The organism is Brevundimonas sp. GW821-FHT12E07, from assembly GCF_058807035.1.
This window is the reverse complement of record NZ_JBXAQH010000004.1, coordinates 410,936-453,877: the sequence shown is the minus strand read 5'-3', so window position 1 is coordinate 453,877 and position 42,942 is coordinate 410,936. Positions and strand designations below refer to the sequence as shown.

Here is a 42,942-nt window from a genome sequence, read left to right as displayed (position 1 = left end):
GTCTTGCCGTGGTCAACGTGACCAATCGTGCCGATGTTGCAGTGCGGCTTCGTGCGTTCGAACTTTTCCTTGGCCATTCTCTTCTCTCCGTCCCCTGAAATGAGGGGGCTTCAGTCCTTGGGGTTTTCAGGGGTCCGGACGGAGCGGGCTCCGTCCGGGTTTGGTTGGGGTTTAGGCGCTGTACTTCTTGATGACTTCGTCGGCGACGTGTTGCGGCACCGGTTCGTAGTGGTCGTACTGCATGGTGAAGGCGGCGCGGCCCTGCGACATGCCACGCAGCGTGTTCACATAGCCGAACATGTTGGCCAGCGGCACGAAGGCGTTCACGACGGTGGCGTTGCCGCGCATGTCCTGACCCTGGATCATGCCGCGACGGCCGTTCAGGTCGCCGATGACCGAACCGAGGTAGTCCTCGGGGGTCACGACCTCAACCGCCATGATCGGCTCGAGCAGCTTGGGCGAACCCTTCTCCTTCAGTTCCCGGAAGGCGGCGCGCGACGCGATTTCGAACGCCAGCACGCTGGAGTCGACGTCGTGGAACTTGCCGTCCGTCAGGGTCGCCTTGAAGTCGATCAGCGGGAAGCCGGCCAGCAGGCCGTTGTCCTTGGCCGAGGTCAGACCCTTTTCGACGCCCGGGATGTATTCCTTGGGCACCGCGCCGCCGACGATCGAGTTCTCGAAGATGAAGCCCGAGCCCGGCTCGCCGGGTTCGAAGGTGATCATGACGCGGGCGAACTGACCCGTACCACCGGTCTGCTTCTTGTGGGTGTAGTCGATGTCGACCTTGCGGCCCAGGGATTCACGATAGGCGACCTGCGGCGCGCCGATGTTGGCCTCGACCTTGTAGGTGCGCTTCAGGATGTCGATCTTAATGTCCAGGTGCAGCTCGCCCATGCCCTTCAGGATGGTCTGGCCCGACTCGTGGTCGGTCGAGACGGTGAAGGAGGGATCCTCCGAGGCCAGCTTGGCCAGGGCGACGCCCAGCTTCTCCTGGTCGGCCTTCGACTTCGGCTCGACCGAGATCTCGATAACCGGCGCCGGGAATTCCATCTTCTCAAGGATGACGGGCGACTTCAGCGGATCGCACAGGGTGTCGCCGGTGCGGGTTTCCTTGAGGCCGGCCAGGGCGACGATGTCGCCGGCGTAGGCTTCCTTGACGTCTTCACGGTTGTTCGAGTGCATCTGCAGCATGCGGCCGACGCGCTCACGCTTGTCGCGCGACGAGTTCAGCAGGCTCATGCCGGTTTCCATCTTGCCCGAATACAGGCGGCAGAAGGTCAGCGAACCGACGAAGGGGTCGTCCATGATCTTGAACGCCAGAACCGACAGGGGCTCTTCGTCCGAGGCCTTACGAACGACGGGCTCTTCGGTCTTGAAGTCGATGCCCGGGGTCGGCGGGATGTCCAGCGGCGACGGCAGGTAGTCGACGACGGCGTCGAGCAGCGTCTGCACGCCCTTGTTCTTGAACGCCGAGCCGCAGAGGATCGGGTAGAAGGCGCCGGTCAGCACGGCCTTGCGGATGCACTTCTTGATGGTGGCTTCGTCGGGCTCGTTGCCTTCGAGGTAGGCTTCCATCGCCTCGTCGTCGAGTTCGACGGCGTTGTCGATCAGGTACTGACGGGCTTCGTTGGCCTTGTCGACCAGGTCGGCCGGGATCGGCACGTCCTTGTAGGAAGCGCCCAGGCCGTCGTTGTCCCAGACCACGCCGGTCATGCGGACCAGGTCGACCAGACCCGACAGCGAGGATTCGGCGCCGATCGGGAACTGGATCGGCACGGCCTTGGCGCCCAGACGGTCGCGGATCGACTCGACCGACTTGTCGAAGTCGGCGCCGATCTTGTCCATCTTGTTGACGTAGACGATGCGCGGAACCTTGTACTTGTCGGCCTGGCGCCAGACGGTTTCGGTCTGCGGCTCAACGCCGGCGTTGCCGTCCAGCACGGTCACGGCGCCGTCGAGGACGCGCAGCGAACGCTCGACCTCGATGGTGAAGTCCACGTGCCCGGGGGTGTCGATGATGTTCAGGCGCTTGCCCTGCCAGAAGGCGGTCGTCGCGGCCGAGGTGATGGTGATGCCGCGCTCTTGTTCCTGGTCCATCCAGTCCATGGTCGCGGCGCCGTCGTGGACTTCGCCGATCTTGTGGGACTTGCCGGTGTAATACAGGATCCGCTCGGTCGTCGTCGTCTTGCCCGCATCGATGTGGGCCATGATGCCGAAGTTGCGGTAGTCCTCAAGCTTGTGAGTGCGGGCCATGGAACGTGCCTTGAAGTGAGTTCAGGACGCGGGAGGCGTCCTCGGGAAGATCGTACGGTGTCTGGATAAGCGGGCGCGGGCGATTTAGCTCAAACCGCCCGCGCCGGATAGTCCTAGATAGTCAGCGCCCGGCCCTTACGTAAGAGCCATGACGCATTGAAGACATTACCAGCGGTAATGGCTGAAGGCGCGGTTGGCTTCAGCCATCTTGTGGGTGTCTTCGCGCTTCTTGACCGCGGTGCCGCGGTTGTTCGAGGCGTCCAGCAGCTCGGCGGCCAGCTTTTCGGTCATGGTGTTCTCACCACGCTTGCGCGCGGCGTTGACCAGCCAGCGGATGGCCAGGGCGCGGCGACGGTCCGGACGGACTTCGACGGGCACCTGGTAGGTGGCGCCGCCGACGCGACGCGAACGGACTTCGACCGACGGCTGAACGTTTTCCAGGGCGGTGTGGAAGGTGACGACGGCTTCGACGTCCTTCTTCTTGTCGGCCAGGATGTCGAACGCACCGTAGACGATGTTTTCGGCGACGGCCTTTTTGCCCTCGTACATGACGTAGTTCATGAACTTGGTGACGGTCAGATCCTTGTATTTGGGATCCGGCAGGACTTCGCGTTTCTGGGCGCGGTGACGACGGGACATGGGCTGGGCCTCTTAAATCGGTATCGGAAAGCCGGAGCAGTCCGGCTGAATCTGGAAGGTCGGCGGGGCGTCTTACTTCGGACGCTTGGTGCCGTAGTGCGAACGGCGCTGCTTGCGGTCCTTGACGCCTTGCGTATCGAGCACGCCGCGCAGGATGTGGTAACGCACGCCGGGAAGGTCCTTCACGCGGCCGCCGCGGATCAGAACAACCGAGTGTTCCTGCAGGTTGTGGCCTTCGCCGGGGATGTAGCACACGGCTTCATAGCCGGACTTGGCCAGACGGACCTTGGCGACCTTACGCAGAGCCGAGTTCGGCTTCTTCGGGGTCGTCGTATAGACGCGGGTGCAGACGCCGCGGCGCTGGGGCGAGCCTTCCAGAGCCGGCACCTTGTTGCGCACGGGCTTGGGCTTGCGGGGCTTGCGGATCAGTTGGTTGATCGTAGGCATTTTAACTCGTCTCGACTTCTGATGGAGGCGTGTGCCTGTCGGCCGGGGCGCCTCATGTCCTTCTTTTGAACGGGGCCGGCTGGCCTCGCCCGGGGTCTTTGAGGCCAGGCGCGCCGCCCAAACAGAAAAACCGGAACGCGCGCTTTGGGCGTTCCGGCGGGCACAGCCCGTCCGTTCGATTGTCACGATCCCGGCGAGGGAAGAATCCCCCATGCCTCGAAAGTCCGGCGCGTATAGGCGCGAAGGGGTTTCAGGTCAAGCGGAGCGTCAGTCAGGGTAGCCGGAAGGTGGTTCTGAACCGGACCCTGCCGTTTGCGGCGCTGCTGTAGACGTTTTGCGGGGTCAGGCGGGCATGCCGCGCGGCGCTCAGGGCCGCTGCGCCGAAACCCTGCCCGGGCGGAGTTTCAGACAGAATGACGCAGTCCGAGACACGCCGGTCTCGCAGTAACCGGCATTCCAGCTCCACCGCGCCCTCCTGAACCTCTCGTTGGGCGCCGGCTTGCGCTCCAGCACCCGGCGCCGGGCGCGTTTCCGGCAGGGTCGCCTGAGCCATCAGGAGCATCAACACAAGCGAGGTCGGCATGCCGTCTCCTCCGGGGTCCGCCCCATGGCGGGTCCTCTGCAACCGAGGCTAGCATGCCGCATGTCGCCGCCCCAATACCGCCACGCTGCCGGAGCCCTCTATGATTGAACGGAGGGCAGATGGCGGATCAGACGTTGCACGGCCCGATCCCGCGCCCCGTGGAGCGCCTGGTGGGACAGGGGCCATGGGCTCCGTTCGCCGTCATCGGCTCGATCGTCCTGCATGCCCTCGTCATCGGCCTCGTCCTGCGCGGCCTGTCGGGGACAGACTTCCCGGAGCCGGAACGCGCCATGGGGCCGGATGTCTTCCCGGAGGGGTACTGGGTTCCGGTCGACCTGACCCCATTCCCGGCCCGGGAGGGTCGCCACGTCCGCCTGAGCCGGGTCGCCCCGAACGACGGCGACCGCTGGATGACCCAGACGGCCGAGCGCGCGTCCGAATTCCACCTCCCCGAGTCAGGCCGGTCCGCGACGCCTCCTGCCGGGGACAGGGATCGCGCCACGCCCCGTGGGACCGAGGCCGGACCCGCAACGGGCCAGCCCCGGCTCTCCTCCGTTCCCGTTCCGCCGTCGGTCCGCACCTCCGTCCTCGCCTGCCGTACGCTGGCCGGAACATTGACGGCGCAGGAGCAGGCGGTCTGTGACGAGCGGTTCGCCAGAGCCGCTTCGGGCGCCCGCCGCATCGCCGGCACGGGCGAGCCCGAGCGCGACGCTCGCTTCGCCGCCGAGGGCGCGGCCGCTCTCCAGGCCTATGAGCAGCGCCGTCTGGGGCTCAAGCCGAACAGCCGCGCCAATCCCTGTCCCGGCGCCCCCAATCCGTCGGATCCCTGCGCCGTGGCCATCCAGGGGCGGATCTGGTCAGATCGCGACGGCTGGTTCCCCGATCTTCCGGGACGACACTGAGATGGCGCGTCACGGCCCACAAGTCGCCATGCTTTGCCTTTCCCTTACGGCCCAGGTTCCGGCGGTTCGGACCGAGGGGCTCTGATGACGGCGACGTTCAAACCGGACTGGCGCGACATCATGGGGCCCCGCGGCGGAGCGCGCGCGACCTCGCGTGAGCGGGCCGAACGCGCGGCCGTGCTTGTCGGCTCGATCGCCGCTCACGCCCTGGTGCTCGGCCTCATCGGGCTGGGGCTTCTGGAGGTCCGGTCGGAGCAAACGGTCGTCGATGACCGGGCCGTCTATGTCGAGATGGAGCCCCGCCCCCTGCTCAACGGCGAGACCGCACGCATTCCCCGCTCGGCGCCCGCCTCATCGGCGAACGCGCCCGCCCTGACCCGTTCGGCGAGCCGTGACGTCACCCCGTCGAAGCTCAAGGAGGAGGACGAGGAGGATCGCCCTGCCCCGCCTTCGCCGCGCGCGGCGGGGGTTCCCGCGGCCGGCGCCCCTGCCCCGCCTGCCGAGGCCAATCCGTGGACCTATCGACCGGAGAGTCTCGGCGCCGCCATCGGCAGGACGATGCGCACCGGACCTGGCGGCTGCCGGATCATGGACGGGCATCTGAGCGCCGCGGAGCAGGCCCTGTGCGACGAGCGGTTCATCGACGGCGCCATTGCAGCCGGTCAACGCCACCCGCCGGGAGGCCGCACCCTGACGCCCAGCGAACGGCGCCGCGAGGAGGGCTTCGCCGCCGAGGGCCGCCGCGCCCTGGAACGGTATCAATCCCGTCGGGCGCCGCTCAGGTCTGGCGGCGGAAACGTCTTCTCCGGCGACTGTCCGGGCGGAAATCTGGGCACGGGCTGCGCGGGCTCTCACCTCGACCCGTCGATGCGCGAGGGCGCCACCGGCACGATCCGACAGGACTCCAACCGCACACCCATCGATCAGCACCTCCGCCTGCCCGGCCACGACTAACCTGGCGGTCTGAGCCGGGATCAGGGCGTTGGCGGGGTCAGGGCGTTGGCGGGGTCAGGGCGTTGGCGGGGTCAGGGCGTTGGCGGGGTCAGGGCGTTGGCGGGGTCAGGGCGGCCTCGACCAGCGACCGGCGCATGTCGCGGCTGATCTGGCTCTCCTGATTGGCGAACGGCTGTCCCGCCCCCACCGAATAGACCCCGTCGATCAGGGCCCGGTCCCAGGCCGTCAGCTCGGTGGGGCCGCCTGGTTCGAACAGGTTCAGGATCGTGTCGGCCCCCGCCACGTCAGGCAGCTGCGGCAGGTCCAGCATCACCGCGAACGCCACATAGGCCGCCAGCCCCCGCGACGGGACGTCGCCCAGACGGCGCGAGTCGACCACGATCAGGGCGCGCTCGATCTCCTCGCCCGTGCTCAGGCTCAATCGCGTATTCGGCAGGTCCGCGCCCATCGCGTCCTTAGTTCCAGACAGGTTCTCGGCCACCAGGCTGGCCGCCGCCGACCGCCGCATGGCCGTGGTCCGGGTCCGGTGTTGCCAGCGCACCGGCCTGGGCGGGCCCGCGAACTCGGCCATGTCCTGCCGCCGGTTTTCGAACAGCCGGTTGCTGTAGCGTTGGGCGACCGTTTGCGCGAAGCCGCCGGCGTTGTCGGCGATCACCACCATGACGTTCGGGCTGTGACAGTAGCCCTCCTTCAGTTTCACGCCGAGCGAACGGAAAACGTCGGCGATCTGCTCGCCCAGCGCGGCATTCACATCGGGCGTCCCGCCGATGACCCGGACACACAGGGGGTCGCTCCAGCGCGCCAGTTGCCCCTCGTTCCGCCCATACCGCGCCGGTTCCAGCAGCTCGCCGACAAAGGCGTTCACCTGCTCCGCGCTCACCCCGGTGACGGCGATGTCCTCGACGGTGTCCGGCGCGGTCTGGGGCGTTGTGGGGGGCACGGTCTGGGGCGTCGCCTGGATCGCGAGCGCCAAGGCCATCATCCATCCGGTGATCACGACGCCGCCTCCCTGAGAACCACCTCAAGGTGTACATCATCCTGACGGAGCCCGCATCCCGTGTGGAGCCGCCGCCGCGAGATTCCCTCAGGGCGTCGGCGCGGTCAGGGCGCTTCGCATCCGGTTCTCGATCTCGGACTGCTGGAAGCCGAAGCTGACGTCGGGCGTCATCCGGTAAAGGGCCTGGAGGAAGGCGCGGTCCCAGCGGGTCAGAGCGTGAGGCCGATCGGGGTCCGTCTCGTCGAACAGGCTCAGGATGGTGCGCTGGCCGTTCGTCTCCGGTTCCGGCGGCATGTCGACCAGGGCGACGAAGGCCAGATAGGCGGCCAGGGCGTCCAACGGCGGCGCCGAGGCCCGGTTGGCGTCCACCACGATGATCGTCTGCTGCACCGTCCGGACAGTCGCCATCTTCAGGCGCGAGTTCGGCAGGGCCTGCTGATCGGTCCGCACCCGATGGCGCCAGCGCACGGGTCGGGGCGGCCCCACGAAGGCATCGATCGCCTCGCGCCGGTTCTCGAACATCTGCACCCGGTAGCGGCCCGCGAAGGTCCCGGCGAACAGATCCGCATCCGGCGTGACCACCACCATGACCGTCGGCGTGCAGCCCGCCTCCGCGTGCGGAATGTCGAGAGAGGCGAAATTGGCCGCGATCTGGCTGGTGAGATAGGCATTCACCTCCGGGACCGCGCCCGAAACCTCGACGCACAGCCGATGATCCCAGCGCGCCACCTGCCCGAGGAATTGCCCGTGCTCGCCCGGGATCGTCAGCCCGCCGACGAACCGTCCCACCGCATCCCCCGACACCCCGCGCACCACCACATCTGGCACCACATCCGCCGGCGGCTCCTGCGGAGTCTGCTGGATCAGCAGGCCAATGGTCATGAGCAGGGCTGCGATCATGGAACGACGGTCCCGCTCTTTCGTCAGACGGTCAAGCCGCGCTCACGTAGCGAGCGATAGCGCCCTTCAACAAAGAAAAAGGGCGGCCCCGTCGCCGGGACCGCCCTCGTTCAGTTCAGTGCGGCTTGAGCGATTACTCGCTCTCGGCCAGCTCCAGCTGCAGGTCTTCCGGCAGCGGTTCGACGTTGGCTTCGCGGGTCTGCGTCAGCAGGGCGTCACGCTCGTTGGCGACCTTCTGCAGCGACCGGAGGTAGGCGCCGGTGCCGGCCGGGATCAGACGGCCGACGATGACGTTTTCCTTCAGGCCTTCCAGCGTGTCCTTCTTGCCGTTGACCGAGGCGTCGGTGAGGACGCGGGTCGTTTCCTGGAAGGACGCCGCCGAGATGAAGCTGCGGGTCTGCAGCGACGCCTTGGTGATGCCCAGCAGGACCGGCTGGGTGGTGGCGATACGGCCGCCACGCTTTTCGACCTTCTCGTTCTCGAACACGGCTTCGGCCACTTCGACCGTGTCGCCACGGATCAGGGTGGTTTCGCCCGAATCGATGATCTCGACCTTCTGCAGCATCTGGCGAACGATCACCTCGATGTGCTTGTCGTTGATCGGCACGCCCTGCAGTCGGTAGACCTCCTGCACTTCGTTCACGAGATACTCGGCCAGCGCCTCGACGCCCTGGATGCGCAGCAGGTCGTGCGGATCCGGGTTCCCGTCGATGATGTAGTCGCCCTTCTGGATCAGATCGCCGTCGTGGACGGAGATGTGCTTGCCCTTCGGGATCAGGAACTCGACGGGTTCGCCCTGGTTGCCATCGGCATCGGGCTCCGGCGTGATCTTGATGCGGCGCTTGTTCTTGTAGTCGCGACCGAATTCAACGCGGCCATCCATTTCGGCGATGACGGCGCAGTCCTTCGGACGGCGGGCTTCGAACAGTTCGGCGACGCGCGGCAGACCGCCGGTGATGTCGCGGGTCTTGGCGCCTTCGGTCGGGATACGGGCCAGGATTTCGCCCGGCTTGACGTTGTCGCCGTTGGCCACGGAGAGAATGGCGCCGACGGGCAGCAGGTAACGGGCGTCAGAGCCCGAGGCCAGCTTGGCGTAGGCGTCGCCGACGGTAACGCCCATGGCCGGACGCAGGTCCGAACCGCGGGGCGACGCGCGCCAGTCGATGACGACGCGCTGGGCGATGCCCGTCGCTTCGTCGGTCTCTTCCTTGAACGACAGGCCTTCCGTCAGGTCCTCGAAGCGGACGACGCCGCCGACTTCCGTAAGGATCGGGGTGGTATAGGGGTCCCACTCCGCCAGACGCTGGTTCTTCTTGACCTCTTCGCCGTCCTTGACGCGCAGACGGCCGCCGTACGGGATCTTGTAGCTTTCGCGATCCTTGCCATCGACCATGACGGTGACGATGACGTTGCGGCTCATCGACACCAGGTCGCCGTGGGCGGCGGTGACGGTCGGGCCCGCGACCTTGATCACACCGGCGTTGGTCGCCTCGTAGAACGAGGTTTCCGCCACCTGGGCCGTACCGCCGATGTGGAAGGTCCGCATCGTCAGCTGGGTGCCCGGCTCGCCGATCGATTGCGCCGCGATGACGCCGACGGCTTCGCCGATGTTGACGTTGGTGCCGCGCGCCAGGTCGCGACCGTAGCACATGCCGCAGATGCCGGCTTCGGCCTCACAGGTCAGGGCCGAGCGGACCTTGACCGACTGGACGCCCTCGCGGTCGATGACCTCGACCACGTCTTCCACCAGATAGGTGTCGGCGGGGAACAGGACGGTGTCCGTGCCCGGAACCTTGATGTCCTCAGCGTTGTAGCGGCCCAGGACGCGTTGGCCCAGCGAGACCAGGACGTCGCCGCCTTCGACCACGGCGCGCAGGGTGATGCCCCGCGTGGAGCCGCAATCGTCCTCGGTGACGATCGAGTCCTGCGCAACGTCCACCAGACGACGGGTCAGGTAACCCGAGTTGGCGGTCTTCAGCGCGGTGTCGGCCAGACCCTTACGGGCGCCGTGGGTGGAGTTGAAATACTCCAGAACGGTCAGGCCTTCCTTGAAGTTCGAGACGATCGGGGTCTCGATGATCTCGCCGGACGGCTTGGCCATCAGGCCGCGCATCCCGCCGAGCTGCTTCATCTGGGCCTGCGAACCACGGGCGCCGGAGTTGGCCATCATGTAGACCGAGTTGATCTCGGCCGTACGGCCCGAGGCCAGGACGCGCGGTTGCGCGATCTCGCCCATCATCTCGTCGGCGACCTTGTCCGTGGCCTTGGCCCAGGCGTCGACGACTTTGTTGTACTTCTCACCCTTGGTGATCAGACCGTCGGCGTACTGCTGCTCGTATTCCTCGACCAGGGTGCGCGTTTCGGCGACCAGCTGGGCCTTCTTCGCCGGAATGACGATGTCGTCCTTGCCGAAGGAGATGCCGGCCTTGGCCGCTTCCTTGAAGCCGAGACCCATCATCTGGTCGGCGAAGATGACCGTCGCCTTCTGACCGCAGTGGCGATAGACCACGTCGATCAGGTTGCCGATTTCCTTCTTGGTGAGGTTCTTCTCAAGCAGGCGGTAGCCGACGTTCGGGTTCTTGGGCAGCAGGGCGCCGAGCTTCATGCGGCCCGGGGTCGAGTCGATCACCTTGGTGATCTCGTTGCCGTCCTTGTCTTCCTCGGTCCAGCGCGCCTTGATGCGGGTGTGCAGGGTCACCACGCCGGCGTCGAGCGCCGCGTCGATCTCGCCCATGTTGGCGAACAGCTTGCCTTCACCCGGCTCACCGTCCTTGACCAGCGAGATGTAGTACAGGCCCAGGACGATGTCCTGCGACGGCACGATGATCGGCTTGCCGTTGGCGGGCGACAGGATGTTGTTCGTCGACATCATCAGGACGCGCGCTTCGAGTTGCGCTTCCAGCGACAGCGGCACGTGAACGGCCATCTGGTCGCCGTCGAAGTCGGCGTTGAACGCGGCGCAGACCAGCGGGTGCAGCTGGATGGCCTTGCCCTCGATCAGCTTCGGCTCGAACGCCTGGATGCCCAGACGGTGAAGCGTCGGCGCGCGGTTCAGCATGACCGGGTGCTCGCGGATCACCTCTTCGAGGATGTCCCACACCTGGGGCTGTTCACGCTCGACCATGCGCTTGGACTGCTTGACGGTGCCCGACAGGCCCTTGGCGTCCAGGCGCGCATAGATGAACGGCTTGAACAGCTCGAGCGCCATCTTCTTGGGCAGGCCGCACTCGTGCAGCTTCAGGTCCGGACCGACCACGATGACCGAACGGCCCGAGTAGTCGACGCGCTTGCCCAGCAGGTTCTGACGGAAGCGGCCCTGCTTGCCCTTCAGCATGTCGGCCAGCGACTTCAGGGGACGCTTGTTGGCGCCCGTGATCACGCGGCCGCGACGGCCGTTGTCGAACAGGGCGTCAACCGATTCCTGCAGCATCCGCTTTTCGTTGCGGATGATGATGTCCGGCGCGCGGAGCTCCATCAGGCGCTTCAGGCGGTTGTTCCGGTTGATCACGCGGCGGTACAGGTCGTTCAGGTCGGAGGTCGCGAAACGACCGCCGTCCAGCGGCACCAGCGGGCGCAGTTCCGGCGGGATGACCGGAACGACCGTCAGGATCATCCACTCGGGCTTGTTGCCGCTTTCGAGGAAGGCCTCGATCAGCTTCAGGCGCTTGGAGGCCTTCTTGGCCTTCATTTCCGAGGGGCTGTCGGCCAGTTCGCCGCGGTGACGCTCGGCCTCGGCGTTGAGGTCGATGCCCATCAGCAGGTTGCGCACGGCCTCGGCGCCGATCTCGGCGGTGAAGCCGTCATCGCCGAACTCGTCCTGGTAGCGGTAGAACTCGTCTTCCGTCAGCAGCTGGTTCTGCTTCAGCGGGGTCAGACCCGGCTCGGTGACGATGTAGTTTTCGAAGTAGAGCACGCGCTCCACGTCCTTCAGCGCCATGTCCAGCATCAGCGAGATGCGCGACGGCAGCGACTTCAGGAACCAGATGTGGGCGACCGGCGAGGCCAGTTCGATGTGGCCCATGCGCTCGCGACGGACGCGGGCCAGGGTGACTTCGACACCGCACTTCTCGCAGATGATGCCCTTGTACTTCATGCGCTTGTACTTGCCGCACAGGCATTCGTAGTCCTTGGTCGGGCCAAAGATACGGGCGCAGAACAGGCCGTCACGCTCGGGCTTGAACGTGCGGTAGTTGATGGTTTCGGGCTTCTTGATCTCGCCGAACGACCACGAGCGGATCTTCTCCGGCGAGGCCAGGGCGATCTTGATCTGGTCGAAGGTCGGGGTGACCGGGACCGCGTTGAAGATGTTCAGGACTTCCTGGTTCATCTTGATTCCTTCTGCAGCGGGGAGCTGCCTAAAATTCGAAAAGTGGAGAGAGCGACGGTCCCCTCCCCGCTTGCGCGGAGAGGGGTGGTTCCGATCAGCTGTTCTCCAGCTCCACGTTCAGACCCAGCGAACGCATTTCCTTGATGAGAACGTTGAAGCTCTCGGGAATGCCGGCCTCGAAGCTGTCGTCGCCGCGGACGATGGCCTCGTAGACCTTGGTCCGGCCGGCCACGTCGTCGGACTTCACCGTCAGCATTTCCTGCAGGGTGTAGGCGGCGCCGTAGGCTTCCAGAGCCCAGACCTCCATTTCCCCGAAGCGCTGACCGCCGAACTGCGCCTTACCGCCCAGCGGCTGCTGGGTGACGAGCGAGTACGGGCCGATGGAGCGGGCGTGGATCTTGTCGTCGACCAGGTGGTGCAGCTTCAGCATGTAGATGTAGCCGACCGTGACCGGACGCTTGAACTGCTCGCCGGTCTGACCGTCATAGACGATCGACTGGCCCGAACGCTCCAGACCGGCCGATTCCAGCAGGTCCTCGATGTCCGAGATGTGCGCGCCGTCGAAGACCGGGGTCGCGAACGGCACGCCCTTGGACAGGTTGTGCGCCAGCTCGACCAGTTCTTCCTCGTCCTGCGGCAGAGGGGTGTCCTCGCCGTAAATCTCGGTCAGACGCTCGACGAGCGCCTGCTTCTGACCGCCCTGTTGCCAGGCTTCCAGCAGACTCGAGATCTGACGACCCAGGCCCGCGGCCGCCCAACCCAGGTGGGTTTCGAAGATCTGGCCGATGTTCATGCGCGACGGCACGCCCAGCGGGTTCAGAACGACGTCGACGGAGGTGCCGTCGGCCAGGTGAGGCATGTCCTCGATCGGAAGGATCTTGGAAATGACGCCCTTGTTGCCGTGACGGCCGGCCATCTTGTCGCCCGGCTGAAGCTTGCGCTTCACGGCGACGAAGACCTTGACCATCTTCATCACGCCCGGGGGCAGTTCGTCGCCGCGTTGCAGCTTCTCGACCTTGTCTTCGAAGCGACGGTCCAGCGCCTTGCGGGCGTTTTCGAACTGGGCCTTCATGGCTTCCAGCTCGCCCATGGCCTTCTCGTCGTCGAGGGCGATCTGCCACCACAGGCCGCGCGAGAGCTCGCCCAGCTTGTCTTCGGTGACTTCACCGCGGCCCAGGCCCTTCGGACCCGAGGTCGCGTTCTTGCCCAGCAGCAGGGGCTTCAGGCGGCCGTAGACGTTGCGTTCCAGGATCGCGAGCTCATCGTCGCGGTCCTTGCCGAGACGTTCGATTTCCGAACGCTCGATGGACATGGCGCGCTCGTCCTTGTCGACGCCGTGGCGGTTGAAGACGCGAACGTCCACGACCGTGCCGGCGACGCCGGGCGGCAGGCGCAGGGAGGTGTCGCGCACGTCCGAGGCCTTTTCACCGAAGATGGCGCGCAGCAGCTTCTCTTCGGGGGTCATCGGGCTTTCGCCCTTCGGAGTGACCTTGCCGCAGAGGATGTCGCCCGGCTGGACTTCGGCGCCGATGGCCACGATGCCCGCTTCGTCGAGGTTGCGCAGGGCTTCCTCGCCGACGTTGGGGATGTCGCGGGTGATTTCTTCCGGCCCGAGCTTGGTGTCGCGGGCCATCACTTCGAACTCGTCGATGTGGATCGAGGTGAACACGTCGTCGCGGACGATGCGCTCGCTGATCAGGATCGAGTCTTCGAAGTTGTAGCCGTTCCAGGGCATGAAGGCGACGAGGGCGTTGCGGCCCAGGGCCAGATCGCCCAGGTCCGTCGACGGACCGTCGGCGATGACGTCGCCGGCCTGAACCGCGTCACCCACGCGCACGATCGGGCGCTGGTTGATGCAGGTCGACTGGTTCGAACGCTGGAACTTGGACAGGCGGTAGATGTCGACGCCCGAGCGGGCGGCTTCCAGTTCGCCGGTGGCGCGCACAACGATACGCGTGCCGTCGATCTGTTCGACCACGCCGTCGCGGCGGGCGATGACCACGGCGCCCGAATCACGGGCCACGACCGCTTCCATGCCGGTGCCGACCAGCGGCGCGTCGGACTGCACCAGAGGCACGGCCTGACGTTGCATGTTGGCGCCCATCAGTGCGCGGTTGGCGTCGTCGTTTTCCAGGAACGGGATCAGGGCGGCGGCGACCGAAACGACCTGCTTCGGCGACACGTCCATCATGTCGACGTCGGCCTTCACCAGCAGTTGGGATTCACCGTTGATCCGGCCGGGGACCAGATCGTCGACGATCTCGCCGTCCTTCAGGGCGATGTTCGCCTGGGCGATCGTGTACTTCGACTCCTCCATGGCCGAGATGTAGACCACCTCGCCCTGGGCCTTGCCGTCCTTCACGCGACGGTACGGGCTCTCGATGAAGCCGTACTTGTTGACGCGGGCGTGGGTGGCCAGGGAGTTGATCAGACCGATGTTCGGGCCTTCCGGCGTTTCGATCGGGCAGATGCGGCCGTAGTGGGTCGGGTGGACGTCGCGGACTTCGAAGCCCGCGCGCTCACGCGTCAGACCGCCCGGGCCAAGCGCCGAAAGGCGGCGCTTGTGGGTGATTTCCGACAGCGGGTTCGTCTGGTCCATGAACTGCGACAGCTGCGACGAGCCGAAGAACTCGCGCACCGAGGCGGCGGCCGGCTTGGCGTTGATCAGGTCGTGCGGCATGACGGTGTCGATATCGACCGACGACATGCGCTCCTTGATCGCGCGTTCCATGCGCAGCAGGCCGACGCGGTACTGGTTTTCCAGCAGCTCGCCCACCGAACGGACCCGGCGGTTGCCGAGGTTGTCGATGTCGTCGATCTCGCCCTTGCCGTCCTTCAGGCCGACCAGGATCTGCAGCACCTTGAGGACGTCGTCCTTCTGGAGCACGCGGATTTCGTCCGAAACCTCGGGGGTTTCCAGACGCATGTTCATCTTCACCCGGCCCACGGCCGACAGGTCATAGCGTTCCGCGTCGAAGAACAGCGACTGGAACATGGCCTCGGCGGCTTCCGGGGTCGGCGGCTCACCCGGGCGCATCACGCGGTAGACGTCGAACAGGGCGTCCTCGCGGCCCGTGTTCTTGTCGACCCGCAGGGTGTTGCGGACGTAGGCGCCGACCGTCACGTGGTCGATGTCCAGCACGTCGATGGTGGTGAAGCCCTTGCCTTCCAGCAGTTCGATGGTCGGGGCGTCCAGCTCGTCGCCGGCCTCGGCGTAGATCTCGCCGGTCTCGTAGTTGACGGCGTCGGCCGCCAGATAACGGGTGACCAGGGCGTCAGCGGCCAGCGACAGCGACTTCAGGCCGCCGTCCTGCAGCTTCTTGGCCGCGCGGGCGCTGATCTTGTGGCCGGCTTGCGCGACCACTTCGCCGGTGTCGGCGTCGATCAGATCGAACTCCGGCTTCACGCCGCGCCAGCGCTCGGGCTTGTAGGGGGTGACCCAGCCTTCGCCGCGCTTCTCGTACGGAACGGTCTCGTAGAAGGTGCGCAGGATCTCTTCACCGTCCATGCCCAGGGCATAGAGGAAGGTGGTCGCCGGCAGCTTGCGGCGACGGTCGATACGCACATAGACCACGTCCTTGGCGTCGAACTCGAAGTCCAGCCACGAGCCGCGGTACGGGATCACGCGGGCGGCGAACAGCAGCTTGCCCGAAGAGTGGGTCTTGCCCTTGTCGTGGTCGAAGAACACGCCCGGCGAACGGTGCATCTGCGAGACGATCACGCGCTCGGTGCCGTTGACGATGAACGTGCCCTTGTCCGTCATCAGGGGGATGTCCCCCATGTAGACGTCCTGTTCCTTGATGTCCTTGACCGAGCGGGCGCCGGTCTCTTCGTCCGCTTCAAAGACGATCAGACGCAGCTTGACCTTCAGCGGAGCCGCGAAGGTCATGTCGCGCTGGATGCATTCCTCGACGTCGTACTTGGGCTCCTCGAACTCGTAGGAGACGTATTCCAGAACGGCGCGTTCGTTGAAGTCCTTGATCGGGAACACCGACTTGAAGACCGCCTCGATGCCCTGGTCCTTGCGGACGCCGGCGCGAACTTCGCGCTGCAGGAACTGTTCGTAGGAGGCGCGCTGAACCTCGATCAGATTCGGCATCGCGACCGCTTCGGGGATCCGCCCGAAGGATTTGCGAATGCGCTTTTTACCGGTGAAGGTGGTGGCCGACGCGATCTGACCGTTGATGGTGAGACCGTTGAGGACGTCTGTCATTCAGTGTTTCCCAATCCTGGCAGCGTGACCTGCCGGAGAAATGCAGTGGCACGACACGCTTTCCAGCGGCCGCGCGTTTCGGTTTCGGCCTCCACCCTCGGACCCTTGCGAGGTCCAGGAGGCCTGAAATCTATGGGCTCCCTGGGACAGGAGCCGCACCTTCGCTCGGTCGGAGGGCGACGGACCGGGCCTCGGCGCTTTCGCGCAGACTCAATTGAGCTGTTGCGGAACGCGGACATATACTCGCTTTTCCGACGAAATAAAGGCCGGTCCACAAGGAATTATGCTGTCCTTCGGATTCCCGCTTTTCACCCGCCCGAAAGCCTGCCAGCCGCGCCCGTCCAACATGGGAAGCCGGCCCGCATAGCGCCACTTTTCGGCGCGGCGTGACCCTGCTAGCGTCGCCGTATGACCCGTATCGCCCTCGCCGCCGCCCTCGTCCTTTCCGCCGCGACCCTGTCGGCCTGCGCCGCCACCGTGCCGCCGACCATCCTGGCCGCCGCGCCGAACGATGCGACGTCCTGGGTCCCGGCCCAGCGCGCCTATCTGGCCTGGAACCTGACCAACCGCGGCTGGAACGTCACCCCCTCGGGCCTGCAGTACAAGCGCGTCGGCCGCGCCTTCCCCAAGGCCGCCATGCCGCTGACCACCGACACCGTCCGCGTCCACTATCGCGGGACCCTGATCAACGGGACGGAGTTCGACAGCTCCTACTCGCGCAACGAACCCGCCTCCTTCCCCCTGAACCGCGTCATCAAGGGCTGGACCGAGGGCGTGGCCCTGATGCACGTCGGCGAGACCTATGACTTCGTCATCCCCGCAAACCTGGCCTACGCCGGGCGCCGCATGGGCGACGACATCCCCGCGGAATCCACCCTGCTGTTCCGGGTCCAGCTCCTGGCGGTCAATCCGTAAGGCTGACCGCCGACCCTGAGGAAACACCCGATGGCGCCGGGCGCGGTGGCGCGCCACTGATCCGGCTCGCTCCACCGGAATCTCCCCCATGCCCGGACCCAGCGCCTGCCCCGCCGCCCCTCTGTGGGTGAGCCTGATGCTTTGCGGCCTCGCCGCGCCCGCCGCCTCGCAAACCGTCCCTCAGGCCGCACCGCCCGACACCACCACGCCGGTGGGGCGGGCGGCCAAACCTCCGGCCGGCTATCTGGCCCTGTGCGAACGCGATCCGGCCGAGTGCCGCGCCAGCACCGCCGATCCGGCCACCGACGACGACATCCGCGACGAGGCCGCGGGCCTGTACTGGAAGCAGGCCTTCGAGGGGAACGGCGCCGGCGCTCCATCCGCCGCCTCGCCTGCGCCAGACACTGCTTCGGCCGTGGTGGCGCCCGATCCTAACGCGCCCCAGCCCCCCGGCCTGAACGACGCGGGCGATCTCATCATGGCCCCGCCTGTCTGGGCCCTGATGTACCGGGTCAACAGCCTGGTGAACCATGAGATCCACATGGAAAGCGACCAGCGTCAGTACGATCAGGTCGACTACTGGAACGTCGAATCCGGTCAGGACGAGCACGGCGACTGCGAGGAGTACGCCCTGACCAAGCGCCGCCTGCTGATCGACTCGGGCATCCCGCCCCGGGTCCTGTCGTTCGGCATCGTCCGCACCTCGTGGGGCGAGCTTCACGCCATCCTGATCGTCAAGTCCGACCAGGGCGACCTGATCCTCGACAATATCGTCTCCGACATCCTGCACTGGGACCGGACCAACTACACCTGGATCAAGCGCCAGATGCCGGGCGATCCCTTCGACTGGCGCCGCGTCACCGGCTAGACTTCATACAACCTATGGGAGTCCGTTTACTGCGTAATTGACGCATAGATTGTTTTCGATTCCGCCCGACAACCTCCCGTCCGATCCTGTTCGTGGACGAGGAGCACTTCGCCATGGGCAAGCCGGGACTGATGCTTACGACCGCACTGGTCCTGGTGGGCGGCGACCTGACCCACGCCCGGACGCCCCTCCAACACGCCGGGCCCGAGCGCACCCCTACCCCTGTTGCGCCCGAGGGTCGCGCCGCCGCCCCGCCCGAAGGCTTCCTCGTTCTCTGCGAACGCGATCCCGCGGAATGCCGTGAATCCGGTGAGGAGGACGGTGACGATGACGACGCCATTCGCAAGGAAGCGCACGCCATCGAATGGCGCGACGCCTTCGGCGGCCCCGCCTCGGCCGCCTTCCCGCCCGGCGCCATGGGAGGCCGTTCTGCGGGGATCCCGCCGATCCACCTCCCCTCCCCGGCCGGAGGGGCGTCCCTGACGCCGTCCGGCGCCCTGGTCATGACCGCCGAGCGCTGGGCTCTGGTGGACCACGTCAATCAATCGGTGAACCGCGCCCGTCCAGATGGAGAGCGATCAGGCCCAGTACGGCCAGGCCGACTACTGGAACGTCCAGTCGGGCCGCGACGAGCATGGTGACTGCGAGGACTACGCCCTGACCAAACGGCATCAGCTGATCGCGGCGGGCATCCCGCCCGAGGTTCTGTCCTTCGGCATCGTCCGCACACCCTGGAACGAGTTGCACGGGGTGCTGATCCTGACCACCGACCAGGGCGACATGATCCTCGACAACCTCTCGGCCTGGATCCTCCACTGGGACCAGACCGGCTATCGCTGGGTCGAACGCCAGACGCCCGGCCAGCCCTTCGACTGGCGCACGGTGGAGGCGTCCTGATCAGGCGACGGAAAAGCGGCCCGCGTTGATCTGGGCCTGCGACGTCCCCGGCGACAGGATCGTCTCGACCCGCTCGTCGCCGCGATGGACGTGGGCCACGACCGCCCGGCGGTGCAGCCGCATCAGGTCGCGCGCCTCTTCGACGGCCTCCTCCAGAGACCCCGAGAGCAGCGGCTCCATGTGAGGCACGGAGGAGTTGTCGGATTCGATAAAACAGAAATAGGTCACGGTTCACTCCCCAAAAGCCAGACAGGCGGGAGTATGCGGCGTGCGCTACCGATCTCTTCCAGCCGCGGACGCCCGATGAACTGGCCCGCGATAACAGCAGTTTGCGGCCATTCCCCCCGGAGAACAAGCCAGAGCGACGAACTGTACGGCGTCAGACCGACAGCGGCGTCCATTCCTCATCCGCCGGCAGCGGGGCGAACAGGGCGTCGACCGTCGCGTCCGACACCCCGTCCAGCGTCGCCGGCAACCACTTCGGCGCATTGTCCTTGTCGACCACCACGGCGCGAACGCCCTCCTGGAAATCATGCGTCCGGACGATCCGCCCGCCCAACCGATATTCCATGGCCATGTTGTCGGCGAAGTCGGTCAGGCCCGCCCCGATCCGCACCTGCTTCAAGGAGACCTTCATCGAGGTCGGCGACTTGGTCTTCAGCGTCGCCAGCTGGGCCAGGGCCCAGTCCGACCCGTCTGCCTCCAGCGCGGCGAAAATCTCTTCCACGCTGTCGAAGGCGAACAGCCGGTCGATGGCCTCGCGGTCGATCGTCGCCGGTCCCGGATCGGCCGAGCGATGCTTCGCCGCCGCCTCCGCGGGCTCCACCCCGCCCATCAGATCGGCCTTCAGGGCCATGACGTTGGCCGAGGGCACGAAATGGGTGTGGATGCCGAGGGCCACCGTATCCGCCGCCTTCAGCCGCGCTCCGGTCAGCGCCAGCCAGACCCCCGTCTGCCCCGGCAACCGCGACAGGAACCAGCCGCCGCCCACGTCGGGGAACAGGCCGATCCCTGTCTCCGGCATGGCATAGGTCGTGCGCTCGGTCGCGACCCGCACCGGCGCGGGCTCCGAGATGCCCACGCCCCCGCCCATGACGATGCCGTCCACAACCGCCGTGATCGGCTTGGGATATTCGAACATCAGATGGTTCAGCCGGTATTCGGTCTTGAAGAAGGCCTTGGCCTCCGACGCATCCCCCGCCCCGCTCTCGGCGATCATGCGGATATCGCCCCCGGCGCAGAAGCCGCGCTCGCCCGAATGGTCGATCAGCACCCCGACCACCTCCGGATCGTCGCGCCACTCCGTCAGGGCCTCGATCATCGCCTCGCACATCGCCTTGTTCAGGGCGTGCAGAGCCTTGGGCCGGTTCAGGGTGATCCGCCCCACGGCGCCGTCGATACGGGTCAGGACTTCGGGTTCGGACATCGGATTCTCCCGCGACGGTCTGGCGTGGGTGATAGGCAGCCCCGCCGCCCGCGTCGAGCCGCGTCGCCGCAATCCACGCCTGCGATTTCGCGGCGCCCGTCAGGACTTCGGCGTCACGGTCAGCTTGTAGGGAATGAACAACGACAGCTCGAGCGGCCCCGACTGGATCCAGGTCACCCGGTTCTCCAGCCCCTCGGCCTGAACCCCGTACCCGGCGCCGAAGGTCTGGGCCGTCGTGCGCGCGTCCTCCGCCATCAGGGCCAGGATGGGCGCGCGGTACTGGGCCGGGTTCAGGATCGACAGCTGCCAGTCGCCGGTGATGTTCAGCAAGGTCCGGCCCGCCTTGGGTGCGCCCTGAACGAAGCGTTCGATCCGGCCCGAGGCGGCGTCCATGGTGTCGTCAGGCCGGATGGGCGTCTTGACGATCAGCGAGGCGGCGCTCGTGTCCGACCGGTTGCCGTCGACGCCCAGGGTCAGGGTGCTGACCATATCCTCGGTCAGGGGCGTCAGGGCGCCGTCCACCTCGATGCTCAGGTCGATGTCGGCCTGCCGCGCCGCCGCCCGCGCAAGGCCGCGCAGGGTTTCGATCAGTTCGGCCCGCCTCTGGGCCGCATCGCGCGTGTCCCCGACCGCGCGGATCTCGACGATCAGATTGTCGGCGCGGCGGTTCAGCCGGACGGCCGGGATCTGGTCGGGGTCCCACTCCCGGACCCGCGAGCCGGTCACCACGACCTCCTCGACCGCTCCGGACTGGGCAAAGGCTGGTGTCGAGGCCGCAGCCCCGAGGGTCAGGATGACGGCGACGACGGCGACGGTGTTCTTGATCATTGGCGGTTCCTCCCGCCCAAGCTTGATCACCGATCCGCGGCCCTGTCACCCGCGTCCGTGTCCTGCCCTTCCCTTTGCAGCAGGCCGGGCTTGGTCTAAGCCGCGCCCATGACCCTGCCCTTCATGCCCGCCGCCTTCCCCATGGCCCGTCCCCGCCGTCTGCGCGCCAGCCCCTGGGTGCGCCGGCTGGTGGCCGAGACCACGCTGACGCCCGCCGACCTGATCTGGCCGCTGATCGTCCATGACGGCGCGGAGGATCGCGTGCCGGTCCCGTCCATGCCCGGCGTCTTCCGCCTGTCGCCGAAAGCCGCCGCCGCCGCCGCCGTCGAGGCCCGCGATCTGGGCATTCCCATGATCGCCCTCTTCCCCAATGTCGACGCCTCGACCAAGGACGCGATTGGGACCGGCGCCACCGATCCCGACGGCCTGATCCCCGACTGCATCAAGGCCATCAAGGACGCCGCGCCCGAGATCGGCGTCATGTGCGACGTGGCGCTCGACTGCTACACCGACCACGGCCACGACGGGGTGGTCGAGGATGGCCGCATCCTCAACGACGCCTCGCTCGACCGCCTGGCCGAACAGGCCTTCATCCAGGCCCACGCCGGCGCCGACGTCGTCGCTCCTTCCGACATGATGGACGGCCGCGTTCAGGCCATCCGCGAGGCGCTGGAGGCCAACGGCTTCCACGACACCCTGATCCTGTCCTACGCCGCCAAGTTCGCCTCGGCCTTCTACGGCCCGTACCGCGACGCGGTCGGCTCGGCGAAGATGCTGACCGGCGACAAGAAGACCTATCAGATGGATTACGCCAACTCCGACGAGGCCCTCAAGGAGGTCGCGATGGACATCTCCGAAGGCGCCGACGCCGTCATGGTCAAGCCCGGCATGCCCTATCTCGACATCGTCCGCCGCGTGCACGAGACCTTCAAGATCCCGACCTTCGCCTATCAGGTGTCGGGCGAGTATTCGATGATGCAGGCCTCCATCGCCAACGGCTGGCTCGACCAGGACCGCGCCATCCTCGAAACCCTCCACGGCTTCAAGCGCGCAGGCTGCGCAGGGGTGCTCACCTACTTCGCCCCCCAGGCGGCGCGGCTGCTGGGCTAACCGCCGGCATTCTCCGCTTGACCTCGCCGACCCCCGTTCCGCAAATGGTTAACGAACAGGCAGGTGGGGGTCGGCATGGGCTTTCTTTGGTTTGGGCGGAAGAAGCCGTCACGGGTGTCGGCGCCGCCCGTCTCTCTGGACTTCGCCGCCTCGCCTGACGTCGAGGTGGTCGCCGCCGGAGCCGTGGCCGCCGCGGCCGCCGCCCTGACGCCGCACCACGGCCCGACGCCGGACGAGGCGCTGCAGATGCTGCGCGACGGCAATGCGGCCTTCCTGTCGGGCGCCTCCAGCCTCGGCCACGTCACCGCCCACGACCTCGACGCGCTTCAGGGCGGCCAGAAGCCGATCGCCACCATCGTCGGCTGCGCCGACAGCCGCACACCGCCGACCATCCTGTTCAACCAGGGTCTCGGAAAGCTCTTCATTATCCGGGTGGCGGGCAACACCGTCGACCGGCGCGGCCTGTCGTCCATCGTCTATGCGGTGAAGCACCTCAGCTGCCCCCTGGTCGTGGTCATGGGCCACACCGGCTGCGGCGCCGTGGCCGCCGCCGAGGCCGTGGTCGACGGCAAGGCCGAGCTGGATCCCTCGCTGGAGGAGATGATCGTCCCCATCCTGCCCGCCGTCCTCTCGGCGCGGAAGATCGGCGGTCACGACCTGGCCCGGCTGGCGGTGGAGGAGAACGCCCGCCGCGTCGTCGCCCGCCTCCTGACTGCCGACACTGCCCTCGCCCATGCGGTCGAGACCGGGACGATCAAGATCGTCGCCGCCGTCAAGGACATGGTCACCGGCCGGGTCGACTTCCTCGACCTGCCCGACAGCCCGCCCACCTCGGAAATCCACGGACACGCCTGACGGGTTTTCCGGCTCCGCTTTCGTCCTTTCTTCACTCCCTGCCGCCACAACTTCAGGCGGAGGGACTTGAAACGTGGCCGCTGTTGCGTGTTTGCGAGTGCTGCTGGACGGCAACCGGACGGATGTGCCGGCGGACCAGCTCGGCCCGCTGGTCGCCAAATACGCCAATATCTTCCTCGAGGTGCGCTGGGCTCACCCGCGTCATTACGACCAGCTGAGCCCCTACGCTTATCTGCTCGGCGACCCGGAGGCCGAGGAGCTCGACACGGTCGAACTGGCCCATCTGTCGCAGGAGCTTCAGGCCAAGCTGTTCGGCACCGGTATCGAGGACGCCGTCAAACTGGTCCTCTTCGAGGGCGACGACGAGGCCATCGACACCTTCGCCAACTGGTCGTCCGAGGCTGTGCTGGACGCCATGGAGGACCCCAGCCGTCTTCCGCCGGGCGGTCTGCTGCGCCGCATCGCGTCCGACGGCTCCCTGATCGAGGTCCCGGAGCACCCGGAGGACGCGGAGACCGCCGATGCCTTCCGCTTCGGCCCCACCATCGACACCTGCCAGGGCGTCTGGTTCAGCGCCGGCCAGACCTTCGTCGGCGACGTGCTCAGCTGCACCCCGGTCACCGCCTCGACCTACTACAGCCTGCTGGACGGCCCGGACCATCAGCCCGAGGACACCGAGACCTTCGACGCCGCCTGCGTGACCACCGCCCTGCGCTTCCTGGTCGACTTCCCGATCCTTCAGCCGCTGATCGTGCCGGTCTCCTTCTCGACCCTGGTCCGGCCCAGCCAGCGCGCCAACTACGCCGACCTGCTGCTGGTCCTGCCCGAGGGCTATCGCTCGAAGCTGTCCGTCAGCGTCTATGACACGCCGCGCGCGCCGACCTTCCACGCCATCAAGACTATCCGCGAGGCGCTCGACCCGGTGTTCGGCGGCATCGACCTGTGCACCCACGATCCGGACTTCCAGATCCAGCAACTGGCGACGCGGGCCGTGTCCAGCGTCACCCTGGCTCTGCCCGACGCCAAGCCCGACGTGCGGCTGGCGGCCATCCGCCGCTTCGCCAGCCATTCGGTCCACTACCGCCGCCGGCGCATCGTCGCCGGGGTCACCAACATCCGCTTCCGCGCCGAGCGCGAACTGGCCATCGCGCTCAAGATCCCCTTCCTCTCGGGCCCCGGCATCTGCCGCATCCAGAGCGAGCCGGTCGGCGGTCGCCGCTGGGAGCCCGAGGCCCTGCCCCTGCTCCAGCTCAACCCCGGCGGCGCCATGGCCGCCGCGACGGCCGCCTAGGGCTCGGACCGCGCCAGCAGGGCGATCAGGTCGTCCTTCCAGAACACCGCCCAGGTATGGGTCCCGTGCCCCTTGCCGCCTACGCTGTTGGGGATCAGCCGGTACTGGCCGTTCCTGATGCGCGGCGCGAACTGCTCGGACAGCCCCAGCTCCGGCGGATTGATGAAGTCGTCGGCCGAGTTGATCCACATCACCGGCGCGGTGATCTTCTCCAGATCGGCCGACGGGTCATAGTCGCTCGAGGCGTTGACCTGATACCACAGGTCATTGGCGTCCAGCGTCGGCAGCCGCCGCGTCTGCTGGGTCCGCGCCCAGGCGTCCACCGCCTCGGGCGTCGCCAGATCGTGCTGCAGCGGCATGGTCGCGCCGCCGGCCAGCACCAGCAGATCGACCGCCTCCCTCAGGCCCAGCTTCGGCTGTTCGACATAGTCGCCGCCCATCCACGCCGGATCGTTGCGGATGGCGTCCTTCAGCATGGTCCGCCACAGCCGGTTGCGCCCCACCAGCGCCGTCGGCTCGCACGCCAGCGGCATCAGGGCGTCGGCGAAGTCGGGATGGGTCTCGCCCCAGACGAAGGCGTGCATGCATCCCATCGAGGTCCCCAGGATCAGCCTCAAATGGTCGACGTTCAGCCCCTCGACCAGCATCCGCCGCTGGGCCTCGACCATGTCGGCATACTGATAGGCCGGGAAGGCCGCGCGCAGGCCGTCGCTGGGCTTGGTTGACTGCCCGTGCCCCAGGCTGTCGGGCATGATGATGTAATAGCGGGTGATATCCAGCGGCTGGCCGGGCCCGAAAAGCTCGCCCGCGAACTGGGGCGACAGGAAGGTCGCGCCCGTCCCGCCCGTGCCGTGCAGGATCATCACCGCATTGGTCACCCGCCCCTCGGCGTTGCGCACCGGCGTCCCCAGCGTCCGGTAGTGCATCCTCAGCTCCGGCAGGCTTCCACCCGAAGCGATTTCCAGCGGCCCGCCGACATAGTCGCTCTCGACCGGCGTATAGCGCGGCGTGGGCGTCTGGGCCGCGGCGGCCCCGCCCCAGAAGGCCAGCAGGATCAGGGTCAGAAAGGCGCGCATCGTCACTCGCTCTATTTCCAGGCCGTCGGCGCTTCCGCCGTCCAGCAAGAGGCCATCGTGGTCTGGAAGCTGCGGGCCCAATCGGCCAGAGGGGTTCCGACATTGCTCTCCAGCGACATCTCATAGCCGGTGGCCCCCGGCCACTTCGGCCAGAGACTCCACAGCGAATAGGTGACCCCGTCCATAGGCAAACCCGGCCGCTCCTCATTGCCCAGGGTCGGAACGTCGATGATCGGCGCGGGCAGACTTTCCAGCGCCAGCAAGACCTGCTGCGCGCCCGGACAGTCGGAAATCCGGGCCCATTCGATCTTGCCGCCACCCGGCCCGCTCGTCAGTCTTCGCGCGGCCAGAAACCGCGTCCCGCCCTCCTGCGGCGGCCGGTCGAACGGCGCATAGACGCTGAAGGTCTCGGAGGTCAGGCGCAGCGCCGGCCTGATCTCCAGCACGATCACCGGCGGGAAATGGCCCAGCTCGACCGTACGCGGGTTCGGCGCCATCGCCGGCGCTGTCTGGGCGTTCGCCACGCCGCCCCAGAGGACGGGCAGGATCAGCATCGTCAGAAGGCGCATGGACTCGGCTCCGGGGGACTGGAGGCTGCATCACTGCACGGCCCTGCCGCCTGATCAACCGGCGCTTATCGATCACACCCGCCGTTGCGCTTGGCGGGCCGGGGCGTAGTCTGCACCCACCACGGGCGGGGGCTCTGATGACGGCGGCGACCAAACCACGCGACAACCTCATCACCGTCGGCGCGATCGCCCTGGCGGCCATGAGCGTCGTCACCTTCGACCATGAGGGCCTGGGCCACGGCGGCGCCTGTCTGGCCATGGGCGGCCAGATCCAGCTTCTGACCTCGTCCCTTTTCCACTGCTCGCAGTCCTCGCCGCTGATCGACATGGCCGGACCGCTGTCGAACCTCGTGATCGGGGGGCTGGCCATGCTGCTCGCGGCCCGCGTCCCGGTTCGCCGCCCGGCGCTGAAGCTGTTCGTGATCCTCGTCGCCGCCTTCAGCCTGTTCTGGGAGGGCGGCTATACGGCCCGCGCCATGGCCGAGGCGAACGGCGATCTCTATTTTGCCGTCCGCGACCTGACCGACGGCGACGCCTTCTGGTGGCGGGCGCTTCTCGGCGCGGCGGGCGTGGCCGTCTACGTCCTGACCCTCGCGGCGACCTCACGCAGTCTGACGCAGCTTTGGCCCGACCGCGCCGACGCCCGGCGTATCGCCCGCACCGCCTGGCTGGCCGCCACGGCGGGCGCGGCCCTCGCCGCCCTCCTCTATCGCGGCGCGAACGCGGGTCAGGACGTGCACGACGCCGTGCTCGAGATCGGTCTCGCCGCCGTCCCCCTGCTACTGATCCCCGGCGGCAAGGCGGTCGAGACCTCCAGCCTGCCCGGTCGGATCGGCTTCAACCCCGTCATCCTCACGGCGGGCCTCGCCGTGTTCGCGGTGTTCGCGGCCACGCTCGGCCACGGGCTGGGCGTCTAGACTCCAGACAAGGAAAAGGGGACGTCCTGCAACGTCCCCTCCCCGTTCGCCGGCGCGCCGGGTTCTCCGGCCTGCCGCGCCCGTTCTGGCCGCGGCAAAACTGTGCGATCCGCGAGCGGCGGGAGGCGCCGGGATAATCGCGCCTCCCGCCGCCTGCCCCGAAATCCCTCCCTCGACAGGATTCCGGCCTTGCGGACCTCGGTATCGCCGCGCCCTTCCAGCCCGCGGCGACAGGGGAACGCTCTCACGCCATCGGCAGCGCGACAGTCGGGTCAAACCCTCAGCCGCGCCGCGATTTCGCCGGAGGGGCCCTCAGTCGTGGCCGTGGCTGAGGAACTGTTCGACCACATTGGACATGTCGAACGACTTGCCGCCCTGCACCGGCGGATACTTGGCCAAAGTGCCCAGGTGTTGGTTCATCAACTCACCGATCGGGGCCACCATCCACGACACCTTCTGCAGCAGATGGCCGTAGGAATCGGTGCTGTCATAGGACTCGAAAGGGTCCATGCGGATGTTGAACACCTTGGGCTTGCTGCGCCCGGTGATGGTTCCGTAGTAGTCCTCGGTCGTCGCGAAATGCCATTTCCACGGCCCCAACCGCACCGCCGTCAACTTGCTCTCACTGTAGTGGAAGATGTAGTTCCGCGCGGATTCGTCTGTCTTTCCAGTCCAGTAGTCGAGATTATTCACACCGTCGATGTACTGCTTCTTCTCGGCCAGCACCTTGTCATTGACGTCCGGCACGCCGGCGACGGCGGCCAGGGTGGTGAACATGTCCTGGTGGGCCTGGATGCCGTTCAGCAGCTGCCCCGGCTTGATGTGGCCCGGCCAGCGGACCATCGAGATCACCCGCACCCCGCCTTCATAGGTGGTCATCTTCTCGCCGCGCCAGGGCGTGGTGCCCCCGTGCGGCCAGGACGAATGCTCGGGGCCGTTGTCGGTCGAGTACCAGACGATCGTATCCTCATCGAGCCCATTGGCCTTGAGGAAGTCCAGCACCGTACCGACGTCGTGGTCGTGCTGCATCATGCCCGAGCCGTGCAGATCGACCTCCGAGGTGTACTTCTCGGCGGCATATCGCCACTCGTCGTTCAGCCGGGTGTAGAGGTGCATGCGGCTCGAGTTGAGCCAGACGAAGAACGGCTTGTCATCGTCCTTGGCCTTCTTCATGAACTCCAGCGCCTTGGGGATGAACTCGCCGCCGTCCACGTCATGCATCCGCTCCTGATGCAGGGGTCCGGTGTCGGTGATCTTCTGCTTGCCGACCTTGCCGAACCGCGGATCCACGGTCGGATCGTCCTTATCGGTGGCGAAGCTGTGGATGACGCCACGGGCGCCGAATTTGGCCTCATAGGCCTCCACGCTGCCCGAGTGGGCGATGGCGAAATTCTGGTAGTCGCGCTGCTCGTCCTCCTCGGAAACGTTGAGGTGGTAGAGGTTGCCGAAGAACTCGTCGAAGCCGTGGTTGGTCGGCAGGTGCTCGTTACGGTCGCCCAGATGGCTCTTGCCGAAATGCCCGGTGGCGTAGCCCTCGGCCTTCATGACCTCGGCCAGACACGGGGATTCCGGCTGAAGGCCCAGCGGATCACCCGGCATGCCCACCGTCGTCATGCCAGAGCGGATCGGATACTGGCCTGTGATGAACGACGCGCGGCCCGCCGTGCACGACGACTGGGCGTAGTGGTCCGTAAAGCGGATTCCCTCATAGCCGATGCTGTCGATGTTCGGCGTGGTGTAGCCCATGGTGCCGAGGCCGTAGGCGCTGACGTTTTGCCAGCCGATATCGTCGCCCCAGATCACCAGGATGTTCGGCTTCTTGGCGGGCATGGCGCACCTCTCAATCCGCCGAACCGGGAGCGGCCGGCTTATGGAGCAAGGGTGGCATAGCCTCCTGAGAGGCGACGTCGGGTCAAACCCGCAACCGGGCGAAAATGCGCCGGACGCCGCCTCAAGCCGGCGCCGACGCCCGCATCAACTCTTTGAAATCGCGGCGAAGGCGCGCCCGCCCGGACAATCGGCCCAGCAGGCTTCGGCGAGGTGTTAGGCTGAAGGCCTACAGGTCTTTGACATCGCGCATCACACTCCGCCACGCAGACAGGGTGACGCTCGAGGTGCACGTGTAGTGCAATTTTCGGCCGCTCATCAGAATGTTGAAATTCAAGGGCTTGCTGGAAAGTTCTTAGCCAGAACTTCCAAATTGCACCTTTTGCACCCGCCTTTTTCGAGTGCAAAACGGTCCCTCAGAGCCCCCTCAGGGCTCCAGCCGGGCCTTCAGGCTGGATGTGTCCCAGCGGCGGCCGCCCAGCTTCTGGACGTCGGCGTAGTACTGGTCGACCAAGGCCGTCATCGACACGGTCGCGCCGTTCGACCGGGCCTCGTCCAGCACCAGTCCCAGGTCCTTGCGCATCCAGTCGACGGCGAAGCCGAAGTCGAACTTGCCTTCTGCGGCCGTCTTCCAGCGGTTGTCCATCTGCCAGCTCTGGGCCGCGCCCTTGGACACGGCCTGATAGACGGCGTCGGTGTCCAGACCGGCCGTCTTGGCGAAGTGGATGGCCTCGGCCAGCCCCTGGACGACCCCGGCGATGGCGATCTGGTTGACCATCTTGGTCAGCTGGCCGGCGCCCGAGGGGCCCATGTGCTGGATCGCCTTCGAATAGGCCATCACGGCGTCCTCGACCCGCGCGAGGGCCCCGGCGTCGCCGCCGGCCATGACGCTGAGCTGACCGTTCTCGGCGCCGGCCTGACCGCCCGAGACGGGGGCGTCGATGAAGAAGCGGCCGCTCGCCGTCGCCAGCTCGGCCATCTCGCGCGCCACCTTCGCCGAGGTCGTGGTGTGGTCCACGACCACCGCCCCCTCGGCCAGATGCGGCAGGGCCTCGGTGACCACGGCGCGGACATCGTCGTCATTGCCGACGCACAGGACGAACAGCTCCACGCCCTTCACGGCCTCGGCGACCGTCGCCGCCGACTTGCCGCCGTTGGCCTCGGCCCAGGCGACAGCCTTCTCCGGCGAGCGGTTGTAGCCCGTGACCTCGTGGCCAGCGTTCAGCAGGTGGCGCGCCATCGGGGCGCCCATGACGCCCAGGCCGGCGAAGGCGATCTTCATTCTGTCGGCTCCGATGCGGCGCCGTAGCGGCCGCGGAAGAAGGTCAGGGCCTCGCCGCCCGCGTCATGGAAGGTCTCCACGCGGCCGACGATGATCAGGTGGTCGCCCATCTGGATCCGGTCGTGGGTCGTACACTCGAACCGCACCAGGGCCTCGGGCAGGCACGGGGGGCTGTGATCGGCGGGGCGGACGAACTCGCCCTCCGACAGCAGCGACACCCCCTTGGCGAAGCGGCTGGCCAGCGGGCGATCGGTCGAAGGCAGGACGTGGATGGCGAACCGCTCGGCGGCGGCGAAGACCGGCCAGCGGTCCGAGCGCTCGTCCAGGCACCACAGCACCAGACGCGGCGTCAGCGACACGGAGGTGAAGGAGTTGACGGTGATCCCCAGCGGTCCGGCCGGGCTGTCGGCGGTGACGACGCACACCCCGGTCGCGAAGGCGCCCAGCGCCCTTCTGTAGGCGGCGGTGTCGCGGGCGAGATCGTCGGGCAAGGGTTCGAGGGTCACGGTTCCGACCTAGGCGACCCGCATCCCGGGGGCAAGCGTCTCAGGCGCCGGGGCGCGGATAGAGGGCGCCTTCGCGACGGCCGTGGTCTGTCTGGTGGTCGTATTCCTCGCTGGCCGCCCTGACCTCGGCGCTGGTCGCCTCGACCACGGCGTTCATGGCGGCGCAGTCGGCGCTGGCGCGCATCGCCGCCTGCATCTGGTCCCGCCCGGCGACCGCGATGCGGCCGTGGTTCCGCTCATGAGCGACCAGGGCGGCGAAATAGGCGTCCCAGTCGGCCGCCTCGCGCGGCGACAGCTGGTCCCGCGTGGTCAGGTCCGGCAGGGTCATGCGCAGAACCACCGAGACAGTCGCGGTCGCGGGCACGCACTGGCCGTCCGCCCCGTTCCGCCACCGGGTCTGGAAGACCCAGCCGGTCCGGGCGTCGTGGCGGGCCCCGTCGACCTCGACGGTCGGTCGCGCGTCATTCATCGATTCGCGGATGGATCGGGGCGAACGCCCCGTGACCGGATAGCCGATCAGGGTCACCTCCGGCAGATCGCCGAGCCCGACACGGCTCACCGCCTCGACCAGGGCCGCGCTGGGCGGCGCGGGAGGAACGGCGATGCGCGGCGCAGAGGCCTGCGCGGACAGGGCCCCGGACAGGGACATGGCGACCGCCATGAGGCTCAGGCTGATAGTCATGCGGACGGCGCTCCCCGATGGAGCCCGAGCTTGTCCGCCCCGCGCCACCCACGCAAGCCGCCGCCCCCTGAACGGCGAAATGGGAAACGCGGCGTTAACCCTGAACCGTCACCCTGAGGCCAGTTCTCCCCAAGGTCTCCCGCATGTCCGCCAGCGATCGTCCGATCCTGATCAAGAAGATCAAGAAGGTGTCCGGCGGCGGGCACCATGGCGGCGCCTGGAAGGTCGCCTACGCCGACTTCGTGACCGCGATGATGGCCTTCTTCCTGCTGATGTGGCTGATCAACACGACCGACCCGGAGCAGAAGCGCGGCATCGCCGAATACTTCGCTCCGGCCAGCGTCTCGGACAGCACCTCCGGCTCGGGCGGCCTGCTGGGCGGCACGGCTCTGGGTCAGGACGGCTCCAAGGCCGCCGGCTCGATGTCGGTCACCGAACAGCTCGCGCCCCAGGCCCCGCCGGACGCCCCGCCGGACTCGGGCTCCAACCCCAATGTCGCCTCCGCCAGCGACGAAGCCCTCGCCGCCGAGGTCTCGCGCCGCGAGGCCCAGGAGTTCCAGAGCGCCGCCGAGAGCCTGCGTCAGGCCATGCAGCGCATGCCCGAGCTGGCCGAGCTGTCCAAGCAACTGATCATCGACCAGACGCCCGAAGGCCTGCGTATCCAGCTGGTCGATCAGGAAGGCCGGTCCATGTTCGACCAGAACTCGGCCCGCCCCAACGCCCGCGCCCAGGTCCTGCTGCGCGCCGTGGCCCAGGTCATCAACCGCCTGCCCAACCGCATCGCCATCAGCGGCCATACCTCCTCCGTCGCCGGCTCGGGCCGCGCCTCGACCGCCGCCGACTGGCCGCTCTCGGCCAACCGCGCCGACGCGTCCCGCTCGATCCTGCAGCAGGCCGGCGTCGATCCGGACCGCGTCTACTCCGTCGCGGGCAAGGCCGGTTCCGACCCCCTCTACCCTGACGATCCTTCGCTGGCCGGCAACCGCCGCATCGCCATCGTCCTGCTGCGCGAGGCCCCGGTCCTGCCCATGGACACCAGCCTGTGACCCTCGGCGGGGCATCCGGGCCACGCAAGTGTGGCGCGAACGCCCTTGCGGTGCGGCCGGGAAGCGCGCCAAATCAGGCCATGAACGGTCAGGCGTCACACTGTTGGCAAGATCGGGTGCGGACCTAGAGCCGTGACCCAGCATATCCCGACCCGTCAGCTTCGCTTCTTCATGACCGCGGTCGCGCCCTGCCCCTACCTGCCCGGCATGACCGAGCGGAAGGTGTTCGCCAACCTGCCCTTCTCGGACGGCGCCCACGTCAATGACGAGCTGACCCACGCGGGCTTCCGGCGCAGCCAGAACATCGCCTACCGCCCGGCCTGCGAGAGCTGCGACGCCTGCGTCTCGGTCCGCCTGCCGGTCCCCGAGTTCGAGTTCTCCCGCTCCCAGCGCAAGACCCTGAACCGCAACGCCGACCTGTCGCGCGCCCTGGTCGAGGCCGAGGCCACCATCGAGCAGTTCGACCTGCTCAAGCGCTACCTCGCCCACCGCCACCCCGGCGGGGGCATGACCGACATGACCTGGGCCGACTATGTCGCAATGGTCGAGGACACGGCGGTCCGCACCCATCTGATCGAGTATCGCACGGTCTCGCCCGACGGCGGCCCCGGCGATCTGGTCGCCGTGACCCTGGCCGACCTGCTGTCGGACGGCCTGTCCATGGTCTACAGCTTCTTCGATCCCGAGCTGGAGCGCCGCTCGCTCGGCGTCTTCGCCATCCTCGACCATGTGCGTCAGGCCCGGGCGGTGAACCTGCCCTTCGTCTATCTCGGCTACTGGGTCCAGGGCTCGACCAAGATGGACTACAAGGCCAACTTCCGCCCCATGGAGGTCCTGCGCCACCAGGGCTGGACGCGGCTGGAAGACTGAGGGTGAAGGCCAACCGCCTGATCCTCCCCATCGCCGCCCTTGCCGTCACGGCCACCCTCGTCGGCGGCTGGTTCATCCAGCGGGAACGGGCCTGCGACCGCCTGTCGAACGGCCTGTCCGGAGATGTTCAGGTCAGGCGCGGCTCCGGCGGTCAATGCTACCAGTGCCGCGATGGCGGCTGGCTCTATGACATCGCCTATCCCGTCTGCGCCGCATCGGATCAGCCCTACAAGGCGGGCTAGCCTCAGACCTCAGGTCAGTGGAACAGACGTGCCGTAGCCCGTCGCGGGCACCGAGGTCCCGTACCCCGCACCCTGCCCATCCAGCCGATCCGGCGGCGGCAGGTCACGGCCGCCCGCATACTTCACCAGGGCCGCGATCCGCTTCTCGATCGAGGGGTGCGTGGCGAACAGGCTGTCGATGCCTTCCTTGTCCGGCTGGTTGTCCAGGAACATGCCCTGGACCTCGTCGGGCGCCTTGACCGTCGAGCGGCCCTCGATCTTCCTCAGAGCCGAGATCATGGCGTCGGGGTTCTTGGTCAGATCGACCGAACCGGCGTCGGCGACATACTCCCGCGTCCGCGATAGCATCAGCCGGATCACGATGGCCAGCCCATAGCCGACCGCGGCGATGACCAGACCGATCAGGATCAGCGGCCCGGCGTTCTTGTTGTCTCTCCGCCCGCCGCCCCGGACATAGAACATCGACCTCAGCACCAGCTGGGCCACGACGCTGATGATCCCGGCGAAGATGGAGGCGATAACCATCGTCCGCACGTCCTTGTTGATGACGTGGGTCAGCTCATGGGCCAGCACCGCCTCGACCTCGTCGCGGTCCAGCACATTGAGCAGGCCCCGGGTGACGGTGACGCTGTACTGCCCCTCGTGCAGGCCCGAGGCATAGGCGTTCATCGCGTCGGTCTCGATGATCCGCAGCGTCGGGGTCTTGAGGCCGCGCGAGATCGCCAGGTTCTCCAGCAGGTTATAGAGCTCGGGCATGTCGCGGCGCTCGACCTTCGTCGCGCCCGTCATGGCGTCGATGATGGCCTGGTTGCCGAACCAGGCGATGACGAACCAGACGCCCGCCACCACGATGGCCAGCGGGATGGTCGCCCCCAGCATGGAGACCGCATAGGCCAGATCGTCGCCCAGCCCCCGCCCGGAGTTGGGCAGCAGGCCCAGCCCCATGGCGATCAGCTGAACGCCGAAGATCAGCCCGACCAGCAGGACCGGGAACATGGCCAGCAAGATGACCGACCGGGTGTTGTTGGCCCAGATATGGGTCTGCAGACCGACCGCGCCGCCCATCTACCGAGGCCTCAGAACTTCACCGTCGGCGGGGCGGCGTTCATCGCGGCGCGGTCGGCGGCGTCCACGGCGAAGAAAGGCTTGTCCACGCCGAAGCCGAACATCCCGGCGATCAGCACCGTCGGGAACTGCGCCCGAACGGCGTTGAACTCGGCGACGGCGTTGTTGAAGAAGCGGCGCGCGGCGGCCAGCTTGTTCTCGATGTCCGACAGCTCGCGCTGCAGCTCCAGGAAGTTGGTGTTGGCCTTGAGGTCCGGATAGGCCTCGGCGACTGCGAACAGCCGGCCCAGAGCCCCGGTCATCATGTTGTCGGCGGCGACCTTCTCATTGACCGTGGTCGCGCCGGCGGCGGCGGCGCGGGCGGCGGTGACGGCCTCCAGCGTGCCGCTCTCATGCGCCGCATAGCCCTTCACCGTCTCGACCAGATTGGGGATCAGGTCGTTGCGCTGCTTCAGCTGGACGTCGATGTCGGCGAACGACTGGTCCGCCTTCTGGTTCAGCGCCACCAGCCGGTTGTAGGACCCGATGATCACAAAGCCGATCACGGCGATGATGACGACGACGGCGATGATACCCAGCATGGAGCGCTCCTTCGATGGCGTCCCGAGTATCGCGCGCGGCCCCGGCGGCGGATAGTGAAATCGGCGTCATCGGCGGCCACCTTCTCCCGCAAGGGGAGAAGGCCTATGTCCGGCCTATGACCCAGCCCTCCCCCCTCATCTCCACCGAAGAGCTCGCCGCCCGCCTCGGCGATCCGTCGCTCAGGATCATCGACGGCAGCTGGCATCTGGACGGTCGCGACGCCGCCGCCGGGCATCTGCAGGCGCGCATCCCCGGCACCGTCTGGTTCGATCTGGAGGGCGTGTCCGACCACTCCACCGACCTGCCCCATATGCTGCCGACGCCGGACGCCTTCGCCGCCGCGGTGGGGGCTCTGGGCGTGTCCGAAGGCGATACGGTGGTGGTCTATGACACGGCGGGCCTGTTCTCGGCGCCACGCGTCTGGTGGACCTTCCGGCTGATGGGGGCGAAGGACGTCCGGGTGCTGGATGGCGGCCTGCCGCGCTGGACGGCAGAAGGGCGAGCCGTCGAGAGCGGCCCCGTGACCGCGCCAGCCCCTGCCCGCTTCACGCCCATACCCCGCGCCGGCGACGTCGCCGACCTGCCCAGCGTACTCGCCGCCATCACCGGCGACGCCCAGATCGTCGACGCCCGTCCCGCCGCCCGCTTCACCGGCGAGGCCGCCGAGCCGCGTGCGGGCCTGCGCTCGGGCCATATGCCCGGCGCGCTCAACCTGCCCTTCAAGACCCTGATCGGCGAGGACGGGCGGATGCTGCGCGGCGAGGCCCTGTCGGCCCGCTTCGCCGAGGCCGGCCTGGACATTGATGGCCCCATCATCACCAGCTGCGGCTCGGGCGTCACCGCCGCCGTCCTGACCCTGGCCCTCGCCGAACTGGGCCGCAACAGCGCCCTCTACGACGGCTCCTGGGCCGAATGGGGCGGCCGACAGGACACGCCAGTCGTGGTGGGCTAGGACCGGGTCGAGGGGGATACGACCATGAAGATCGAAGGCACGGTCGCTGTCAGAGAGGACACACCCTACCCCCGCGTCGAAGGCGATCTCAGGTTCGGAGAAATCGATGGCTGGATCCGGCGCGCGAACCGCCATCTGACAGGCGAGCCCTGGCCGAACCTGATGGCCACGGGGCCGCTGGTGCTCGCGACCCTGGCGGCGATCGTCATCGCCGGCCTCGTGAAACACCCCGCCGCCTGGGTGGTCGCCGTCATCGTCGGGATCGTCGCATTTCGCCTTCGACCCTGGCTGTGGCGCAGGCTGGCGGTGAAGCGCCTGAAACGGGCCTTCGCGATCCGGGACGTCCGGTTTCCGCTGCCCGCTTCCATGACGGTGACTGACACCGAGGTTCACTGGAGTCTCGGTGTCTTCGACAGCCGCTGCCCGATCGAGGCGATCTCGGACGTGCGGCGTCTGGGCCCCTTCTGGCTCATCACGGTTCAGGGCACGAACGTCTTCCTGCCCGACAGGGGCTTTGACTCGGACGACCATCGCAGGTCGGTCTTCTCGGCCCTGCAGGACGGTATGAAGCCCGAGGCGGTGGCCCGCAGTCCGGACCTGACCGCCCTGTTCTCCTAGGCCCCCACCGGCTCGGGCTCTTCCGCGTCCGCCGCGACGGCGTCGTCGGTCTCGCCGCGCGAGACCACGGTCGCCAGCACCAGATCGCCGGTGACGTTCAGGGTCGTGCGGCACATGTCGAGGAAGCGGTCGACGCCCAGGATCAGGCCGATGCCCTCGGCGGGCACGCCAACCATCACCAGGATCATCGCCACCACCGGCAGCGAACCGGCCGGAACGCCCGCCGTGCCGACGCCGCCCAGGATGCAGACCAGCATGACCAGCACCTGCTGACCGATGGTCAGGTCGATGTGGAAGAACTGGGCGAGGAACAGGACGGTGACCCCTTCGAACAGGGCGGTGCCATTCTGGTTGGCGGTGGCGCCGACGGTCAGGACGAAGCGGGCGATCTTGCGCGGCAGGCCCAGCTCGGTCTCGGCCGCCTTCAGCGACACCGGCAGGGCGGCGTTGGACGAGGCGGTGGAGAAGGCCACGACCATGGGCTCGCGCACGCCCTTGAAGAACTTGAACGGCGACATGCCACCGCCGATCCAGACGACCAGCGGATAGACCACGAACATGTGGATCAGCATCGCGCCGACGGCGACCGCCACATAGGCCGCCAGACGCACCAGCAGGTCCCAGCCGAACACCGCCGCCAGCTTGAACATCAGGCAGGCGATGGCCAGAGGGGCCAGTTTGATGAAGAGGTTGATCAGCTTCATCGTGACCTCGAGCAGGCCCTCGATGGTCCGCTGAAGCTGGTCGGTGGCCTTCGACTTGGCCATGACCAGGCCGATGCCGAAGAACAGGGCGAAGATCATCACCGGCAGGATCTGGTTCTCCGACGCCGCCGTGAAGACGTTCGAGGGCACCAGATCGAGGAAGAACTGGTCGAACTGGACGCTGGCCGGGGCCTTGTCAACGATGGCCGCCGCGCCCTCGGCGCCCTGGGCCAACAGCTTCTGGGCGATGGCCGGGTCGACGCCGTCGCCGGGACGGAAGAAGTTGACCATGCCCAGGCCGATAACCACGGCGATGCCCGAGACCACGATGGTCAGCAGCAGGGTCTTGATCCCGGCGCGGCCCAGCGACTTCAGGTCCCCCATCTCGGCGACGCCGATCACCAGCGCCGAGAACAGCAGCGGGATGACCATCATGAACAGCAGCTTGAGGAACAGCTGGCCGATGGTGCCGGCGACGGCGATCAGGGTCGTCAGCCAGGCGGCCTCGGGATCGACGTAGAAATTGGCCGCCAGACCTCCGCCCAGGCCGATCACGAACCCGATCAGCATCAGCCAGTGAAGCGGGATCCCGCCGCGTTTCGTCTCAGTCATTCGTCCCCACGAGGTCGGTATGTCAGGCGCAGCAACAGCGCCGCAAGGTCATCAGCGGATCGGCAGGCCATAAATCAGCCCGCCCGGCCGCGCGTTCCATTGTGCATTCAATCCGCGTGCGAGGTCGAGAGCCGATTGGGCGCCCAGGTTCCGCTCGAAGATCTCGCCGTAGTTGCCCACCCCGACGACGGCGTCCAGCGCCCAGTCGTTCGACAGGCCCAGCCGCTCGCCGAAGTCGCCGTCCACGCCCAGCAGTCGCCTGATGCGCGGGTCGGTGCTGTCCTTCGCCAATTGTTTCGCGTTAGCCTGAGATACGTTCAGTTCCTCCGCCAGGATGACGGCGTTCAGGGTCCAGCGAACGATTGTCGTCCACTGTTCATCACCGCGTCGCACGACCGGCCCCAGCGGCTCCTTGGAGACGATATCGGCCAGGATCGCATGCTGCTGCGGATCGGCCATGGTGGTGCGCGCCGCCGCCAGGGCCGAGATGTCGGCGGTGAAGGCGTCGCAGTCCTCGCGCCCATAGGCCTGCCGCGCCGCCTCCTCGGTCGGCGCCACGACCGGGGTGTATTCGATGCCGCGCGAGCGGAAGTAGTCCTGGGCGTTCAGCGCGCTGGTCGAGCCGGCGGCGACACAGACCCGGGCGCCGTTCAGCTCGGTGGCGCTGTTCAGGTCCAGCGCGCGCCGGACCATGAAGCCCTGGCCGTCGTAGTAGTTGATCCCGGCGAAGGTGAAACGCCCGCCGACGTCCCGATCCATGGTCCAGGAGGTGTTGCGCCACAGGACGTCGATCCGCCCCGCCGCCAGGGCGTCGAAGCGGTTGTCGGCGGTCAGGGGCACAAAGCGCACCTTGTCCGGATCGCCGAAGATCGCGGCCGCCATCACCCGGCAGAAGTCGACGTCGAAGCCGCGCCAGTCTCCGCGGTTGTCGGTATAGGCGAAGCCGACAAGCCCCTGATGCACGCCGCAGTTCAGATAGCCGCGCTTCTGCACCGCCTTCAGGGTCGGGCTCTCCGTCTTGACCGCGCCCGCCTTGGGGAAGGCCCCGGTGTCGGCCGCATCTGCGGGGCCTGCGTCGGTCCGTTTCTCGCCGCAGGCCGCAAGCGTCAGGAAGGCGAGGCCCAGAAGGGCCAGACGTCGTCCCGTGCTCGCGGTGTTCAGCATATCCGGCCTCTCGCCCTCGGTTGTCCTTTTAGAGGCCTTCGGGCCTTGATCCGCAACCCGTCGAAGGCCATCGAAAGCGGATGAAGACGCCATCCGACCGCACCCGACTGATCGCCGGCGCCACGCAGCGGGGACACGGGCGCCGCCCGGTCAACCCGCCGGTGGAGCGCGCCTCCACAATGCTCAGCGACCGAGCCGACCAGATGCGCGATGAAAGTCTCGGTCCCGTCTACGGCCTGGCAGGAACCACCGCCGCGCGGGAACTGCGGACGACGCTGGCGGGGCTGGAGGGCGCGGCGGAGAGCTGGATCGTCCCGTCGGGCCTGGCCGCCGTCACCGTGCCGCTGCTGGCCGTGGCCCGGCCCGGCGACGAGATCATCGCGTCGGACGCCGTCTATGGGCCCAGCCGCCGCTTCCTGACGCGCTGGATGACCGCCCGGGGCGTCAGCGTGCGCTTCCACGCGGCCGAGGCGAGCGCCGAGGCGGTCGCGGCGATGGTCGGGCCGACCACCCGCGCCGTCCTGATCGAATCGCCCGCCTCCCTGACCATGGACGTGCTGGACGCCCCCGCGCTCGCCGCCGCGGCGCGGGCGAAGGGCGTCATCAGCATCATGGACAACACCTGGGGCGCGGGCCTGGCCTTCAAGCCGCTGAACCACGGCGTCGACATCAGCGTCCAGGCTGTGACCAAATATGCCGCAGGACACTCCGACCTGCTGATGGGCGCGATCTCGACCAACGACGCCGCCCTGGGCCGGGCCATCGACGGCACGATCGAGGACATGGGCTGGCACGTCTCGCCTGACGACGCCTGGCTGGCCCTGCGCGGCCTGCGCACCCTGCCGCTGAGGATGGCGGAACAGGCGCGATCGGCGCTGACGATCACGACCTGGCTGGAGAAGCAGCCAGAGGTGGCGCGCGTCCTCTACCCGCCCCTGCCCTCCGACCCCGGCCATACGCTGTGGGCCCGCGACTATTCGGGCGCGGCGTCCCTGTTCGGTCTGGAGATGAAGGGCGGTTCGACCGAGGCCGGACGCGCCTTCCTCGACGCGCTCAGCCTGTTCGGCCTCGGCTATTCCTGGGGCGGCTATGAGAGCCTGGCCACGCACGAGACGCACCAGATGGCCTACCGCCAGTCGCCCCCGACCCTGGCCGGAGAGCTGCTGCGGTTCCACGTCGGCCTGGAGGACCCGGCCGACCTGATCGCGGATCTGGAGATCGGCCTCGCCGCCTGGCGGGCCTCTGCAGACGCCTAGTTGCCGCGCAGTTCGGGCATCAGGCCGAACACGACCTCACGCATGTTCGACTGGGGCGGGGCCATGGCGCGCAGGAAGTTGACCGTGTTCCCGGCCGCCTCCTGGAAGGCGAAGTTGGTGTTGGTGAACCGGCAGTTGATGAAGTTCGGCGGCGTGCCGCCTTCGTACACCAGCCGGGCGTCGACGAACTCGCAGTCACGGAAGGTGGCGCCGTCCAGGCGAACGATGCCCTTCAGCGTCTGGTTCTTCGTCTCGGCCATGGCGGCCTCCTGAACGGGCGGCCCGACGGCCGCATTGAAAACTGGCGCGCCCAGCAGGACTCGAACCTGCAACATCCCGCTTAGAAGGCGGGTGCTCTATCCGGTTGAGCTATGGGCGCCGGGGCGACGCCGAAACGTCGAATCCTGCGGCTCAAGTAGCGCTAAGCGCGATAGCCGCAACCCTTAATGAGTCCAGGACTGTTTGCGGTTGGTGGCGAAGTTGTCGGCATAGGCCTTGAGGATCAGCGGCGGCTCCTGCGGCGTGTGCAGGCGGAACGGGATGCCGTAACGGTCGGCGTAGGCGACGGCCTCTTCCTGGGTCTCGAAGGTCAGACGGACCTGACCGTTCATGTCCGAGGAGCCGATCCAGCCCATCAGGGGATCGGTGGTGCGCGCCGAGGCCGGTTCGAACTCCAGCCGCCAGTCCTTCGACTTGGCCTTGCCCGACTGCATCGCGGTCTTGGCGGGGCGGTAGATGCGGGCCAGCATGGGCGGAGACTCTCGGCAGGGAAGCGATTTGAACGCGTCTTATACCGCGTCGCACCAAGGCGTCCATGGGAGGCGTCGAGGCCCGGGCGGGTTTGTCGCCTCCCGGACAGACGAACCATCTGAACGGACTGGCGTTCTGTCGGCCTCTGAGAGGACCGACATGACCTTCACCCAACTGGATCCGACGCTGCCGGTCACCGTGGAAGGCAAGGGCAAGGGCTTCGCCTTCGCCGTCATCGACTATGGTCAGGAGCATTCGCTGATCTGGGTCACCGCCATCGACGAAACCGGCGAGATCTGGTGCGCGCCCAACGCCCGCGTCCGCGTCCAGGCCAACTGGACCATGGGCCGCCGCAAGCAGGACGGACCGCGGGACGGCGACTGCAGCTGAAGGGGAAAGGTCGATGGTCGGAGTGAGAGGATTCGAACCTCCGACCCTCTGGTCCCAAACCAGATGCGCTACCAGGCTGCGCTACACTCCGGCGGCGGGATTTGGCACACTCGGCGCCGCACCGCAAACGCGAAGCGACTGAAAGGCGCAGAAAGCGGCGTCAGTTGTGGAAGAAGGGATGGCGAACCACGTCGCCGGGCTTGGCGCCGATCTCTCCCATCCGGCCCGCCCGGACCTCCAGCACGCCCTTGGCCGGGCCGTTTGAGCTGAGCACCGCCTCAGAGAAGGGGGTGGCGTGCGAGGCGATGGAGACAATGTGGCCGTCTTCCGAAATGTAGACGATGTCCAGGGAGCTGGGGGTGTTCTTCATCCAGAAGCCCTGTTCGGCCGCGACCTCGAACTCGAACAGCATGCCGCGGTCGGCCTCGAGCGGCTGGCGGAACATCAGGCCGCGCTGGCGTTCGGCCTCGTCGTCGGCGATCTCGACCATGAAGGCGTGTTCGCCGGTCGAGGTGACCACGGTCAGGGGCTCCAGCGGACGTCCGGCCGAATCAACCGGACCCTTCGAGCCCTGGGCGCAGGCGGCCAGGACCAGGAAGAGGCCCGAAACGAACAGTCTACGCGAGAAACCCATGGGAACGCCCTCCAGGGGGCGAACCTTAGCCGCCCGGTTTGATCTCGGCCACCACCAGTCCCTTGGGACCTTCGGCGAACACCACCCTGACCGTCTCGCCCGGAACCAGATCGTCCAGGCCGAAGCGCCGCAGGGTCTCGATATGGACGAAGATATCGCCCGGGTCGTTGGCGCGCACCACGAAACCGTAGCCCTTGGTGCGATTGAACCATTTGACGGTGGCGGATTCCATCTCGCCGACGGCGACCGAGGTCTCGGCGCGCGGCTGGACGCCACGGCTGTCGGCCTTGAGCCCCTCATAGCCCGTGCGACGGGGCGGCGCGGCCTGGGCCTCACCCTCACCCAGTTCGTGGACGATCACCACCTGCCAGCCCTTGGCCCGGCGCGCGCAGTCGAAGGTGATCGACGCGCCCTCGCCCGCCGTTTCGTGCCCGCAGTCCCGCAGGCAGCTCACGTGCAGCAGCACGTCCTTGGCATCGGTCCGTTCGGGTTCGTCCGGCACTATGAAGCCGTAGCCCTTGCCCGGATCGAACCATTTCACCCGGCCGGTGATCCGGACCACGTCCGGCGCCTCCAGCCCTTCGTAATCAGACACAGTCACTTCCCCCTGCCCGCACCTCCTGCGGAACGCGGTACGTTTACCACGGTTCTGTGAACGGGAGAAAAGACAAAAACGCACGTTTCGCGCGCGTCAGGGGAATTTGGGGCAAGACATTTGCTGAAAAGACACGACTTTCCCGCTTGCGCGCAAAAACCGTCACTTCTTGTCAGGGGTATAGGGAAGGTCTCGCTG

42 protein-coding genes and 2 tRNA genes are annotated in these 42,942 nt (G+C 67.3%); 16 read left to right on the top strand and 28 right to left on the bottom strand.

Annotated features, from left to right (window positions below):
• From AC1ROD_RS17050 to AC1ROD_RS17030, 5 genes are all read right to left on the bottom strand, one after another.
• On the bottom strand, window positions 1–77 hold a 77-nt coding region (locus AC1ROD_RS17050), incomplete at its 3' end, for a hypothetical protein (RefSeq protein WP_007443273.1).
• A gap of 94 nt (window positions 78–171) precedes the next feature.
• Entirely contained in the window at window positions 172–2,253 is a 2,082-nt protein-coding gene (gene fusA, locus AC1ROD_RS17045) for an elongation factor G (protein WP_492949452.1), read from the bottom strand.
• A 165-nt stretch (window positions 2,254–2,418) separates the two neighbouring features.
• Window positions 2,419–2,892 (bottom strand): 30S ribosomal protein S7, encoded by a 474-nt coding sequence (gene rpsG, locus AC1ROD_RS17040; RefSeq protein ID WP_207931699.1) that lies wholly within the window; start codon window positions 2,890–2,892, stop codon window positions 2,419–2,421.
• 72 nt (window positions 2,893–2,964) lie between these two features.
• Window positions 2,965–3,339: a 30S ribosomal protein S12 gene (gene rpsL / locus AC1ROD_RS17035; RefSeq protein ID WP_013269204.1), complete on the bottom strand. Its 375-nt coding sequence runs from the start codon at window positions 3,337–3,339 to the stop codon at window positions 2,965–2,967.
• A gap of 271 nt (window positions 3,340–3,610) precedes the next feature.
• Complete coding sequence (locus AC1ROD_RS17030; protein WP_492949451.1) at window positions 3,611–3,922, bottom strand: TonB family protein; 312 nt, start codon at window positions 3,920–3,922, stop codon at window positions 3,611–3,613.
• A 119-nt stretch (window positions 3,923–4,041) separates the two neighbouring features.
• On the opposite strand from AC1ROD_RS17030, the gene AC1ROD_RS17025 reads away from it, so the two are divergent.
• Entirely contained in the window at window positions 4,042–4,824 is a 783-nt protein-coding gene (locus AC1ROD_RS17025) for a hypothetical protein (RefSeq protein ID WP_492949450.1), read from the top strand.
• A gap of 84 nt (window positions 4,825–4,908) precedes the next feature.
• Window positions 4,909–5,778: a hypothetical protein gene (locus AC1ROD_RS17020; RefSeq protein WP_492949449.1), complete on the top strand. Its 870-nt coding sequence runs from the start codon at window positions 4,909–4,911 to the stop codon at window positions 5,776–5,778.
• A gap of 88 nt (window positions 5,779–5,866) precedes the next feature.
• Here the strand turns inward: AC1ROD_RS17020 and AC1ROD_RS17015 are convergent, their stop codons facing one another.
• The 4 genes from AC1ROD_RS17015 to rpoB form a co-directional block, all read right to left on the bottom strand.
• On the bottom strand, window positions 5,867–6,775 hold the full coding sequence (locus AC1ROD_RS17015; protein ID WP_492949448.1) for a hypothetical protein: 909 nt from the start codon (window positions 6,773–6,775) through the stop codon (window positions 5,867–5,869).
• 87 nt (window positions 6,776–6,862) lie between these two features.
• Window positions 6,863–7,675, bottom strand: coding sequence for a hypothetical protein (locus tag AC1ROD_RS17010; RefSeq protein ID WP_492949447.1), 813 nt, complete (start codon window positions 7,673–7,675; stop codon window positions 6,863–6,865).
• A gap of 133 nt (window positions 7,676–7,808) precedes the next feature.
• Window positions 7,809–12,002 carry a DNA-directed RNA polymerase subunit beta' gene (gene rpoC / locus AC1ROD_RS17005; protein WP_492949446.1) on the bottom strand — a complete coding sequence of 1,398 codons (4,194 nt, stop codon included), beginning with the start codon at window positions 12,000–12,002 and terminating at the stop codon, window positions 7,809–7,811.
• Window positions 12,003–12,096: 94 nt separating this feature from the next.
• Complete coding sequence (gene rpoB / locus AC1ROD_RS17000; protein ID WP_492949445.1) at window positions 12,097–16,215, bottom strand: DNA-directed RNA polymerase subunit beta; 4,119 nt, start codon at window positions 16,213–16,215, stop codon at window positions 12,097–12,099.
• Between the two features lie 408 nt (window positions 16,216–16,623).
• Between rpoB and AC1ROD_RS16995 the strand changes: the two genes are divergently transcribed.
• The 3 genes from AC1ROD_RS16995 (at window position 16,624) to AC1ROD_RS16985 (ending at window position 18,895) form a co-directional block, all read left to right on the top strand.
• Window positions 16,624–17,130 carry an FKBP-type peptidyl-prolyl cis-trans isomerase gene (locus tag AC1ROD_RS16995; RefSeq protein WP_492949444.1) on the top strand — a complete coding sequence of 169 codons (507 nt, stop codon included), beginning with the start codon at window positions 16,624–16,626 and terminating at the stop codon, window positions 17,128–17,130.
• Window positions 17,131–17,218: 88 nt separating this feature from the next.
• Window positions 17,219–17,998, top strand: coding sequence for a transglutaminase-like cysteine peptidase (locus AC1ROD_RS16990; protein WP_492949443.1), 780 nt, complete (start codon window positions 17,219–17,221; stop codon window positions 17,996–17,998).
• Between the two features lie 567 nt (window positions 17,999–18,565).
• Window positions 18,566–18,895, top strand: coding sequence for a transglutaminase-like cysteine peptidase (locus tag AC1ROD_RS16985; protein ID WP_492949442.1), 330 nt, complete (start codon window positions 18,566–18,568; stop codon window positions 18,893–18,895).
• Here the strand turns inward: AC1ROD_RS16985 and AC1ROD_RS16980 are convergent, their stop codons facing one another.
• The 3 genes from AC1ROD_RS16980 to AC1ROD_RS16970 all read right to left on the bottom strand — a co-directional run bounded on the left by AC1ROD_RS16980 (window position 18,896) and on the right by AC1ROD_RS16970 (window position 21,149).
• Window positions 18,896–19,123, bottom strand: coding sequence for a hypothetical protein (locus AC1ROD_RS16980; RefSeq protein WP_492949441.1), 228 nt, complete (start codon window positions 19,121–19,123; stop codon window positions 18,896–18,898). It abuts the gene before it with no gap.
• 151 nt (window positions 19,124–19,274) lie between these two features.
• On the bottom strand, window positions 19,275–20,321 hold the full coding sequence (locus tag AC1ROD_RS16975) for an enoyl-CoA hydratase/isomerase family protein (RefSeq protein WP_492949440.1): 1,047 nt from the start codon (window positions 20,319–20,321) through the stop codon (window positions 19,275–19,277).
• Between the two features lie 99 nt (window positions 20,322–20,420).
• Window positions 20,421–21,149, bottom strand: a complete 729-nt coding sequence (locus AC1ROD_RS16970) for a hypothetical protein (protein WP_492949439.1) — start codon at window positions 21,147–21,149, stop codon at window positions 20,421–20,423.
• Window positions 21,150–21,257: 108 nt separating this feature from the next.
• Between AC1ROD_RS16970 and hemB the strand changes: the two genes are divergently transcribed.
• The 3 genes from hemB to AC1ROD_RS16955 all read left to right on the top strand — a co-directional run bounded on the left by hemB (window position 21,258) and on the right by AC1ROD_RS16955 (window position 24,405).
• A complete protein-coding gene (gene hemB / locus AC1ROD_RS16965) occupies window positions 21,258–22,259 on the top strand; it encodes a porphobilinogen synthase (RefSeq protein ID WP_492949438.1) in 1,002 nt (333 codons plus the stop codon).
• Window positions 22,260–22,373: 114 nt separating this feature from the next.
• A complete protein-coding gene (locus AC1ROD_RS16960) occupies window positions 22,374–23,114 on the top strand; it encodes a carbonic anhydrase (protein ID WP_492949437.1) in 741 nt (246 codons plus the stop codon).
• A 73-nt stretch (window positions 23,115–23,187) separates the two neighbouring features.
• The gene (locus tag AC1ROD_RS16955) at window positions 23,188–24,405 is read left to right on the top strand and encodes a hypothetical protein (protein WP_492949436.1); all 1,218 of its coding nucleotides are present in this window, start codon (window positions 23,188–23,190) and stop codon (window positions 24,403–24,405) included.
• Here AC1ROD_RS16955 and AC1ROD_RS16950 read toward each other — a convergent pair.
• Both AC1ROD_RS16950 and AC1ROD_RS16945 read right to left on the bottom strand, forming a co-directional pair.
• On the bottom strand, window positions 24,402–25,481 hold the full coding sequence (locus tag AC1ROD_RS16950) for an alpha/beta fold hydrolase (protein ID WP_492949435.1): 1,080 nt from the start codon (window positions 25,479–25,481) through the stop codon (window positions 24,402–24,404). The two genes, AC1ROD_RS16955 and AC1ROD_RS16950, sit on opposite strands and share 4 nt — an antisense overlap.
• An 11-nt stretch (window positions 25,482–25,492) precedes the next feature.
• Window positions 25,493–26,050, bottom strand: a complete 558-nt coding sequence (locus AC1ROD_RS16945; protein WP_492949434.1) for a hypothetical protein — start codon at window positions 26,048–26,050, stop codon at window positions 25,493–25,495.
• A 137-nt stretch (window positions 26,051–26,187) separates the two neighbouring features.
• Between AC1ROD_RS16945 and AC1ROD_RS16940 the strand changes: the two genes are divergently transcribed.
• Entirely contained in the window at window positions 26,188–26,967 is a 780-nt protein-coding gene (locus AC1ROD_RS16940) for a hypothetical protein (protein ID WP_492949433.1), read from the top strand.
• A 312-nt stretch (window positions 26,968–27,279) separates the two neighbouring features.
• Here AC1ROD_RS16940 and AC1ROD_RS16935 read toward each other — a convergent pair whose 3' ends face one another.
• From AC1ROD_RS16935 to AC1ROD_RS16920, 4 genes are all read right to left on the bottom strand, one after another.
• The gene (locus tag AC1ROD_RS16935; RefSeq protein WP_492949432.1) at window positions 27,280–28,797 is read right to left on the bottom strand and encodes an arylsulfatase; all 1,518 of its coding nucleotides are present in this window, start codon (window positions 28,795–28,797) and stop codon (window positions 27,280–27,282) included.
• 424 nt (window positions 28,798–29,221) lie between these two features.
• On the bottom strand, window positions 29,222–30,076 hold the full coding sequence (locus AC1ROD_RS16930; RefSeq protein WP_492949431.1) for an NAD(P)-dependent oxidoreductase: 855 nt from the start codon (window positions 30,074–30,076) through the stop codon (window positions 29,222–29,224).
• A complete protein-coding gene (locus AC1ROD_RS16925; RefSeq protein ID WP_492949430.1) occupies window positions 30,073–30,582 on the bottom strand; it encodes a flavin reductase family protein in 510 nt (169 codons plus the stop codon). Before AC1ROD_RS16925 ends, AC1ROD_RS16930 begins: the two co-directional genes overlap by 4 nt.
• A gap of 40 nt (window positions 30,583–30,622) precedes the next feature.
• Window positions 30,623–31,264, bottom strand: a complete 642-nt coding sequence (locus AC1ROD_RS16920; RefSeq protein ID WP_492949429.1) for a DUF922 domain-containing protein — start codon at window positions 31,262–31,264, stop codon at window positions 30,623–30,625.
• Between the two features lie 143 nt (window positions 31,265–31,407).
• Between AC1ROD_RS16920 and AC1ROD_RS16915 the strand changes: the two genes are divergently transcribed.
• From AC1ROD_RS16915 to AC1ROD_RS16905, 3 genes are all read left to right on the top strand, one after another.
• Window positions 31,408–32,310, top strand: coding sequence for a flagellar motor protein MotB (locus AC1ROD_RS16915; protein ID WP_492949428.1), 903 nt, complete (start codon window positions 31,408–31,410; stop codon window positions 32,308–32,310).
• Between the two features lie 132 nt (window positions 32,311–32,442).
• Window positions 32,443–33,180: an arginyltransferase gene (locus AC1ROD_RS16910; RefSeq protein ID WP_492949427.1), complete on the top strand. Its 738-nt coding sequence runs from the start codon at window positions 32,443–32,445 to the stop codon at window positions 33,178–33,180.
• Window positions 33,181–33,182: 2 nt separating this feature from the next.
• Window positions 33,183–33,422 carry a hypothetical protein gene (locus AC1ROD_RS16905; RefSeq protein ID WP_492949426.1) on the top strand — a complete coding sequence of 80 codons (240 nt, stop codon included), beginning with the start codon at window positions 33,183–33,185 and terminating at the stop codon, window positions 33,420–33,422.
• A 9-nt stretch (window positions 33,423–33,431) separates the two neighbouring features.
• Here AC1ROD_RS16905 and AC1ROD_RS16900 read toward each other — a convergent pair whose 3' ends face one another.
• Both AC1ROD_RS16900 and AC1ROD_RS16895 read right to left on the bottom strand, forming a co-directional pair.
• A complete protein-coding gene (locus AC1ROD_RS16900; RefSeq protein WP_492949425.1) occupies window positions 33,432–34,487 on the bottom strand; it encodes a M48 family metallopeptidase in 1,056 nt (351 codons plus the stop codon).
• An 11-nt stretch (window positions 34,488–34,498) separates the two neighbouring features.
• Entirely contained in the window at window positions 34,499–35,068 is a 570-nt protein-coding gene (locus tag AC1ROD_RS16895) for a LemA family protein (protein ID WP_492949424.1), read from the bottom strand.
• A gap of 116 nt (window positions 35,069–35,184) precedes the next feature.
• Here AC1ROD_RS16895 and sseA point away from each other — a divergent pair, with 116 nt between their 5' ends.
• A complete protein-coding gene (sseA, locus tag AC1ROD_RS16890; protein WP_492949423.1) occupies window positions 35,185–36,021 on the top strand; it encodes a 3-mercaptopyruvate sulfurtransferase in 837 nt (278 codons plus the stop codon).
• A gap of 24 nt (window positions 36,022–36,045) precedes the next feature.
• Complete coding sequence (locus AC1ROD_RS16885) at window positions 36,046–36,639, top strand: hypothetical protein (RefSeq protein ID WP_492949422.1); 594 nt, start codon at window positions 36,046–36,048, stop codon at window positions 36,637–36,639.
• On the opposite strand, the gene AC1ROD_RS16880 is transcribed toward AC1ROD_RS16885, so the two are convergent.
• The gene (locus AC1ROD_RS16880; protein WP_492949421.1) at window positions 36,636–37,955 is read right to left on the bottom strand and encodes a dicarboxylate/amino acid:cation symporter; all 1,320 of its coding nucleotides are present in this window, start codon (window positions 37,953–37,955) and stop codon (window positions 36,636–36,638) included. The genes AC1ROD_RS16885 and AC1ROD_RS16880 overlap by 4 nt on opposite strands.
• Before the next feature lie 51 nt (window positions 37,956–38,006).
• A complete protein-coding gene (locus tag AC1ROD_RS16875) occupies window positions 38,007–39,119 on the bottom strand; it encodes an amino acid ABC transporter substrate-binding protein (protein WP_492949420.1) in 1,113 nt (370 codons plus the stop codon).
• An 80-nt stretch (window positions 39,120–39,199) separates the two neighbouring features.
• On the opposite strand from AC1ROD_RS16875, the gene metC reads away from it, so the two are divergent.
• Window positions 39,200–40,375: a cystathionine beta-lyase gene (gene metC / locus AC1ROD_RS16870; RefSeq protein ID WP_492949419.1), complete on the top strand. Its 1,176-nt coding sequence runs from the start codon at window positions 39,200–39,202 to the stop codon at window positions 40,373–40,375.
• On the opposite strand, the gene AC1ROD_RS16865 is transcribed toward metC, so the two are convergent.
• The 3 genes from AC1ROD_RS16865 to AC1ROD_RS16855 all read right to left on the bottom strand — a co-directional run bounded on the left by AC1ROD_RS16865 (window position 40,372) and on the right by AC1ROD_RS16855 (window position 41,124).
• Window positions 40,372–40,707, bottom strand: a complete 336-nt coding sequence (locus AC1ROD_RS16865) for a hypothetical protein (protein ID WP_492949418.1) — start codon at window positions 40,705–40,707, stop codon at window positions 40,372–40,374. The genes metC and AC1ROD_RS16865 overlap by 4 nt on opposite strands.
• Window positions 40,678–40,754 (bottom strand) — tRNA-Arg (locus tag AC1ROD_RS16860). Before AC1ROD_RS16860 ends, AC1ROD_RS16865 begins: the two co-directional genes overlap by 30 nt.
• A gap of 64 nt (window positions 40,755–40,818) precedes the next feature.
• Window positions 40,819–41,124 (bottom strand): ETC complex I subunit, encoded by a 306-nt coding sequence (locus AC1ROD_RS16855; RefSeq protein WP_207931670.1) that lies wholly within the window; start codon window positions 41,122–41,124, stop codon window positions 40,819–40,821.
• Window positions 41,125–41,284: 160 nt separating this feature from the next.
• On the opposite strand from AC1ROD_RS16855, the gene AC1ROD_RS16850 reads away from it, so the two are divergent.
• Window positions 41,285–41,515 carry a hypothetical protein gene (locus AC1ROD_RS16850; RefSeq protein WP_492949417.1) on the top strand — a complete coding sequence of 77 codons (231 nt, stop codon included), beginning with the start codon at window positions 41,285–41,287 and terminating at the stop codon, window positions 41,513–41,515.
• 14 nt (window positions 41,516–41,529) lie between these two features.
• Here the strand turns inward: AC1ROD_RS16850 and AC1ROD_RS16845 are convergent.
• The 3 genes from AC1ROD_RS16845 to AC1ROD_RS16835 form a co-directional block, all read right to left on the bottom strand.
• Window positions 41,530–41,606, bottom strand: a tRNA-Pro gene (locus AC1ROD_RS16845).
• Between the two features lie 69 nt (window positions 41,607–41,675).
• The gene (locus AC1ROD_RS16840; RefSeq protein ID WP_492949416.1) at window positions 41,676–42,149 is read right to left on the bottom strand and encodes a DUF192 domain-containing protein; all 474 of its coding nucleotides are present in this window, start codon (window positions 42,147–42,149) and stop codon (window positions 41,676–41,678) included.
• Window positions 42,150–42,174: 25 nt separating this feature from the next.
• Window positions 42,175–42,744: a cold-shock protein gene (locus tag AC1ROD_RS16835; protein WP_492949415.1), complete on the bottom strand. Its 570-nt coding sequence runs from the start codon at window positions 42,742–42,744 to the stop codon at window positions 42,175–42,177.
• Between the last annotated feature and the right edge of the window lie 198 nt (window positions 42,745–42,942).

Excerpts from the sequence above, each read along its gene's own strand:
- metC (WP_492949419.1), top strand. The coding sequence starts at position 39,200 with ATGAAGACGCCATCCGACCGCACCCGACTGATCGCCGGCGCCACGCAG.
- AC1ROD_RS16945 (WP_492949434.1), bottom strand. The coding sequence starts at position 26,050 with ATGCGCCTTCTGACGATGCTGATCCTGCCCGTCCTCTGGGGCGGCGTG.
- AC1ROD_RS16940 (WP_492949433.1), top strand. The coding sequence starts at position 26,188 with ATGACGGCGGCGACCAAACCACGCGACAACCTCATCACCGTCGGCGCG.
- AC1ROD_RS17010 (WP_492949447.1), bottom strand. The coding sequence starts at position 7,675 with ATGATCGCAGCCCTGCTCATGACCATTGGCCTGCTGATCCAGCAGACT.
- AC1ROD_RS16900 (WP_492949425.1), bottom strand. The coding sequence starts at position 34,487 with ATGGGCGGCGCGGTCGGTCTGCAGACCCATATCTGGGCCAACAACACC.
- AC1ROD_RS16850 (WP_492949417.1), top strand. The coding sequence starts at position 41,285 with ATGACCTTCACCCAACTGGATCCGACGCTGCCGGTCACCGTGGAAGGC.
- AC1ROD_RS16840 (WP_492949416.1), bottom strand. The coding sequence starts at position 42,149 with ATGGGTTTCTCGCGTAGACTGTTCGTTTCGGGCCTCTTCCTGGTCCTG.
- AC1ROD_RS16990 (WP_492949443.1), top strand. The coding sequence starts at position 17,219 with ATGCCCGGACCCAGCGCCTGCCCCGCCGCCCCTCTGTGGGTGAGCCTG.
- AC1ROD_RS16875 (WP_492949420.1), bottom strand. The coding sequence starts at position 39,119 with ATGCTGAACACCGCGAGCACGGGACGACGTCTGGCCCTTCTGGGCCTC.
- rpoB (WP_492949445.1), bottom strand. The coding sequence starts at position 16,215 with ATGACAGACGTCCTCAACGGTCTCACCATCAACGGTCAGATCGCGTCG.
- AC1ROD_RS16885 (WP_492949422.1), top strand. The coding sequence starts at position 36,046 with ATGAAGATCGAAGGCACGGTCGCTGTCAGAGAGGACACACCCTACCCC.
- AC1ROD_RS16995 (WP_492949444.1), top strand. The coding sequence starts at position 16,624 with ATGACCCGTATCGCCCTCGCCGCCGCCCTCGTCCTTTCCGCCGCGACC.
- AC1ROD_RS17020 (WP_492949449.1), top strand. The coding sequence starts at position 4,909 with ATGACGGCGACGTTCAAACCGGACTGGCGCGACATCATGGGGCCCCGC.
- AC1ROD_RS16880 (WP_492949421.1), bottom strand. The coding sequence starts at position 37,955 with ATGACTGAGACGAAACGCGGCGGGATCCCGCTTCACTGGCTGATGCTG.
- AC1ROD_RS16920 (WP_492949429.1), bottom strand. The coding sequence starts at position 31,264 with ATGACTATCAGCCTGAGCCTCATGGCGGTCGCCATGTCCCTGTCCGGG.
- AC1ROD_RS16970 (WP_492949439.1), bottom strand. The coding sequence starts at position 21,149 with ATGATCAAGAACACCGTCGCCGTCGTCGCCGTCATCCTGACCCTCGGG.
- AC1ROD_RS17030 (WP_492949451.1), bottom strand. The coding sequence starts at position 3,922 with ATGCCGACCTCGCTTGTGTTGATGCTCCTGATGGCTCAGGCGACCCTG.
- AC1ROD_RS16975 (WP_492949440.1), bottom strand. The coding sequence starts at position 20,321 with ATGTCCGAACCCGAAGTCCTGACCCGTATCGACGGCGCCGTGGGGCGG.
- AC1ROD_RS16915 (WP_492949428.1), top strand. The coding sequence starts at position 31,408 with ATGTCCGCCAGCGATCGTCCGATCCTGATCAAGAAGATCAAGAAGGTG.
- AC1ROD_RS16935 (WP_492949432.1), bottom strand. The coding sequence starts at position 28,797 with ATGCCCGCCAAGAAGCCGAACATCCTGGTGATCTGGGGCGACGATATC.
- rpsG (WP_207931699.1), bottom strand. The coding sequence starts at position 2,892 with ATGTCCCGTCGTCACCGCGCCCAGAAACGCGAAGTCCTGCCGGATCCC.
- AC1ROD_RS16895 (WP_492949424.1), bottom strand. The coding sequence starts at position 35,068 with ATGCTGGGTATCATCGCCGTCGTCGTCATCATCGCCGTGATCGGCTTT.
- AC1ROD_RS17025 (WP_492949450.1), top strand. The coding sequence starts at position 4,042 with ATGGCGGATCAGACGTTGCACGGCCCGATCCCGCGCCCCGTGGAGCGC.
- AC1ROD_RS16950 (WP_492949435.1), bottom strand. The coding sequence starts at position 25,481 with ATGCGCGCCTTTCTGACCCTGATCCTGCTGGCCTTCTGGGGCGGGGCC.
- sseA (WP_492949423.1), top strand. The coding sequence starts at position 35,185 with ATGACCCAGCCCTCCCCCCTCATCTCCACCGAAGAGCTCGCCGCCCGC.
- hemB (WP_492949438.1), top strand. The coding sequence starts at position 21,258 with ATGACCCTGCCCTTCATGCCCGCCGCCTTCCCCATGGCCCGTCCCCGC.
- AC1ROD_RS16930 (WP_492949431.1), bottom strand. The coding sequence starts at position 30,076 with ATGAAGATCGCCTTCGCCGGCCTGGGCGTCATGGGCGCCCCGATGGCG.
- rpoC (WP_492949446.1), bottom strand. The coding sequence starts at position 12,002 with ATGAACCAGGAAGTCCTGAACATCTTCAACGCGGTCCCGGTCACCCCG.
- rpsL (WP_013269204.1), bottom strand. The coding sequence starts at position 3,339 with ATGCCTACGATCAACCAACTGATCCGCAAGCCCCGCAAGCCCAAGCCC.
- fusA (WP_492949452.1), bottom strand. The coding sequence starts at position 2,253 with ATGGCCCGCACTCACAAGCTTGAGGACTACCGCAACTTCGGCATCATG.
- AC1ROD_RS16985 (WP_492949442.1), top strand. The coding sequence starts at position 18,566 with ATGGAGAGCGATCAGGCCCAGTACGGCCAGGCCGACTACTGGAACGTC.
- AC1ROD_RS16855 (WP_207931670.1), bottom strand. The coding sequence starts at position 41,124 with ATGCTGGCCCGCATCTACCGCCCCGCCAAGACCGCGATGCAGTCGGGC.